Annotated in this window: 51 protein-coding genes; 19 read left to right on the top strand and 32 right to left on the bottom strand. The window is 44.9% G+C overall.

Going from position 1 to position 53,884, the window contains the following annotated elements:
- The coding region (locus BMX84_RS07540; RefSeq protein WP_486187449.1) for a transposase at positions 1–230 on the bottom strand (230 nt) is incomplete at its 3' end.
- 116 nt (positions 231–346) lie between these two features.
- Positions 347–1,735 carry a group II intron reverse transcriptase/maturase gene (ltrA, locus tag BMX84_RS07535; protein WP_091488571.1) on the bottom strand — a complete coding sequence of 463 codons (1,389 nt, stop codon included), beginning with the start codon at positions 1,733–1,735 and terminating at the stop codon, positions 347–349.
- 541 nt (positions 1,736–2,276) lie between these two features.
- On the opposite strand from ltrA, the gene BMX84_RS07530 reads away from it, so the two are divergent.
- On the top strand, positions 2,277–3,458 hold the full coding sequence (locus BMX84_RS07530; protein WP_091488570.1) for an IS110 family RNA-guided transposase: 1,182 nt from the start codon (positions 2,277–2,279) through the stop codon (positions 3,456–3,458).
- A 298-nt stretch (positions 3,459–3,756) separates the two neighbouring features.
- On the opposite strand, the gene BMX84_RS07525 is transcribed toward BMX84_RS07530, so the two are convergent.
- The 9 genes from BMX84_RS07525 to BMX84_RS07485 all read right to left on the bottom strand — a co-directional run bounded on the left by BMX84_RS07525 (position 3,757) and on the right by BMX84_RS07485 (position 14,933).
- Entirely contained in the window at positions 3,757–4,293 is a 537-nt protein-coding gene (locus tag BMX84_RS07525; RefSeq protein ID WP_091488568.1) for a general stress protein, read from the bottom strand.
- 239 nt (positions 4,294–4,532) lie between these two features.
- On the bottom strand, positions 4,533–5,471 hold the full coding sequence (arcC, locus tag BMX84_RS07520) for a carbamate kinase (RefSeq protein WP_091488567.1): 939 nt from the start codon (positions 5,469–5,471) through the stop codon (positions 4,533–4,535).
- The gene (locus BMX84_RS07515; protein ID WP_091488565.1) at positions 5,464–6,894 is read right to left on the bottom strand and encodes a YlbE family protein; all 1,431 of its coding nucleotides are present in this window, start codon (positions 6,892–6,894) and stop codon (positions 5,464–5,466) included. Before BMX84_RS07515 ends, arcC begins: the two co-directional genes overlap by 8 nt.
- 3 nt (positions 6,895–6,897) lie before the next feature.
- On the bottom strand, positions 6,898–8,451 hold the full coding sequence (fdrA, locus tag BMX84_RS07510) for an acyl-CoA synthetase FdrA (protein ID WP_091488564.1): 1,554 nt from the start codon (positions 8,449–8,451) through the stop codon (positions 6,898–6,900).
- A complete protein-coding gene (locus tag BMX84_RS07505) occupies positions 8,429–9,349 on the bottom strand; it encodes an oxamate carbamoyltransferase subunit AllH family protein (RefSeq protein ID WP_091488562.1) in 921 nt (306 codons plus the stop codon). Before BMX84_RS07505 ends, fdrA begins: the two co-directional genes overlap by 23 nt.
- Before the next feature lie 21 nt (positions 9,350–9,370).
- Positions 9,371–10,900: a SulP family inorganic anion transporter gene (locus BMX84_RS07500; RefSeq protein WP_091488560.1), complete on the bottom strand. Its 1,530-nt coding sequence runs from the start codon at positions 10,898–10,900 to the stop codon at positions 9,371–9,373.
- A gap of 25 nt (positions 10,901–10,925) precedes the next feature.
- A complete protein-coding gene (locus BMX84_RS07495) occupies positions 10,926–11,591 on the bottom strand; it encodes a cysteine hydrolase family protein (protein WP_091488559.1) in 666 nt (221 codons plus the stop codon).
- Positions 11,575–13,116 carry a xanthine permease gene (locus BMX84_RS07490; RefSeq protein ID WP_177165503.1) on the bottom strand — a complete coding sequence of 514 codons (1,542 nt, stop codon included), beginning with the start codon at positions 13,114–13,116 and terminating at the stop codon, positions 11,575–11,577. Before BMX84_RS07490 ends, BMX84_RS07495 begins: the two co-directional genes overlap by 17 nt.
- Positions 13,117–13,271: 155 nt before the next feature.
- Entirely contained in the window at positions 13,272–14,933 is a 1,662-nt protein-coding gene (locus BMX84_RS07485; protein WP_091488557.1) for a PucR family transcriptional regulator, read from the bottom strand.
- 70 nt (positions 14,934–15,003) lie between these two features.
- Between BMX84_RS07485 and upp the strand changes: the two genes are divergently transcribed.
- On the top strand, positions 15,004–15,636 hold the full coding sequence (gene upp / locus BMX84_RS07480) for a uracil phosphoribosyltransferase (protein ID WP_091488555.1): 633 nt from the start codon (positions 15,004–15,006) through the stop codon (positions 15,634–15,636).
- A gap of 101 nt (positions 15,637–15,737) precedes the next feature.
- Here the strand turns inward: upp and pta are convergent, their stop codons facing one another.
- Together pta and BMX84_RS07470 are read right to left on the bottom strand one after the other, a co-directional pair.
- Positions 15,738–16,718, bottom strand: coding sequence for a phosphate acetyltransferase (gene pta / locus BMX84_RS07475; protein WP_091488553.1), 981 nt, complete (start codon positions 16,716–16,718; stop codon positions 15,738–15,740).
- A gap of 86 nt (positions 16,719–16,804) precedes the next feature.
- A complete protein-coding gene (locus BMX84_RS07470; protein ID WP_091488551.1) occupies positions 16,805–17,491 on the bottom strand; it encodes a uracil-DNA glycosylase in 687 nt (228 codons plus the stop codon).
- Positions 17,492–17,605: 114 nt separating this feature from the next.
- On the opposite strand from BMX84_RS07470, the gene BMX84_RS07465 reads away from it, so the two are divergent.
- On the top strand, positions 17,606–18,490 hold the full coding sequence (locus BMX84_RS07465) for a Cof-type HAD-IIB family hydrolase (RefSeq protein ID WP_091488550.1): 885 nt from the start codon (positions 17,606–17,608) through the stop codon (positions 18,488–18,490).
- A gap of 72 nt (positions 18,491–18,562) precedes the next feature.
- Here the strand turns inward: BMX84_RS07465 and BMX84_RS07460 are convergent, their stop codons facing one another.
- From BMX84_RS07460 to BMX84_RS07450, 3 genes are all read right to left on the bottom strand, one after another.
- The gene (locus BMX84_RS07460; RefSeq protein ID WP_091488548.1) at positions 18,563–19,102 is read right to left on the bottom strand and encodes an acyl-CoA thioesterase; all 540 of its coding nucleotides are present in this window, start codon (positions 19,100–19,102) and stop codon (positions 18,563–18,565) included.
- 22 nt (positions 19,103–19,124) lie between these two features.
- Positions 19,125–19,745: an NUDIX hydrolase gene (locus tag BMX84_RS07455; protein ID WP_091488547.1), complete on the bottom strand. Its 621-nt coding sequence runs from the start codon at positions 19,743–19,745 to the stop codon at positions 19,125–19,127.
- 94 nt (positions 19,746–19,839) lie between these two features.
- The gene (locus BMX84_RS07450; protein WP_091488545.1) at positions 19,840–20,574 is read right to left on the bottom strand and encodes an NAD-dependent protein deacylase; all 735 of its coding nucleotides are present in this window, start codon (positions 20,572–20,574) and stop codon (positions 19,840–19,842) included.
- Positions 20,575–20,723: 149 nt separating this feature from the next.
- Here BMX84_RS07450 and thiD point away from each other — a divergent pair, with 149 nt between their 5' ends.
- From thiD to BMX84_RS07435, 3 genes are all read left to right on the top strand, one after another.
- Positions 20,724–21,548, top strand: a complete 825-nt coding sequence (gene thiD / locus BMX84_RS07445; RefSeq protein ID WP_091488543.1) for a bifunctional hydroxymethylpyrimidine kinase/phosphomethylpyrimidine kinase — start codon at positions 20,724–20,726, stop codon at positions 21,546–21,548.
- Positions 21,549–21,622: 74 nt separating this feature from the next.
- Positions 21,623–21,790: a YvrJ family protein gene (locus BMX84_RS07440; protein ID WP_091488542.1), complete on the top strand. Its 168-nt coding sequence runs from the start codon at positions 21,623–21,625 to the stop codon at positions 21,788–21,790.
- Positions 21,791–21,922: 132 nt separating this feature from the next.
- Positions 21,923–22,507 carry an LURP-one-related/scramblase family protein gene (locus tag BMX84_RS07435; protein ID WP_091488540.1) on the top strand — a complete coding sequence of 195 codons (585 nt, stop codon included), beginning with the start codon at positions 21,923–21,925 and terminating at the stop codon, positions 22,505–22,507.
- Positions 22,508–22,572: 65 nt separating this feature from the next.
- Here the strand turns inward: BMX84_RS07435 and BMX84_RS07430 are convergent, their stop codons facing one another.
- Genes BMX84_RS07430 through BMX84_RS07420 form a run of 3 tightly spaced genes read right to left on the bottom strand, consistent with a single transcriptional unit; the run spans position 22,573 to position 25,214 of the window.
- Positions 22,573–23,133, bottom strand: a complete 561-nt coding sequence (locus BMX84_RS07430; protein ID WP_091488539.1) for a GNAT family N-acetyltransferase — start codon at positions 23,131–23,133, stop codon at positions 22,573–22,575.
- A 23-nt stretch (positions 23,134–23,156) separates the two neighbouring features.
- Positions 23,157–24,938 carry an excinuclease ABC subunit UvrC gene (gene uvrC / locus BMX84_RS07425; RefSeq protein ID WP_091488537.1) on the bottom strand — a complete coding sequence of 594 codons (1,782 nt, stop codon included), beginning with the start codon at positions 24,936–24,938 and terminating at the stop codon, positions 23,157–23,159.
- 18 nt (positions 24,939–24,956) lie between these two features.
- Positions 24,957–25,214, bottom strand: coding sequence for a hypothetical protein (locus BMX84_RS07420; RefSeq protein ID WP_091488535.1), 258 nt, complete (start codon positions 25,212–25,214; stop codon positions 24,957–24,959).
- A 187-nt stretch (positions 25,215–25,401) separates the two neighbouring features.
- Between BMX84_RS07420 and BMX84_RS07415 the strand changes: the two genes are divergently transcribed.
- The 5 genes from BMX84_RS07415 to BMX84_RS07395 all read left to right on the top strand — a co-directional run bounded on the left by BMX84_RS07415 (position 25,402) and on the right by BMX84_RS07395 (position 30,169).
- Complete coding sequence (locus tag BMX84_RS07415; protein WP_091488534.1) at positions 25,402–26,385, top strand: aldo/keto reductase; 984 nt, start codon at positions 25,402–25,404, stop codon at positions 26,383–26,385.
- A 190-nt stretch (positions 26,386–26,575) separates the two neighbouring features.
- Entirely contained in the window at positions 26,576–27,007 is a 432-nt protein-coding gene (locus tag BMX84_RS07410; protein ID WP_091488532.1) for a hypothetical protein, read from the top strand.
- A 296-nt stretch (positions 27,008–27,303) separates the two neighbouring features.
- The gene (locus BMX84_RS07405; RefSeq protein ID WP_218142353.1) at positions 27,304–29,151 is read left to right on the top strand and encodes a glycyl radical enzyme family protein; all 1,848 of its coding nucleotides are present in this window, start codon (positions 27,304–27,306) and stop codon (positions 29,149–29,151) included.
- Between the two features lie 32 nt (positions 29,152–29,183).
- A complete protein-coding gene (locus BMX84_RS07400; RefSeq protein ID WP_246119086.1) occupies positions 29,184–29,747 on the top strand; it encodes an ECF transporter S component in 564 nt (187 codons plus the stop codon).
- 20 nt (positions 29,748–29,767) lie between these two features.
- Complete coding sequence (locus BMX84_RS07395) at positions 29,768–30,169, top strand: DUF4430 domain-containing protein (RefSeq protein ID WP_091488529.1); 402 nt, start codon at positions 29,768–29,770, stop codon at positions 30,167–30,169.
- Between the two features lie 560 nt (positions 30,170–30,729).
- Here BMX84_RS07395 and BMX84_RS07390 read toward each other — a convergent pair.
- From BMX84_RS07390 to BMX84_RS07380, 3 genes are all read right to left on the bottom strand, one after another.
- Positions 30,730–31,479: an alpha/beta fold hydrolase gene (locus tag BMX84_RS07390; RefSeq protein ID WP_091488527.1), complete on the bottom strand. Its 750-nt coding sequence runs from the start codon at positions 31,477–31,479 to the stop codon at positions 30,730–30,732.
- Between the two features lie 16 nt (positions 31,480–31,495).
- Positions 31,496–32,296 (bottom strand): AAC(3) family N-acetyltransferase, encoded by an 801-nt coding sequence (locus tag BMX84_RS07385; protein WP_091488526.1) that lies wholly within the window; start codon positions 32,294–32,296, stop codon positions 31,496–31,498.
- Between the two features lie 441 nt (positions 32,297–32,737).
- Positions 32,738–33,865 (bottom strand): 3D domain-containing protein, encoded by a 1,128-nt coding sequence (locus tag BMX84_RS07380; RefSeq protein ID WP_091488524.1) that lies wholly within the window; start codon positions 33,863–33,865, stop codon positions 32,738–32,740.
- 323 nt (positions 33,866–34,188) lie between these two features.
- On the opposite strand from BMX84_RS07380, the gene BMX84_RS07375 reads away from it, so the two are divergent.
- The 3 genes from BMX84_RS07375 (at position 34,189) to BMX84_RS07365 (ending at position 39,000) form a co-directional block, all read left to right on the top strand.
- The gene (locus BMX84_RS07375; protein ID WP_091488523.1) at positions 34,189–35,754 is read left to right on the top strand and encodes a Ppx/GppA family phosphatase; all 1,566 of its coding nucleotides are present in this window, start codon (positions 34,189–34,191) and stop codon (positions 35,752–35,754) included.
- A gap of 2 nt (positions 35,755–35,756) precedes the next feature.
- Positions 35,757–37,886, top strand: coding sequence for an RNA degradosome polyphosphate kinase (locus tag BMX84_RS07370; RefSeq protein WP_091488521.1), 2,130 nt, complete (start codon positions 35,757–35,759; stop codon positions 37,884–37,886).
- A gap of 133 nt (positions 37,887–38,019) precedes the next feature.
- A complete protein-coding gene (locus BMX84_RS07365; protein ID WP_091488520.1) occupies positions 38,020–39,000 on the top strand; it encodes a LacI family DNA-binding transcriptional regulator in 981 nt (326 codons plus the stop codon).
- Between the two features lie 50 nt (positions 39,001–39,050).
- On the opposite strand, the gene BMX84_RS07360 is transcribed toward BMX84_RS07365, so the two are convergent.
- Genes BMX84_RS07360 through BMX84_RS07345 form a run of 4 tightly spaced genes read right to left on the bottom strand, consistent with a single transcriptional unit; the run spans position 39,051 to position 42,611 of the window.
- A complete protein-coding gene (locus BMX84_RS07360) occupies positions 39,051–39,959 on the bottom strand; it encodes a metal ABC transporter permease (protein ID WP_091488518.1) in 909 nt (302 codons plus the stop codon).
- Complete coding sequence (locus BMX84_RS07355) at positions 39,956–40,882, bottom strand: metal ABC transporter permease (protein WP_091488516.1); 927 nt, start codon at positions 40,880–40,882, stop codon at positions 39,956–39,958. Before BMX84_RS07355 ends, BMX84_RS07360 begins: the two co-directional genes overlap by 4 nt.
- Position 40,883: 1 nt before the next feature.
- Positions 40,884–41,636, bottom strand: a complete 753-nt coding sequence (locus tag BMX84_RS07350) for a metal ABC transporter ATP-binding protein (RefSeq protein ID WP_091488514.1) — start codon at positions 41,634–41,636, stop codon at positions 40,884–40,886.
- A 30-nt stretch (positions 41,637–41,666) separates the two neighbouring features.
- Positions 41,667–42,611 (bottom strand): metal ABC transporter solute-binding protein, Zn/Mn family, encoded by a 945-nt coding sequence (locus tag BMX84_RS07345; RefSeq protein ID WP_091488513.1) that lies wholly within the window; start codon positions 42,609–42,611, stop codon positions 41,667–41,669.
- A 200-nt stretch (positions 42,612–42,811) separates the two neighbouring features.
- On the opposite strand from BMX84_RS07345, the gene BMX84_RS07340 reads away from it, so the two are divergent.
- From BMX84_RS07340 to BMX84_RS07325, 4 genes are all read left to right on the top strand, one after another.
- Positions 42,812–43,468, top strand: a complete 657-nt coding sequence (locus BMX84_RS07340; protein WP_091488511.1) for a metal-dependent transcriptional regulator — start codon at positions 42,812–42,814, stop codon at positions 43,466–43,468.
- Between the two features lie 68 nt (positions 43,469–43,536).
- The gene (locus tag BMX84_RS07335; protein WP_091488510.1) at positions 43,537–44,130 is read left to right on the top strand and encodes a TVP38/TMEM64 family protein; all 594 of its coding nucleotides are present in this window, start codon (positions 43,537–43,539) and stop codon (positions 44,128–44,130) included.
- A 144-nt stretch (positions 44,131–44,274) separates the two neighbouring features.
- On the top strand, positions 44,275–46,260 hold the full coding sequence (gene pulA, locus BMX84_RS07330) for a type I pullulanase (protein ID WP_246119087.1): 1,986 nt from the start codon (positions 44,275–44,277) through the stop codon (positions 46,258–46,260).
- Positions 46,261–46,322: 62 nt separating this feature from the next.
- On the top strand, positions 46,323–47,216 hold the full coding sequence (locus BMX84_RS07325) for a LysR family transcriptional regulator (protein ID WP_091488508.1): 894 nt from the start codon (positions 46,323–46,325) through the stop codon (positions 47,214–47,216).
- Positions 47,217–47,481: 265 nt separating this feature from the next.
- On the opposite strand, the gene BMX84_RS07320 is transcribed toward BMX84_RS07325, so the two are convergent.
- The 6 genes from BMX84_RS07320 to BMX84_RS07295 form a co-directional block, all read right to left on the bottom strand.
- Positions 47,482–48,777 carry a GntP family permease gene (locus BMX84_RS07320; protein WP_218142352.1) on the bottom strand — a complete coding sequence of 432 codons (1,296 nt, stop codon included), beginning with the start codon at positions 48,775–48,777 and terminating at the stop codon, positions 47,482–47,484.
- 141 nt (positions 48,778–48,918) lie between these two features.
- Positions 48,919–49,695, bottom strand: a complete 777-nt coding sequence (locus BMX84_RS07315) for a 3-hydroxybutyrate dehydrogenase (protein WP_091488506.1) — start codon at positions 49,693–49,695, stop codon at positions 48,919–48,921.
- 37 nt (positions 49,696–49,732) lie between these two features.
- A complete protein-coding gene (locus BMX84_RS07310) occupies positions 49,733–50,392 on the bottom strand; it encodes a 3-oxoacid CoA-transferase subunit B (RefSeq protein WP_091488505.1) in 660 nt (219 codons plus the stop codon).
- Complete coding sequence (locus tag BMX84_RS07305) at positions 50,385–51,047, bottom strand: CoA transferase subunit A (RefSeq protein ID WP_091488503.1); 663 nt, start codon at positions 51,045–51,047, stop codon at positions 50,385–50,387. Before BMX84_RS07305 ends, BMX84_RS07310 begins: the two co-directional genes overlap by 8 nt.
- Positions 51,048–51,057: 10 nt before the next feature.
- Positions 51,058–52,236, bottom strand: coding sequence for an acetyl-CoA C-acetyltransferase (locus tag BMX84_RS07300; protein WP_091488501.1), 1,179 nt, complete (start codon positions 52,234–52,236; stop codon positions 51,058–51,060).
- Between the two features lie 316 nt (positions 52,237–52,552).
- A complete protein-coding gene (locus tag BMX84_RS07295; RefSeq protein WP_091488500.1) occupies positions 52,553–53,059 on the bottom strand; it encodes a cupin domain-containing protein in 507 nt (168 codons plus the stop codon).
- Between the two features lie 172 nt (positions 53,060–53,231).
- Here BMX84_RS07295 and BMX84_RS07290 point away from each other — a divergent pair, with 172 nt between their 5' ends.
- Positions 53,232–53,735, top strand: a complete 504-nt coding sequence (locus tag BMX84_RS07290) for a hypothetical protein (protein ID WP_091488498.1) — start codon at positions 53,232–53,234, stop codon at positions 53,733–53,735.
- Positions 53,736–53,884: the final 149 nt, after the last annotated feature.

The raw sequence follows: 53,884 nt of genomic DNA, 5'->3' as shown, positions 1-53,884 counted from the left end.
CTAATTTTATTTAAATAGCCGTAAATGAATAATTTGAGTAAATCCTTTCTCTCGTAAGGCTGCTGACCAGGATTATGTTTCTTATATTCCTTAATTCCCATCTCACTTAAATCAAGCGATTCAACGAAAGAGTCAATAGCTCGAACAGGATTTTCTTTTCCTATCATTTCGTCTAAAGAAAGTAATTGGAAACTTATTTGGTCTCTTGAAAAGCTATGGAAGATACTCATTTACAGTTCACCTCTGTTAATCTAGTTTCTACTATTATATCTTATTAAGGCTCAAAATATCTCGAAATATCTCTTGTTTGTTAGACAGTCTGACGTACGGTTCCGTATACGGCGGTTCAATATCTTAAGTAAGCAGACTCTGCCAGGTTACGTAGTGAAACTACGTTCCACCGGTAGAGTCTTTTCGTTGTAAGCACCCAATGAACCTCAGGTGTTTTTGACAGTCTCCAGTATTTCTTTCTGGAATAGCCAATGCGCTTAGCACTGTCTATATCTAGACCTAAACGCATTAATCTACTAATCTTAGTACGTGGATTTTTCCATCTCTTTAAAATTAGTTGCCTGATACGGTGGTGGAGCCATTGCTCCACTTTCGTTACGAAGGTTTTGATGAAACCTGTGCCGAAGTAATTTATCCAGCCTCTTGTTCGGCTGTTTATCTCTTTGACAATCTCATCAAACTTCCCTGCTCGCTTACGTTTGGTCAAGCGTTTCAAGGTACGAATGAATTTCGCTTTGGCTTCGTTCGAAGGTCTGTATCGACAGACCCCATTCACTGTGGTTATCAGACAACCCAAGAACTTTAAACGCGTTGGTGAACCCACTTTACTTTTCTCTTGGTTGACAGTTAGTTTCAGGTCTTTTTCAATGAAGCGAGTGATACTTTGGAGCACACGTTCACCGGCTCGTTTTGACTTCACAAAGATGACGAAGTCATCAGCGAACCGGACGAAACGGTGTCCTCTCTGCTTCATTTCTTTATCCAGTTCATGTAAGTATACGTTACTGAGTAGGGGCGAAATCACGCCACCTTGTGGTGCGCCTGTGTTACTTTCTACGAATTCGCCAGACAGATCTATGACACCGCTCTGTAAGAACTTACGGATAATTTTAAGAATCATTTTGTCCTGTATATACTGTTCGAGATAGTACATCAGCTTGTCATGATTGAGTGTGTCAAAGCACTGTTTCAGGTCACAGTCGACGGCTACTTTGTAGCCTTGCTGATAATAGCCGACACACTCTTTCAACGCTGTATGATTGCTTTTCCCTTTGCGGAACCCATGACTGTGCGGGAAGAAATGTTTATCAATGATAGGTTCTATTACTTGCCTGATGGCTTGCTGGATCACTCGGTCCCGTACAACTGGAATACCCAGTTTTCGGACACCACCATTAGCTTTGGGAATTTCCACCCGTCTAACCGGTTGTGGTTTATAGGTACCGTCTAACAGTTTCTTTTTTAAATACGGACTCATTTCCATGATATGTGATTCTATTTCATTAACTGTCATACCATCTACTCCAGCAGCTCCTTTATTGCGTTTAACAATTTTAGCCGCTTCAAATAGATTCTTCTCACTTACAACGAGCCTCATGAGAGACTCACCATACTTGTCTTTACATTCACCTAGGCGATTACTCCGCACATCTACATACTCTTTCGCTTCCAGCTTATCCCTTTGTAGTTTGCCAACCCGTGGGTTGTTTTCTGCGTTTGCCATAATGCCTAACCTCCAATCTTTAAAGTATTGATATTGTTCGGTCCTTCGGTACATTTTCCCTACTATGACCTCGGCTGACTTCTCGCCATTCGTTGTTACTACTAAGCGCTGACGAGACCTCCCCGGGTAAGAACGACAACCTTCTGCTCATGTCACTGCTTCATTTACTGTACAGGATTCGGGCAGTATCGGACTTCGCTTTGTATAGCAAGCTCATCCGTCCTGATTCAGCCTTTGTATGAAGTTTCTGTTCGTCAGTGCAAGCATTTGCGTCCGTCTTCCTTGTATATTGAGTATAGACGATTAAATGAATATTTTAGCCTAATTCATTTCATTTATAATCGTTATAGGCGTTGTGGATTAGTAGACTTCCTTACGGCACTTTTAAGAGATGACTGGTTTTCTGAAGGCTCTAACCACAGGTCTTTGTTTTATTGGTAATAAGTTTGTTAACGCATGACGTTTAATATGACACAAGGATCCAGATGACAAAGATTACCTGTGAAACTGCAGCGCAAATACTTTTAGGAGAGGATTTTCAATGATCAATGTCGGCATAGATGTTTCCCAAAAGAAGCATGATGTTTGTATTATAGATTCTAATGGAACAATTCTCAAAGAACATCTTACAATAGACAATACTAGAAAAGGATTTAATACGCTTTGTAGCGTAATATTAAATCAGGATGAAGGATCAATAAAAAGCAATGTACGTATTGCTTTAGAAGATACCGGTCACTACAGTCTTAATCTATTAACTTTTCTTAGAAATGAAGGATATACAGTATTTACTTATAATCCTATTTTGATAAAGGAATTTGCTAAATCAACTACGTTGAGAAAAACGAAAACAGATAAAAAAGATGCCAAATTGATTGTTCGAAAATTAATGAGTGACAACCAAGTAGAAAAATTTACTGCTGATAAAAAAATGACAGATCTTAAGTTCTTAACTCGCAATAGAACACGACTAAGTCACTATCAATCCGAAGGGAAAATTCAATACGTAAGACTTGTAGACTTAGTGTTTCCAGAGCTTTCTGTATACGTTACTTCTTTGCACCATTCTTATGTTTATTCGTTACTTAAAAATTATCCTTCGGCTAAAGCTATAGGTAACTCTCACTTGAGTACATTAACATCAACTCTTGCTTCAGCCTCTCAAGGAAAAATAGGGAAGGAAAAGGCCCAGGAAATAAGAAACCTAGCAAAAGACTCCATTGGACAAGTTTCAAAAATTCTCGAGTTAGAAATGACACAAACGATTGAAATAATAGAGTTTTATAATAAAAAAATAAAAAAAGTAGATAAAGAAATCAATTCACTAATGAATGATATTGCTTCTCCTATTACTTCAATTCCTGGTATTTCTAATCGTTTAGGAAGTGTTATTATTTCTGAGATAAGAAATATTAATAATTTCAAAACACCTGCACAATTACTTGCTTTTGCAGGTATGGAGCCTTCGGTCCATCAATCCGGGAACCATGATGGAAAGGGTAAAATGGTAAAACGAGGCTCATCTTCTTTACGTTGGGCCTTACATCAAGCCGCTAGACTAGTGGCAATTCATTCTCCATTATTTAAATTATACTTGCATAAAAAACTAGCAGAAGGAAAACACTATAACGTTGCATTAACTCATGTAGCAAAAAAACTTGTAAGAATTATTTTTCATTTGCTAAAATATAATGTTCCTTATATTGAAAAAACTTTAGCCTGAATTTTTTTTAATAAAAGATTGTAGGTTTATTTACTATGCACTTTTTTATCAAGATTGAAAATTCGGACTTTTATGATATTTTTCTCTTGACTACATATAGTTTGTCTTCAGATTCCGCCTCACGGCGGACACCCTTGTCTTTCGCTAACAGTTCCTACTGCCAAGTCTGTAGTGGACTTTCACCACCAAGTTATCGCCCATGCCGGGCGCACTATAAAAAGAGGAGACGCAGATTATCCTGCATCTCCTCTATCCTATTCATCAGACAGATCCTCTCTGTCTATAAGAAATTTTTTTCTTATCTGTACATTGCGGCATTTTCAGTATCATGTGTTCTGAATGTTGAGTAGACTTGATCCTGCTGGTCAGGAGTGACTTCTACCATCACAATGATTTTTCCGGCTTTAAGAAACTTCTCGTATTCTTTCGCTTCTTCTTCAGGCATACCGGCACCGACCAGCGCACCGACGATACCGCCACCGACTGCACCTGTTCCTAAACCGGCAAGTGTCGTTGCAAGCGGTCCTGCTGCAGCTATAGGGCCGATCCCTGGTATGGCAAGCAAGCCGACTTCCGCGATCAGTCCGACGATACCACCTAAGACACCACCAGACAGAGCACCGATGCCAGTCCCTTTACCTGCTTTGCTTCCTTTACTGTCATCTCCGGAATCTACATCTGTTCGTGTATCCTTTTCAATTTTATCGACTTGACTGTCGTCTTTTGCAAAGACTGAGATATCATTTTTAGTAAAGCCTATGTCCTGTAAATCTCTGATCGCTTTCTCTGCATTATCTGCATTTGAAAATACGCCACCAACTAATTTTTTATCCATAGTTAACACTCTCCTTTTAGTCTGAATCCTACCGAAGAATGAGCATCGGTTAGGTATTCGTTTAGCATAAAGGTGATATCAGTCCCTTTACTGTTAATAGCGTATCAACCATCATTATTTATATCAAACATAACGCCTTCGTTTTATTTTGCACTATATTGGTCATAAGAAACAGCGAAAACATCCCCGCTGCCTTTTTTAGCAGCGGGGATGTTTTTTGTTCTATTTATTATAGTTTGTTACTTGTGAACGACTGTCCCTGTTTTCCCAAGGACGGCTTCTTTTGCTTTCTCAAGTGAAGATATGATAGATTTTCGTCCATGTTTGGATTCTACGAATTTCATGGCTGCCTGAACTTTAGGCAGCATGCTTCCGGCAGGAAAATGTCCCTCTTCAATATACTGCTTGGCTTCTTCTATACTTAAACTTTCCAGTTCTTTCTGAGAAGGTTTCCCAAAGTTGACTGCCACACGATCGACTGCTGTCAGGATAAAGAAGAAATCGACATCCAGTTCTTCAGCCAGTTTTTCACTTGCGTTATCCTTGTCGATAACTGCTTCGACACCGATCAGCTGATTATTTTCACCTTCTATGACCGGGATGCCTCCACCCCCAGCGCCGATAACGATATGTCCATTATCGATCAGTTCTTTCATCATGGCCGATTCTACTACTTTGACAGGTGCTGGTGACGGGATGACTTTTCTATATCCTCGTCCGGAGTCTTCTATATAAGTATCTCCTGTTTTATCTGCCAATTCTTCAGATTCTGCTTTTGAATAAAAAGGTCCGATCGGCTTCGTTGGGTTCTTGAATGCTTCGTCTTTTGAATCGACCACCACCTGGGTCACTAAAGATACGACAGACTTATTGATCCCCCGATTCAGCAATTCGGTTCTTAAAGCATTCTGTAAATGATAGCCGATATACCCTTGACTCATTGCTCCGCATTCCGGAAAGGGCATGCTTAGAGATTCATTGGATTTGGCTTTAGCATATTCCTGAAAGGCTAGATTGATCGCGCCTACTTGAGGTCCGTTACCATGTGACAATATCACTTCATGGCCCTGTTCGATCATGTCAGTAATGGCGGCCGCAGCATTTTTTGCTAACTTTCGCTGTTCTTCAGCATTTTCGCCTAAGGCATTGCCGCCTAATGCGATCAATATTTTACTCATTAGAATCCTCCTCGTATACATTGACAAATTCAGTTATGGCTTTTTCGAAACAGGCAACCGGTGGATGAACGATCCCGGCACCTATCTGCCCCACTCCCGCTTCTTTGTGGGCCATACCTGTATTGATAACAGGAAGGATATTTGTTTCTATTACTTTTCTAATATCGATACCATAAGCTCCACCTCTGAAGTTCAAGGCAGGGATAGAATAGTTACTGTTCTCTCCAGCTGTCACCTCATACATCTGTTCACTGTAGTTGATTGCATCCTGCACTTCTCCACCTACAAATTGGACGATGGCAGGTGACGCTCCCATAGCAAAACCGCCGATTCCCATTGTTTCTGTTATCGTACTGTCTCCCAGATCCGGAGCAGCATCATCTTCACTGTACCCAGGGAAGAACATGCCTTTAACAAAGTTGGCCGGAGCCGTAAACCACTGGTCTTTATCAAGCCCACTTACCTTGATACCGAACTCAACACCATTTCGGGCCATAGCTGTAACGACTGTGGAGTACTTGACGCCATGAGCAGCATCCAGAGCTGATTTACATGAAGGCATTGAGAGGTTCAGGAAGTAATGCTCGTTCTCCTTGATAAATCGAATCACTTCTCTCAACTCTTCTGTGTCAGAATCTGTTTGAAGCAGGTAATCGATGATTTCTCTGTAAAATAAACTTGTCGAGGCTTTATTTCTATTGTGGCATTCGTCACCCATATGAAGCGCTTGTGAGGTGATCGATTTTAAATCTATTCCATCCGAAAGACTTAATGCTTTTTTCAAGACCGGTGCAAAGGTCTGTTCGATCCATTTTAGACGATCAATGACTTCTTTAGAGTTCGCTCCGAATCTAAGCACTTTTCCAAGGCCTTCATTCACTGTACAGTAGGCTTTATTTCCATGTGTGCGATTTTCGATGACATGGACAGGCATGGATGGTGAAATGATCCCGGCCATCGGACCAACAGCATCATGTTCATGAGCTGGTGCAAATTCTATTTCACCAGAACCGGCAAGTTCCTCTGCTTCTTCCGGTGTTTCTGCCAGCCCTTCATACATCAAGGCACCGATAATGGCACCTCTTACGGGACCACACATATTCTCCCATTTGATCGGAGGACCAGAGTGCAGGATCAGCTTATCATGCATTCCCGGTATCACGTTAACTGCCTGATCAACATCCACTAAGAAGGCATGAGCCTCTTTAATGATTTTAATGGTCTCCTGATTCGCCTTCTCGACTTCCTCTTTATCGTTCAGGAAATCCAGCGCATTAACTAACTCAATGTTTCCTCCAGCAGGTGGTCTCCAGTCATACTGTACAGCTTCGACGTTCTGAAGGTCCATATCCTTTTTAAACGTTGATGTCCCAATATTTATTATTTTAAGGTCTTCATTTAATATATTCTTACTGATTTCCATTTTTTACTGTACCTCCTTGTTGGCTATTAAACCGGCAATCATACTAGCCTGCGCATTGCTTTCAGCAACCAATATACCATTGTCAGTCAACTTTCTTTCCTGTTCAGCCAGTCCCTGTTTGTCAGAAGACGTTCCACAGATGTAAGCCACGATAGGAAGATAGCGTCCGGCTTTTTCTGCTTCCTTTTTTGCTTCTTTTAATGTCTCGATAGATTCACCGACAGGATCTTCATGAGAACCGTAACCTAACTCAAAATCCAGCAGTAATACAGCTGTGTTAGGATTCTTGGCTTCTTCCAATATCCGTTCATTTCTTAGATTTGGTTCGATCATAGGATGCGGCTTGCCTTTAGTGAACTCATCATCGCCCATATCAAGGAGGATATGCGTATCACTGACTGATGTATCTTCCAATTTTTCTTCCTGTTTTTTTGCCACATTGCTTTTGATGTTCTCAACACTGCTTCGTAATACAGATAAGGCTTCAGCTGTCATCGTACCTCCGCAGAATAACCCTTTGATATATTGCTGAGAATCTGCCAGACCTTTCACTTCTTCTGTCAAAGCACTGGCCATGTCATCGCTCAATCCTTCATTAAATGTCACTGAGCCATCCAACTGTAAAATCGACTGTTTTGCTGCTTCAATCAGGTTAGGTGCAAAGGATGCACCGGCAGCTTCAACGTCATTTTTATCTCCATCAAGAAAACAGATGACGGCTGGCTTGGCACTGTCTTTCACTTTTTCCAGTATCTTGTCCTGTACCGCTTTTGCAGGTGGTTTTGATATCAGTGTGATGACTTTTGTATTGTCATCTTCTTCAAGTCTTCTTAAACCTTCAAGCATCATGATGCCGCCGACCTGTTCGCTCAAATCACGTCCGCCTGTCCCGATTGCATGCGTGAGTCCATAACCCATCCGATCGATCTGCACAGCCACTTCCTGAAGCCCTGTGCCGGATGCCGCAACCAATCCGATGCCGCCCTGCTTGACTTCATTTGCAAAGCATAAGCCAGTGTTGTTGATCATGGCTGTCCCACAATCCGGTCCCATAACCAGCAGATTTTTTTCGGCTCCAAGTTCTTTCAATGCCTTTTCATCTTCTATAGACACATTATCACTGAAAAGCATAACGTTCAGGCCTTTGTTGAGAGCCTGGCGTGCTTCTCTCGCTGCATATTCTCCTGGCACTGAGATCACAGCCAGGTTAGCATCCGGGAGTTCATTCAAAGCTGCATTAAATGTAGAGACTGATGTGTTTCCTTTATTATTTTTACTTGACTTTTTTGACGTTAATTCTTCATTGATGAAGCTCATGGCATTTTCCAGTGCTTCGTCATTTTCAGCTTTCACAGCAATGATCAAGTCATTTTCTGTTGCTTCCTGACTCTCTTCAGTGGCTAGACCGATATTATCCAATAATTCTTTATTCATTTGTGTGGCCATTGAAACAACGGCATCCACTACACCCTCTTGTGATAAAACTTTGCCTGAAAGCGACATCAATGTCACTGAATCATGATATGCATTTTTTTCAATCGTTACCTTTGTGCTCAAGTTTATCTCTCCTTTTATATTCTATACGCAGTTGTTCTAAAGCAAAACCGACTCCCGACAACATATCTGTTCCAGAAGTGGACCCAATACTGTTGACTTTATCTAAAGACTGAGCGACAGGCACTCTACTATCGAAGAGTGCCAGCAGCGCTTCATTGAATTGACCGTCCAAAGCTAAGTACAGCATATATTTGCTGACTCGCGTCGTTTTGCCTTCGATGTGATCCAGACGCAATTGTCGTCTGATCGGCGCTAAAAAAAGTCGTTCAGTGTCATAATGATAAAGAGCAGCTAAGAGACCTGTTAAGAAATCGTCCCCTGAGGGTGTCAGTCCCACACCGAGTCCAATAAATTTCTTCAGGCTTTCTCCATTGAAATCTTTTGTCAACTGCTGAAGCAGCTGTCTGAAATATCTGTCATAAGCTGACTGAAAGTTAGAACGGTCGTCACTGTCCAGTGACTTTGTCAGATATGCGTTCCCTATCCCTCCGATATTCCCCTGTTCTATAAGGAAACAGTCGACCGTGTGCTGTAAGTCTAAGAGTTGTGTTTCGTTTACTTCCATAGGAGGAATAAGACTTTGCCAGCTGATCGAGGAGTGAAAGAGCAGTCGGTCATTATTTAGACTACCTTGACCATTTTTTTTGAATGTTACCGTATTTCCAACAGCCGCTGTTCTCTTCAAATGATCAAAAGCTTTCTCATTCTTAACTTTGATCATTAAAGGTCCGCGTATCACTTCATCTTTTGCCAGGGTGATGAGCATGTCGGGCCGATTTGTTTCGATATTGATCACTTTATCGAATATATCTACAACAGTACCGACAAGGCCACGTTCTTCAGTTCTATTAATTAAATTGCCGAGTTCGCTGTCCATACTGCTGATTATTATATTCATCTCTTCACCTCATGATCGTATCTACTTTGATCCCTGTTTTTCATCTGGATGTTTATAGAAATGGAAAACAAGTAATCCTAATGCCATTGTTGCATAACCCAAGGCTGCACTCATACCTGTTCCTAAGCCTATTTCCCCGGCATGTATAAAGCCAAAGAATGACAGCGCGGCAGTCAGGAGGCTATAAAAGGCAGCTACCTTGAAGTTTCTGTCGATCAGATAAATAACGATGGTGATGAGCATCATGGAAACCAGGATGTCGGAGGCCCCAAGAACACTCCAGCCTTCATAGTAGACACCGTTGTTTCTTAATACCTGTAAGCCTACTTCATTAGCGCTGGTCCCCGCTGCTGTCAACGCATTGTTGATCTGCAGGATGACAAAACTGCCAATGAAAGGAAGAAGGCCTAATATCATTGCAGGCACATGTTTCGGATCGGCTGTGGTATATGCCTGTGTACCTATAGTCATTGAAATGTAGACCAATATCGGCAGCAAAGCCACTAAAGGTATAACTGACATGACCAGGGGCATCAATCCGACAAACGCCAGGAGCATGACACCTAAGCCTGTAGCAAGTGAATAACCGACTCTTGCTCCTGCAGCTTTCCAGCCGGGATGACCGATGTAGATGATAGTTGGAAATGGGCTTCCTAAAAACGAACCAAGTATGGTCAAAAGTCCCGGTACGAGCAAGGTTAATCCAGTCGGATATTTATCTCCGCCTACTTCAGCACTTTCGATATTATCCAGACTTTCAAGGAAATCATAGATGGCCAGCGGGATCGCAGCAGCTAAAAATGGTGAAATGTAAGCAAATCCGGTCATCAACTGTGAAAAGGCAAATGTAGGGAATGAGAGTGAAAAACCGGCAGCTGCTTCCTGAACAGCACTGACATCCATGTACCCTGTTCCCCAAGCCAGCAGCATCCCAATGATAATGGCCAGAAGACCAGCCGGGATGTTACCAGGCAGTTTCTTATGCGCGATCCATCCACCTAATACGATAACGAGTGTAAGTAAACCAATGTAGGGTGCGCTGAATATCTCACCCATTGGGTTCATTGCGATATAGGTGATCGCAAGACCTGCCAGTGAGCCTAATAATGCACTTCTCGGAATATATTTTTGAATGAAAGGTCCAACGACAGCGCCCAGGGTCATGATGATACCCTGAATCAAATTCCAGGCGACCCCTGTTGACCAGGCAAGCATCCAGTCCTGCGTCTGTGCATAAACCGGCAGCATAACACCGAAAGCCACAATGAAATAGTGAGGAACACTTAAACCGTAAGGCAGAGCAGTCACATCTGACTTATTGCGTTTCACAGACATTCGTCTAGCCTGTACGGCGAATATGATGCCACCAAGTCCCAGGGCTACAGCTGCTCCGGGTACGATATTTCCATAGATGATGTCCCCGGGCATATTGATCGCAGCAAGCAAGCCGATCGCTGCCAGAAAGTTGGTCAGCACGTTACTGAATAAGCCGAAGAAGCCATTCACATCTCCTTTGACGAACCAGGGTGTTGATTGATGATTAGTATCCATTTGATTATCTCCTCATATTCTCTGATTATTTGTTTAACTCGTCTAACAGGTTTTCTGAAGGGGTCGTCCAGCCGAAAATACCACCTTGCTGATTGATCATGCGGATGGAATCTTCATGATCCCGTTTATCGAACGCTGCACAGCAGTCCTCAAGCATCAGACATTCGTAGCCGCGGTCATTCGCTTCTCTGATCGTTGTCTGAACACAGACATGCGTCGTAACACCTGACACGATCAAGCTTTTAATGTTCTTGTTTCTCAAAATGGATTCAAGATCTGTCTGATAGAACGCTCCTTTACCGGGCTTGTCTAAAACCACTTCATTTTCCTTAGGCTGAAGTTCATCGACGATATCATGACCATATTCTCCTCTGACAAGAATCCTGCCCATCGGTCCTTCTTCCCCGATACCTCCGCCTCTTTTAGCTTTACTCTCAGGCACGTCAGACAAATCTGGTCTGTGACCTTCACGGGTATGGATGATGAGCATATTTTTTTCTCTTGCAGCATCCAGTACTTTTTTCACGTTTGGAATAATTGAATTTGTAGCAGAAACATCGTTCCCTAATTTTTCTCCAAAACCACCCGGATACAAGAAGTCTCTCTGCATGTCGATGATCATGAATGCTGTCGTATCGATATCGAACTCGAACTCATATGGTTTTGCCTGTACTTTATAATTTTTTGTCATAGGTAATTCCTCCATTGTTATATTTTTTTAAATAATTCATTAATAAGATGATAAGAGCGACTAGGGCGTAACTTACAGCCAGCTCACCTCCTTCATTGAAGCCTACTGTTTGAGAATGGATCACTCCAAAAAAGGAGAACACCGTACCGATGAACGCCACTAGGCTGGCCTTGTAAAAGTCGTTGTCGATAATGAAACTTAAAATGGCCGACCAGAGCATGCCAACGATGATTGCTCCAGACCCCAAGACGATCATGCCGCTGTATTCAACGCCAGCAGCGCTCAGTAAATCCACGCCGATATCGGCTGCGTTAGTATTTAAAGAGGCCAGACTGTTATCAATGAGGTTTCTTCCCCAATCTGCCAGCCAGGGTATGATCGCGATCACTACTGCCGGTGCATATTTTTTCTCGACCTCCTGGAACGCCTGCGACCCGATAACAAGTCCAACGTAAACTAAGATAGGCAGGATTGCCTCAATAGGTATGATGTTCAATAACAGGGAGATCAGTCCCAGCCAGGTAATCGTCAATATCCCTGCTCCCGTTGCCAGTGTGTAACCGATTCTTGCACCGGCTTCCTTCCAGCCTGGATGGCCGATAAATACCGCTGTAGGAAAAGGACTTCCGAACAAACTGGCCAATATACTGGTCGACCCATCTGCTATCATCGTGTGAAAGGTATTGTAATTATCTCCGGCAGCTTCAGCACTTTCAATGTTATCGATCGTTTCAAACATATTGTAAATGCCCAACGGGATCGCTGAAACCAGGAATGGTGTAGCTTCCGACAGGCCTGAAAAAATTCGGTAAACCGAAAAACTCGGGAGTGAGAGCGAAATAGATTCAAAAGACTCAATAAGCAAGCCTAAGTCCATCAAGCCTGTGGACCATCCAATGATCGTACCAACTATAATGGCTACAAATCCTACAGGTATTTTAAACGGAAAGCTCACTTTACCGAACCAGCCTAATAAGATGATGATTAAAGATATCAATCCAATATAGGGCAGATCAAAGGTCTGCATGGCAGGCGTCATCGCTATAAAGGTTATAGAGGCTCCAGCTAATGATCCCAGCATAGCCGCCCTTGGTATGACTTTTCTTAATCTTTCTCCAAAAATCGCACCGATAAGCTCTATCACGCCTTCAATGAACCCCCATGCTAAACTTGCATACCATGCTAAATACGGATCACCAGTACTCTGGTATACCGGCCCCATGATGAGGTAGACGATCAGGAACATATGCGTGACACTACTGCCGGATGGCAATGAGGTCACTGTGTTTCTATTCTCTTTGACAGCCAGTTTGTATGCCATGACAGAGTAAATGACACTGCTTACAAAAATGGATAAGCCAACTGCGGGAAGTATGGTACCAAACGTGATATCAGCCGGAATCCCTATGGCCATCAGCAGACCAGCCATGACTAATAGATTCGTCAAATTATTTGTAAACAAACCAAAAAATCCGTCGATATCAGTACGCTGCCATATTTTTATTTTCTTACGCTGGTTATACATACCGTTCTCCTTCAACTATTTTTTGTGTAAATTCATAGTATCACTCACGCGTCTATTAATCATTGGCATGATTTGCTATAAAAAACGCTTTCTTATAGTTGCTTTATGACAAACAGTAAGCCCTGCAACATTTTGTCGCAGGGGCCAAGTCATTATTAAGTTGCGTTCAAATATGAGAGAAGCTGACACGCGACGGCGATCTCGATCATTTCATTTCCATCTTTTATCTCTATTCCAAGTTCTTTTAATTTGCCGATCCTATATCTTAATGAGTTGTAATGGATATACAATTCATCCGCACTTTTCTTCACATTCATATTATTCCGAATAAGCACTTTCAATGTTTGAATCAGTTCCATGTCGTTTTTTTCGTCACTCATTATCACTTGTCCTAATTTTTCATCCACATACTTCTTCAGGTATTCTTTATCGTCAATGAGGTGAAATAATCTGAAAATCCCTATGTTCTGATAAAATTCGATAAATGATTGGCTTTCATATACCTCTTTGTAAACATTTTGAACTAGCACGGCATCTTCATATGCTGTCCTGATTTCTTCGATCGAATAGATTTTATTTGAGATACTGATTTTTACAGCCCCATAACTACTTAAACGCTGTACGATCTGTTCGCTTGCTTTCTTAAGTTTTGAAGACAGGTCATTGACAAGCGCAATACTGATGAAACATATGATCCGATTGTCATGCAGTGCTACTTTACAATTTTCAGCAGGCATTTCACAGCTTCGGGCAATTTCTTCTGGAATTATCCCACTGTCTATCGCCTTATAGTGGTTGGCTATTTTATTGTCTCCAAATTCGTTCGAAATTTCGATCAGTATGATCGTATTGGGAAAGTGAAAGTTCCATTTAAAAACTTTGGCTTTCTCGATCAGTTCCGACTGAAACTTATAATTTTCGTTGATGATGTCACGTATGAAATTATCCAGATAATTCCTCTCTTTTTGAATGAGAGACTGGCGGTTCTGCAGTAAGAACGCCAACAGGATGATCGCTTGTTCAATAACGATATCCAAATGTTCCAGCTTGCCTTTTTTTTCGTTTTTGATCAGAATGAGATAGCCTAAAACCTTTTCACCCGCATCGATCGGCTGTATCATGACGTCTTTGCGTAAATACGTATTCCCTTCAAACTTTATACAGGGCGCTGCATCACTATAATCAATGCTTTGGATCGATTTGAAATAAAAGCTGTCATCAATGATCTTGAAATCAACTGACTCCCCATATCGCGATGACTCTATAAACTTCAACTGTTCACTTATTATAACGATTTCCATACTTGTCACGACAGATACATAAGACAGTAAATCCTTTATGTCCGCTCCACTAAGCAGTAAGGTGTGAAGTTTGCTGGATATACTTTCTCTAAATTCGAGTTCTTTTGTTTTCTTCCCAAGTAATTCAGTCAAAATATCATTTGAGAGAAAAGAGAAGTTTGAAGACGATGGTAAGCGCAATAAAGGAAATGACAATTCATCCGCCTGTTCAAGCATGTAAGAAGGAATTTCCTGGATATACCTTCCGACTTTAATGGCAACTCCTGCCAATCCCAGCTTTTTCAACTCAGGAATAAACCTTTCCATAGCTGAAGCATCATCAACAATTGGATACAAAGTCGTAAACAACAGCCCCCCCTGGTCAACATACGCTGAAATATCCGGCACCTCCATCACGTATACATTCTCAATGTGATTGTTCAGGCCATTGTATCCAGCCGCAACTTTAACTTCCTGAAAGCTCTCAAGCTTTAATATTTCATTCAGAGTAACTTTCAACTGTACACCTACTTTCAAAAATTAATCCTTGTGTATGATTGGATTATACTGTAGCATACACTATTAGTAAAAAGAAGGAGAGATTAAATTGACAAAAGACGTATTTGTTTTTGACCATCCACTATTACAGCATAAACTGACGATGATCCGCAAAAAAGAAACAGGATCTAAAGAATTCCGGGAGTTGGTTCAGGAAGTCTCTTCCCTCATGGCTTATGAAATGACGAAGTCCCTGCCTCTGGAAGAAGTGGAAATCGAAACGCCGATCACGAAAACAAAATCTTTTGTTTTAAGTGGAAAAACAATTGCGATCGTGCCGTTGATGCGTGCCGGTCTAGGAATGGTAAATGGTATCTTAAATATGATTCCTGTTGCTAAAGTGGCTCATGTCGGCTTATATAGAGATCCTGACACACTTGAAGCGGTGGAATACTATGCTAAATTTCCAAAAGACATCAGTGAGAGAGAAATCTTTATTGTCGATCCTATGCTGGCAACGGGCGGAACGGCTATTGCTGCCATCCAGGCCCTGAAAAACAGAGAAGCGAAGAATATTAATTTCATTTGCCTGATCGCTTCTCCAGAAGGGATTTCTGCTGTTCAAAACGAATTCCCGGATGTTCAGATATTTACAGCAGCCATCGATCCTGGACTAAATGAGAAAAGTTATATCACTCCAGGCTTTGGAGATGCCGGCGATCGGTTGTTCGGCACTAAGTAAGACTGAAAAAGCCCCTGAAATCTCAGAGATTTCAGGGGCTTTTTGCATATAGTACAGTTTATAAAAGCTTCCAGTCACTTCTTAAAGCTTTATATGACAGCTTAGTCCTGGATTGCCTGGTTAGCCGTGATAATGGCCGTTTTGTAGACATCTTCTTCGACAGAACCACGGGACAAGTCGGAGATCGGCTTGTTCAGACCTTGTAAAATAGGTCCGACGGCTTCAAAGTTACCGAAACGCTGAGCGATTTTGTAGCCAATGTTTCCAGATTGCAATTCAGGGAAAACAAAGACAGTGGCCTGACCGGCTACGTTTGAATCAGGGGCTTTCTGTTTAGCAACTGAAGAAACGAAGGCTGCATCAAACTGAAGTTCACCGTCGATCTCGAATTCAGGAGCCATTTCTTTAGCGATACGTGTGGCTTCCTGTACTTTTTCAACTTCGGGAGCTTGAGCAGAACCTTTAGAAGAGAAGCTCAATAGAGCAACTTTTGGATCGATGTCGAACATCTTGGCTGTACGCGCACTTTCCACAGCAATTTCTGCCAGGACTTGTGCATCCGGGTTCGGATTGATGGCACAGTCAGAGAACACATATTTTTCCTGACCACGGCCACGCAGCATGATGAATGCGCCTGACGTACGGCTGACGCCTGGACGTGTCTTGATGATCTGCAGGGCAGGTCTGACTGTGTCACCAGTTGAATGGATGGCTCCACTGACTAGACCGTCTGCTTTGTCCATATAAACAAGCATCGTGCCAAAATAGTTGACATCGCGAAGCTGTTCTCTTGCCTGTTCTTCCGTTGCCTTACCTTTACGGCGCTCGACAAAGGCATTGACCATTTCATCATATTCATCATAAGCATGCGGGTTCACGATATCGATGCCTGTCAAGTCGAAGCCGTGTTCTTTAGCTACGCCTAGTACTTCATCCTTGTCTCCGATAAGAATAGGTGTGAGTAATTCGTCGTGGTATAAACGAACGACTGCTCCTAAAATTCGTTCATCGGTTGCTTCTGGAAAGACGATCTTCAAGTCTTTTCCTTTGATTTTGCTTTTTAAACTGTCAAATAATTCCACAGATTTTCCCTCCATAGTTGTTTTTCTACATCTTCAATCTTACCACTTTCTAGAAGAAAATTACAGTAGACTCCTTTAAGTTTTACTTATACATTCACTTTTTCAGGGAGTCTCCAGTCTATCGGTTCTTCTCCCATTTCTTTCAAGGCCTCATTCGTTTTGGAAAAAGGATGTGAACCAAAGAAACCTCTATAGGCAGATAACGGACTTGGGTGTGCTGAAGTGATGACTATGTGCTTCTCTTCATCGATCATCTTGCGTTTTGCTTTAGCCGCATTCCCCCATAAAAGGAAAACGACCGGTTTTTCACGCGCATTCAGTGCCCGGATCACTTCATCCGTCAAGTCTTCCCAGCCTTTTTTCTGATGGGAATGCGCTTCTCCCTTTCGGACAGTCAAGACTGTATTCAAAAGCAATACCCCTTCTTCTGCCCACTTCCTGAGATACCCATGCGACGCCGGCGGGATACCCAGGTCGCTTTCCAGCTCTTTATACATGTTGCGCAGGGAAGGAGGAATCGAGATGTCAGGGTTGACAGAAAAGCTGAGTCCATGGGCCTGGTTTTCACCGTGATACGGATCCTGCCCCAGCAGGACGACTTTCACTTCATGATAAGGTGTCCACTGAAAGGCCTGCCAGATATTTTCTTTTTCCGGATAAACCGCCCCCGTTTTGAACTCTTCTTTCAAGAATTCTCTAAGCGCTCGATACGATTCCTTTTCAGCTGCTCTTTCCAGAATAGGTTTCCAGTCATTGTCTACAGGGATAGTCATTATCATTCTCCTTTCGGTTTTCTCTTCAACAAAAAATATTTTTCTTATGTCCTGTCACTCTTTTTTTGGTATGCTACTCTTAGATCATTATGAAGAAAAAAGGAGTAGACACACATGATAAAATTAATCGTCTCAGATATGGACGGCACACTGCTCGATGAAGATATGGAAATAAGTCAGGCAAACATTTCCGCTATCAAACGGGTGCAGAGCCAAGGCATCCACTTTGCCATTGCGACCGGACGCGATTTCCCGCTGGCATACCCTTTACTGGAAGAGAACGGGATAAAATGTCCGCTGATCGCCCAGAACGGTGCCCAGTACTTTGATGAGAATGGCACGAATAAATACAACCGCGGTTTGGAAAAAAGTACGGTCAGAAAGATGCTGTCGCTTTTCTCCGGCTACGAGGACCTTCACGAAGAACTCATGACGAACAAAGGCATCTACTCTGATAATAAAGATAAACGTCTGGAAATGCTTGCCATGATGATTTATGATATGAATCCGGATACCTCTTACGAAGAAGCCCTCGAAAAGGCTGCTGAATTTGCAGACAAACTGCAGATCAATTTTGTCGATGATTATCAGGAGATCATCAATGACGACAGTGCCATCATCCTTAAAGTCTCTGTACATTCCAGCAAGGGACGTGAGGTGCTGGACCCGCTGAAAGAAGAGCTGCACCGCGAAATCCCGATCCTGGCTATTACAGCTTCCAGCAAACGTAATCTGGAAATCAACCACGAAGCGGCTCAAAAAGGCATCGCTGTCTCCCAGCTGGCTAAGCAGCTTGGGCTCAAATCTGATGAAGTCATGACGATCGGCGACAATCTCAATGACATCTCCATGCTTGAATGGGCAGAATATTCAGTGGCTGTTGCGAATGCTGAACCTGAAGCAAAACAGGCTGCACGATTCGAGACCTCCAGCAACCGGCAGAACGGTGTGGCTGAGGCGATCTCACGTGTATTGAGCGGGAAATTATACACGGACTAATGTTTTTTCCAGCAGCCTGTCTTTCCTCAAGACCACTTTCTTAGTGGTCTTTTTTTTGTCTTCAGTTAAGGTTCAAGCTTGATCTTTGATCCATGGGGGTAATATAGAAATGGCTTCGACCAGTTTTTCATTGGCCTGGCGGTCTGCCAGACGTCTTTGCCGGCGGTCCTGATATTTGCCACAAATCATCTGCTCTTCATTGTCTTCTGACTGGATGAGCGGCAATGCTTCATTTGAACTCAGGCCAACAACAACAAATGTGATGAAGCTGGTCGCCGCTATGTAGCGTTCACCCGTCACTAGATCTTCTCCAAGCACCTTGGCGAACACCTCGACTGATGTGCGTCCGGCACCAGTGACATAGGATTCCACGCAGACAGAATGTCCCGGTTCGACGGGGTGGATAAAATGCAGCTCATCCATGGATGCCGTTACGATATCGTTTGTGCGTGCAAAGCGCGAAACTGATATTGAGGCCGTATCGTCGATCAGGCTCATCAGCTTCCCTCCAAAAAGGGTCTGATGATCATTCAGATCCGGTGGAAGGATGCGATGGGTCTGAACGACTCTGGTCTCGTTGCATGTCAGTACTTTACGGTTGTCATTTGTCATTTTCATCATCCTTAGATTTGATTTAGTCTGCTTTATTTGCTTCGTTTTTTATCAGTTCACTGAACCGGTGTGTCAGGTGGGCTGTATAGCCCCAGAGATAATGGTCGGACAGACGATAAAAAGGGATCTGCTGAGTGACGTTCCGCCATTTATACTTCTGACCGCCGGAGATCAGTTCGACCGGAAAGTCAGCATCCCGTTCCATTTTTAGCCGGGTCTCATAATACTTTGGTTCTGTGGTCAAAAAATAGTCCAGAGGTATCGTGAAAACAGCTTCTACTTCTTCATTGGGTTCCAGTCTGTCTGCATCCACTTCTGGAAGCCAGCCGACGAAGCACTTGATGATATGGTTCTGCTTTACTATATAGTCCATTTCACCAAGCACCGTTATTTTCCCCCTGTCCAACACGAGCTCCTCTTCCGTTTCTCTGAGAGCCGCTTCCTCAAAGGTTTCCCCCGTCTCTAGTGCACCGCCGGGGAAAGAGGTTTCTCCAGGCTGAGACACCCGGTGGCTCCTGACTTCATATAGTATATGGATCGCCTCATTCACCCGTACCAGCGGTAATAAAACGGCATACTTGCTCTGTTTTGTAATGGCATCCGGTTGGTGATCTGCCATCATGTCTCTGATTTTTTCTATCATACTCTCACCTGCCTAATCTGTTTCCATTAAAATCTATTATACTCATTCAGTTATCTCTATCCATCCTAGCATACTCAGTTAAGTGATCCTTCTGCTATTCAGTAGTCAAGCAGCGCTGCAGCTCTTCGACCCACTCGCCGATGGGCCTGTGAAATACATATGAAAAGGCAGTATTTAAGGGCGTTCCTTCTCTATTGATCAGGGCACTTTTGTCTCCTTTATAATCGTATATCAGTCCAGCCGCCGGGTAAACATTTAAACTGGTCCCCATGACCAGCAGGATATCCGCCTCACTCACGGCCTGAACACTTTTTTGAAGCACTTCTCTGTCTAACACTTCCCCGTAAAGAGTAATGGCCGGACGTGCCCATTCGCCCTTCACCCTCAACTCGTTTTCATGCCTGACTGCTTCATCCAGCGAGGTCGTGCTTCCGGATTCCGTTATCACAGTGCTGGCATTGCCGTGAAGTTCCAGGATCCGTGTGTTTCCTGCTTTCTGATGAAGGCCATCGATATTCTGCGTGATGACTGTTACTTCATGCCCCTTGTCTTCCAGCTGTTTCAGAAAAAGGTGACCGGTATTTGGACAGGCATCCGGAAAAAGCAGTTTTTCATTGTAAATACGGTAAAAATCTTTCGGATGGTCATTAAAGAACGAAGCACTCAGGACTTCTTCCATAGGAACGCCCTGTTCAGTATCTTCACTATACAAGCCTTCAGCCGATCTGAAGTCCGGTATCCCACTCTCTGTGGATACACCGGCACCGGTGATCACAACAACTTTCTGTCCGGTTTCAAACCACTTTGCTACACGTTCAATTGCATCCATTCTATCCTCTCCTGTTCTTCACCATAATCTCTCTGAATATTTTGCGGATTCTGTCTATAAGCATTATACTTAGGTTGTAAAGAAAGTATACTATTTCTTACTAGTATTTAGTATCTTAACACTTATCACTAAACTATGGAGGTTACATCATGACAAAACCTAATTTAACATTGACGATTGCCGGGAACGATGCAAGCGGGGGGGCAGGAATAGCCGCTGACCTGAAGACCTTTGCCGAATACGGAACGTATGGTATCGCTGCTTTGACAACGATAGCAACAATGGATCCTGAAAATAACTGGAGCCATGGTGTCACAGCAATCAATGCACACGTCGTCAAAGATCAGCTGGTCACTGCTTTTGCCGGACCAAAAATCGGTGCGGCAAAGACTGGCATGCTGCCAGATGCAGATGTCGTCAACGTTATTGCAGATAAGATGGAACAGCACAGGGACACACCCCTGGTCGTCGATCCTGTGATGGTATGCAAAGGAGAAGATGAAGTGCTCAACCCGCAGAATGTTGAGGCGATCAAGAACCGTCTGATCCCTCTGGCAACTGTGACGACTCCTAATTTGTTTGAAGCCGGCCAGCTGGCAGAACTGGGACTTCTCTTCAATCTCGAAGATATGAAAAAAGCAGCCAAGATCATACACGAAAAAGGAGCAAAAATCGTCGTTGTCAAAGGCGGCAAGGCCCTTGCTGGTAATGAAGCGATCGACTTGGTTTATGACGGAAATGAGTATATCACACTGACTTCCCCGAAAGTCGAAAACGCCAATAACCACGGTGCCGGCTGTACCTTTGCTGCAGCGATCACAGCAGGTATTGCTCAGGGGCTTGATCCCATAGAGGCTATCAGAAAAGCGAAAACCTTTGTGACCGAAGCCATCGAAGCCGGCTTTGAGTACAACGAGTTTGTGGGACCCGTCTTCCACAGCGGCTACCGGTTGAACAGACAGGATTCCATCTAAATTCACTACCCTGTAAAACTGCGGTGACATATCCTTCTCTTTATCCGTTATTGTAGATAGAGAGGAGGAAGACGATGGATACTCAATTGACACTTTTCACGACGGCTCTGGACATGATAGCGAATGTCGGCTTTCCTATCTTCATTTCGCTGTTTCTGCTCCACCGGATGGAAAATAAAATCGATGCGATCGTTGTTGCCTTGAAAGAACTGACGACCGTCATGTCTCACAGCGGTAAATAGTACCGGCAAAAGAGTGCAGAGCTAATTACCGCTGCACTCTTTTCGTATGTTCGATCCCCTTTTATAATCTCAGCAACAAGTGTTATAATAAAGAAAAGGTTGGATGTATGACACGCAAAGAGGTGATCAGAAATGGTTCGTTTATATATAAAACAGGAATTCATGTCGAAACAGGACCGGCTTATCGTCTCGGACCCTAAAGGGCAGGAAGTTTACCTGATCGTCGGCAAATGGGGACGTTTAGCCGATAAACTTTCCGTCTTCGCCATAGATGGCTCGCGCTTACTCGATGTCAGACAGGTGACCCTATCCGTTTTTCCACAATTTCAATTTTATGTCGATGCCGAAAAAATCGGAAGTCTGAAAAAACGTCCCGGGATCAGAGGGATCAAGAACCCTTTTTTCACACTCACGGGGCTGAACTGGGTGATCACTGGGGATTTTGAGAAGAAACGCTTTACTATCCGGCATTTGGGCAAAAAGATAGGAACGATAGATAAAAACATTTCATATTTGGGCGAATTCTACACTGTCAACTTAGTTAATGAAGAGGATGCACCCGTTGCTTGTGCCGTGACTGTCCTCTTGGATCATTATGCCGAAAACAAAGAGCTTGTGTGGAAACGCAGACATCAGCAGAAGTACAGTCTGGGATTCATGCACCCGATTTGGATGCGATTAAAACAGAGACTGCTTCAAAAAGAGAAACTGGATTAAATAACAGGACCCTCATGACTTACGTCAGAGCGCTTAAGGCGCCTCTACAGTCATGAGGGTCTTTTTTATAGCTGTTTCTGCATATGGTCATAGTCATGATTCGCGAGGACGACCTCACCCGTTTTTTTGAATCCCAGGCGTGCGTAAAGGGCTTTGGCCTGAGGGTTTTGGTGATCGACATTCAGGGCGATAACCGGCAGGCCGCTTTCCTTTGCCCGGACGAACGTCGCTTCCAGCAGTTCTTTACCGATCCCTTGACCTCTATAGGCCTGATGTGTGACCAGCGAATCCAGGTACCACTCTCCATCGATGCTTTCTTCTTCATCATAGGTTTCAAAGACCGGCAGACCGTACTCTTTCAGTATCGTTTCAATCGGTTCATATGAATCAGAAACAGAACCGCCTTTGTATCCGAAGAAAAAGCCGGCCACATGTCCCTCCACTTCTTTGACTACTGCATTTCTGTAATTATGACGGAATCTTTCCTGTTTAGCTGCTTCGACCAGTGCCGGTTTCAGCTCATCCCAGCGGCTTTCCTGCATAACAGGAAGTTCCATATCCGTCAGTATGACTTTAAACAAGTCGGTGATAGCTTCTGCATCCTCTTTTCGTGCCTCTCTGATCATTCTATACCCTTCCCTTATTCGTTCTAGCTGTTCTGCTTCACAGTATCTTTAATGCGCTCCGCCACTTTTACCGGGATCCCCAGAGCTGTGATCTCCTCAAGGTCTGCTTCCTGAAGTCGTTTCATTGACTTGAAGTGCCGCAGTACCTTCGTCCGTGTTTTTGGACCGACCCCTTCGACATCGTCAAGCTGGCTCGTGAAACTATTTTTTCCGCGCACATTCCTGTGAAAGGTGATCGCGAACCGGTGGACTTCCTCCTGTATCCGCTGAACTAGATGGAAAGCCTGACTTCTTGGATTCAAAACGACAGGTTCCAGCTCATTACCGAAAATGAGACCGGCCGTACGGTGTTTCTTGTCCTTGACCATGCCGGCGACGGGAATATCCAGTCCGAATTCATTTTCCAGCACATCGCGTGCCGCATTCACCTGCACTTTACCGCCATCCATGAGGATCAGGTCAGGCATGTCTTTTCTTTCTTTCAAAAGACGTGAATACCGCCTCCGGATCACTTCCTGAGTGGTCGCGAACTCGTTGCTGCCTATGACTGTGCGGATTTTATACTTCCGGTAGTTGTTTTTATCCGGGACCCCGTCTTTAAAGGAGACCATCGCTGAAACGGGATTAGTCCCCTGAATGTTGGAATGGTCGAAAGCCTCGATGCGTTCGATATAAGGCAGCCCCAGCACGTCGGAAAGTTCTTCGATTGCTCCCGTCGTTTTCTGTTCTTTCATCTCGATCAGACGGAACTTCTGTTTCAGTGATATTTCACTATTTTTTCCGGTCAAGTCAAGCAGTTCTTTTTTTCGTCCACGCTGAGGGACAAGAACTTTCGTTTCCAGGGCTTCTTCTAAAAGATCTGTATCAACCGTTTCTGGTACATAGACCTCTTTGGGCTTCCGATTATTTTTATCTTCATAATACTGAAGGATAAAACTCATCAGTTCCTCTTCAGGTGTATCGATGATCGGAAACATCGTCGCTTCCCGCTTGATCAGTGTCGCCTGACGCACGAAAAAGACCTGGATCGAGATCCAGCCCTTATCCATATAATAGTTGAAGAAGTCTCTGGCTGTATAATTATTGGAAATGATCGACTGTTTCTCGACCGTCCGTTCGATATAGGAAATCTGATCACGGAATTCAGCTGCACGTTCGTAATTCATTTCTTCAGCAGCTTCCTGCATTTTCTGTTTCAGATCCCGCTTGATGTCCGAGACATTACCATTCAAGAAAGACTTGATGCGTCTGATCTGTTCCTCATATTCCTCCACCGGCACCTCGTGGTCGCAGGGACCGATGCACTGTCCGATGTGATAATACAGACATGCCCGTTTCTGATGTCCGTTGCACTTGCGCAGCGGATAGATTTTCTGAATCAGCTGCTTGGTTTCAGACGCCGCCCAGACATCTGGATAGGGACCGAAGTAATGTGCGCCGTCCTTTTCCACTTCTGACGTAATGACCAGCTGAGGATCCCGTTCATTCGTGATCTTCAGATAAGGGTAACTCGTTCCGCGTTTCAAGCGGATATTGTATTTTGGCTGGTGTTTTTGAATCAGGGTCACTTCTAAAAGGAGGGCTTCTTTGTCTGAACCGGTCACGATCGTTTCATAATCCACGATATCCTCGACCAGCCGTTTGGTCTTCCCTTCATGTTCGCCTCGGAAATAAGAGCGCACCCGATTCTTAAGGTTTTTAGCCTTACCGATATAGATGATTTGGTCATGTTCATTTTTCATGATATAGCAGCCCGGCAGATCCGGAAGCAGCTTCAGTTTGTTCTCGATCAATTCATTCGACAAAAAAACACCTCCTTTTGCTTAGTCTTTTGTCGCTTCGAAAATATACAGGGAATAAAAAGCATTGAAATCTGATCGTCCGACTTCCACGCCTTGATAATTATAGGTCTTGCCCAGTTCATGTTCACCTTTTTTCACTGCCTCATCGATGGCATCTGCTATGTCCGCATACAGCTCATCGATCTGTTCTTCACTCAAAGTGCCATGTTCTTTCTGCCATCTGTCCAGAAAGGCCTGCTCGTCCTTGCCTTTGTAAAACTCTATCATGACCTCTTCCATGTTCCCCTCCTCCATTCCTGTATTCCTTATAGTCATCGCTATTTTACCAAAAACGGGAACATTTGTCAGCTTTTGGGGAAGCGATGCTGAAATGAAAAGGTTTTACAGGAATACAGACAAAAAAAGTTAAACGCTTACTTTTTATGTGGTATACTTATTCACAGATCAATTAAAAGGAGTAGATGGAATGAAATACAATAAATTAGGCAATTCTGGCATGGAGATCAGCGAGCTCGGTTTTGGCACATGGGCTATCGGCGGCAGCTGGGGCTCTCATGATGATGAAGAAGCATTAAAAGGATTGAACCGTGCCATGGATGCTGGCGTCAACTTCTTTGACACGGCTGATGTGTACGGCGATGGACACAGTGAGGAACTTCTGGCCAAAGCCACAAAAGGAAAAGAAGATTCCATCCATATCGCGACTAAATTCATACGTAAAGGCGACATCGATGATCCGGCCAATTACTCTGAAGAACAGATCCGGTCGTACCTGGAAGACAGTCTGCGTCGACTGGACCGTGAGCGGATCGATCTATACCAGATCCACTGTGCTCCGCTTCAGATGCTGAAGGAAACGGACGTCTTCCCTATCCTTGACAAGCTCAAAAAAGAAGGGAAAATCAGAAGTTACGGTGTGAGTGTCGAGACAGACGAAGAAGGTCTGTATGTTTTGAACAACACCGATGCCAGTGCCCTGCAGGTCATCTTCAACGTGCTGAGACAGAAACCGCTCAAGGAACTGTTCCCGAAAGCACAGGAGAAAAATGTCGGCATACTGGCACGCGTTCCTTTAGCCAGCGGCCTTCTGACTGGTAAATTCACGAAAGACCACACCTTTGAAGAAGATGATCACCGCAACTTCAATAAAGATGGTCAGGCCTTCAACGTTGGGGAAACATTCGGCGGTCTGCCATTTGAAAAAGGCGTGGAACTGAGTGAGCAGCTGGCCTGGATGGCTGATGAGCGCGGCAGTCGTGTGCGTGCGGCCCTGAAATGGGTCATGCAGCAGGAAGCCGTCACCAGCGTGATCCCGGGATTCAAGAATGAGAAACAGATCATCGACAATCTGAAGTCACTTGAAGTCAAGGATTTCAGTCAGGATGAGCTGAAACGCCTCAATGATTTTTACTGGGAAAATGTCCATGATCATATCCGCGGTCCTTATTAAAATCTAATTTTTCTGATGAAAGCCCTTAGTCAACTTTTCTGATTAAGGGCTTTTTTCTGTGCCGTTGAGCTATGTCAATAGAGAACATTCATTGTAACAGAAATTTAATAAATACATATATATTGTGCTCCCAACCCTTATCTGATACCATATATAGTGTAAAAACAATATTTGAGAGGAAGTTATACACATGGAATTTTTACCTACTTCCTACGTAGAAGAATACGTAGCAACGCGTCCCAATCCACTCAACGAACTCGGAGAATTCGTCTACAGTCGTACCTATTCCCGCTGGCTCGAAGACAAAGGTCGCAGAGAATACTGGCACGAAACAGTGAAACGCGCGATCGAATACAACATGGCCCTTGAGTATAAACATCTGAAAAAAATCGGTTACTCCATCCATCTGAAACAGATGCGCGAGGAAGCCAAGGAACTGTTTGAAAATATCTACAACACAAAACAGTTCACTTCCGGCAGGACCCTCTGGCTGGGAAATGCCAATGAGAAAGTGAATAAAGATTTTGCATTAGGAAACTTCAACTGTTCCTTCCTGTCGATCGAAACATGGGAAGATTTAGGCGAACTTTTCTATCTGCTTATGGTCGGTAAGGTAAAATAGCCCAGTGCCGACGTTAAACCTTGTGAACCTGTACTAACAGGGTGTGCACGAAAGTGTGCTAACGATGAAGGCTTCTAAGCTAATATCGTGCCAAGCTGTGTTCTGTCTCTTTAATGGTCGAATCAAAAGACTTCAGACAGGATAGAGAAGGTGTAGAGACTATCGAAAAGATCATGCATTGTCGCGAGGACATCGTGTGATAACTGAGTAGAGTAGCGGTCACGTGAAAACCGTGTCGCCAAGCGCAAGGACTTATGAGGTAACGCTCATAAGTAAGATATAGTCCAAGTATACGCTTGACTGGCGTAGGATTTAAAGCAACGAAAAAAACGATCAAACACCTGACGAAGATCAGAACGAACACCACTTTGCTTCATTCTGAATACAAGCCTGTTCCCGTAGAAAAACGACTGGAAAACACAAAAGTCGTCAAGATGGAAAACGGCTATGCTAAGATCTACGTTGGGGATTCCAAAGAAGGATGGGTAGAATCCCTCAACGAATACCTGAACTTACTCACTAAAAAAGAAAACGAAGAGATCCACACGATCAAAATCAGTTATAACAGTGTCCGTCCAGAAGGCGAACGACTGAAAACATTCGGCGGAACAGCTTCAGGCCCTTCCCCGCTTCAGGAAATGTTCGAAGGCATCAATAAGGTGCTGAAAAACGAGATCGATCCGTATCTGGATCCGATTGAAACTGACGAGAAAGGCTACGGTAACGTCCGTCCGGTACATCTACTGGATATCGGTAACCTTATCGGCGCGAACGTCGTTGTTGGTGGCGTTAGAAGAACCGCTGAAATATTCCTGTTCGACGCAGATGATCATGAGTCCATGTTCGCAAAATACGGCATGAACGGCATCTGGACCGAAGAACAGCTTGCGCATCACAAGAAAATCGGTAAGCTTTTAGAAAAATCAGGTCTGAAACCACGCTGGTTCGACAACCTGAACGCTGTTGGTGACCGCCGCGAAGGACTGGATCATCGTCGCATGAGCAACAACTCCATCGCTTTCGAGAAAAAACCGGAGCGCGACTTCCTTCATCTGGTCTTTGAAATGATGCAGCTTGAAGGGGAACCTGGTTTCTTCAATATGGAAGAAGCCCGTCGTCGCCGACCAAATGCTGAAGGTGTGAATCCGTGTGGCGAGATCATCCTGGATTCTAAAGGCGTCTGTAACTTGACGACTATAAACGTTAAGGCTTTCGTTCAGGAAAACGAAGACGGCACACACAGCCTTGACCTGGACGGACTGAAACGTGCTCAGGAGCTTTCTGCCCGTATCGGTCTGCGTATGACCCTGACACCTCTCGAAATCGATTCATGGAACGAGATCCAGCAGCGTGACCGTCTGATCGGGACCTCTGTCACCGGCTGGAAAGATGCCCTGGCGCTTGTCAATGCGACGGATGAAGATGAAGTAAAATGGATGAACGAACTGCGCGATGCTTCTCGTAATGCTGCAGATGAGTATGCAAAAGCCCTGCGTGTGAACGCACCGCTCCTGGCTACAACGGTTAAACCTGAAGGGACTTTATCACAAGTTGCCGGCGGCGTTTCACCTGGCGTGCACATGAGTCACAGCCCGTACTACATCCGACGCGTCCGTATCAATGCAACGGATCCGCTTGTCAAAGTGGCTAAAGAACTTGGCTGGAAGATCCATGCTGAGATCGGCACGGCTAATATATATGATCAGAGTGAACTGGCTAAAGCTGAAGTGATCGAACAGGCCCGTACAGTCGTTATCGACTTCCCTGTCGCAAGTGGAGCCAAACGTACAAAAGAAGATACGTCAGTCGATGAACAGTTCGATACCTACTTCCGCTTCCAGAGAAACTATGTGGAACACAACGCATCCAATACGATCGATGTGAAACCGGGCGAATGGGCTCAGGCAGAACAGCGCGTATGGGATGGCTGGAACGACTTTGTAGGGGTATCATTCCTGAGCCATGACGGCGGGACCTACACTCTTGCGCCTTATGAAGCCTGCACGAAAGAAGAATATGAAGAACTCAAAGCGTCCATGCGTCCGTTCGATGCCGGATTGCTTCATCAGTTCGAGAAAAGTGAAACGGAAGCCGATCTGGAAACGATGGAAGCCTGCTCGTCAGGTGTCTGCCCGATCAGATAAACTATTTAAATCGACGGAAAGGAGAATGAAAAGTGAAATCTGCACCATTAAGTAAACAATCCACGTTCTCGAGAGGCCGTACGTATACACTCACGCGTATCGCTCTGCTGACCACACTTGTTTCAGTGGGAAGATTAAGCTTTTCCTTTCTTCCCAACGTCCAGCCGATGACCGTGCTGCTCGTCTGCATCACCTTATATTACGGATGGAAAAGCGGCCTGGCCGTTTCCCTTTTGTCCGTGCTGCTCACCAACTTTTATCTTGGTATGGGCCCCTGGACGATCGCTCAATTCGCAGCGTATTCTGTGCTGATCGGCTTGACCTATCTGCTCGAGGACTCTTATGAATCGATCCCGCTGCCAGTGATGCAGTTCTTTGTTGCCTTTCTGGGGATCGTATACGGACTGATCATCTCGCTCGTTCAGGCACCGTTTTTCGGATGGAATATATTCGTCCCCTACTACTTGTCGGGATTGCCTTATGACATCATGCACGCCGGCGGGAATATCGTATTCTTTGCACTGCTCTACCCCATCGCTATGCGGGTCTTTCAACGAGCAGATCAGAATACATCGAATGTGCACCAACAACGTTAAGTAAAGAGGAGAAACTGATCATGAAAAAGAAACAGAAAACACTGGTAGCTATTGCAGTCGGTGTGATCCTGGTAGTGTTAGCACTCGTATTTAGCGGTATGCTTTCAGATGATGCGGCCGATCCGGCAACTTCAGATGAAATGAATGACGTAAATATCGTTATTTATGCCGATGAAGAAGAAGTTGCCAACGAATCATTCGAAGTCGAAGATGATACAACACTGATGGAAATTATGGAAGATAACTTTGAAATGATTGTATCGGATGAAGGATTTGTTGAAGCAATCGAAGGCTATGAACAGGACCCCGATGAAGGTTTATACTGGATCTTTGAAGCCAACGATGAAATGGTCGAAGAATCCGCTGAAGACTTCGTTCCAGAAGATGGCGATATCGTCATATGGAATTTAATGGCTTTTTAACTTAATGATATAAACAGGTGAGGCTCTTTTATGGGGACCTCGCCTGTTTTTTACATGACATTTCATGTTTTTTTCTCAACTCCCCGGGTGAGGCTCACTGGGTTAAAAGAACTGGCAGAAACTTTTGTTAACTACCCCTCTATTATAAGTGGAGTTAACAAAAGATCACGTAACTTCTATTAACTCACTGTCTTTAAACACTGACAGTTAACATAAAATGCCCCATCTTTTAATAACTCAATTATTTATTTCCCTACACTTTATAAAAGAAGGGCCTTCTTCTATAAACTCATCAGTTATTCGATTTAGGGTTCATAAAAGATGGGCTTTCTTTTATGAACTCATCCACTTTTTCTTTGAGGACTTGCTAGAAGTCTGACCATTTTCTATTAACTCTCTTATCTGAGACATATGAGTTAATAGAACTGAAATCATCTTTTCTCAACCCTAAACAATACATGTCTTGTATTACAAGAAGAACAGCTTAGAACTGCTTGTTAAGATAAAAACCATTCCACGAGTATCCGTGGAATGGTTTTTTCTCATCTTCATGACCTTATTTATTCGTTCACCTTAATCATTTCTTTAAGGAAAAAAGCAGTGATTTCCTTCATCGTCGGTACTTTAACAAGATGTTCTTCGTCTTCTTCGATAAACGTCAGGTTCCTGTCAGGATTCTCTTTGACGAATTCCTCGACATGGTCATAAGGGACGATCACATCGTGAATGCCATGCCAGAACAATACGGGCCTGTCTCCCAGCGTTTCAGGATGATAGGACAAATCGTAATCCGGTACCCAGCCGAGCAAGGATTCATAGTCATGCGGGAAAAAGCGGTCGAGCTTTGAAGCGTGACCCATGATCCGCTCACGGTATTTTACTGGCTGAGGCGAACCCATAATGCAGGCTGCCGCTTTTATTTCGGGATGATGCGTAAGCAGCGCGCATGTCGTGATCCCACCCATCGACACGCCTCCCGCTGCTATCCGGTCATCCACTACACCCAGTTTTTTAAAATGGTTCACGATGAATCCAAATTCGAACAGATTGGTGTGGATACTCTGCCAGAAAGTCAGTGAAGGGATCTTGGTGATCGGCTGTTTCCGCTCTCCGTGATTGGCCGCATCCGGCAGCAGGACACGAAATCCCGCCTCAGCTAAATAGCGGCCCTGTGTCAGCACCAGTTCCTTTGATGACTGCCAGCCGTGATAATAAACGATCAGCGGCAAGGTATCGTTCCGCCTGGCTTCTTCGACGACTTCCAGCAAAGGAATCGTTCCTAATGTACGTTTGCGTATCGTTAACTTCATTTTTTCACCTCTTGAGTCAGCTTTCACTGCGTTTATTCTGAAGGTAATAGCGCCACTCATCAGCAAGCGGTTCGTTATCTGAAAACAGATCAGGCTTTTTCAGCAGCAGTTCAGTCAGTAGGTCTGCCGTTTTTCTGGCATCAATGATGCGCACATCTGCATCGCCAAATGTACCTTTTCTCATGGCCCCTTCTTCCATCAGTATCCCATCAACTTTCCAGTAATGCTCGGACGCATGTGAACCGGAATGGCGACGGGATGGGACATGAACCTTTTCACCTGTGTGAAGGACACTGTACAAGTCTTCATGCGACTCGGTCATCCGTCCGGGAGTGTCCACCCACTCCTCGATGCCATGAATAAAGGTGTTTCTCGTCAAGTCGACTCCGATCAGCAGAATCTGAGCATCTCTATCCACAAGTTTTCCCCAGACAGATTCTCTGGCACAAGGCGTGTCGTGTCTGTATTCTCCTTCAGTGAAAAGTTCAGCGTCTTTGCCTAGTGCAGCGACCGAATGCGTCGGGTGTTCAGACCGGAAGACATTAGCCCTGTGCCTGAATTTCTCAGTCAGCATCCCGACATTCGAGGGCGACTCATTAACGTCAAAGACGGGATCGTCTTTAGTGATATAGTCCCAAGTATGTGTCGGCAGGACCAGCAGTCCGTCTTTCATATAGGCACTCAGACTGTCTAACACCGTCTCCGGTCCGCCTTTGACTTTCCCAATACTTTTATATGAAGAATGAACGAGCAGTGTACCTTTACTGTTGATATTCAGCTGCTTCAGATCCTGAACCAGTGATTCTTTTGTATGCATGGTTTCCCCTCATTTACTATTCGTTATACTAATGATTAAACAGGATAGCTGCAGAAAATGCAACTGAACCGCGAACCTCACTATCCTATGACTGATCATCAGTGTATCCCAAGACCGTCTTTTTATGAATAAACCGAAGTTGTCCAGCATTCGGCTCATTCACTAAAGCGGATCCCTATAGAAGAGGCCGAAAAACTCCTGATTCAACGTATTCGAGGCATGCAAAGAAATGGATAAGCTGACCTTCGGACCCATTTGGTTTATCTGACCGTTCAGTCATCACGAAAGCCCCGAAGTTTCAATCCTTCAGCTCTTTCAAAGCAGCTCGTAGTCTGAATAATCCCTACCCTTCTGTCACCAAAATCTGAGACATGAGACACAAAAACCAGCGGGAGATCCGTTAAGATCTCACTCGCTGGTTCTAATTAGAATCATACTGATTTATTTGTTTAAAATACGGACAGTCACATTGCGACGGCCCCACTGCAAGGCTTCAGCTACTGTCTTGAAGTGAATATCAATGATATTCCCGTGAATCGCACCGCCAGTATCACCGGCAATGTATACGCCCATGCCTTCGACTTCGACCATGGATCCAAGCGGAATAACAGAAGGATCGACTGCAATGACACGCGGATTGACACGCAGGTCAATGCCCATGTAAGTATGCGAACTTAACCCCGGCTGCTGAGTAGAGTAACCTGTAGCCTGAACTCTCACTGTTCGCCCAGAAGTTTGTGCCGGTTTTGACTCTTTTTTAGAGGCAGGTTTGGATTCAGCTTTTTTAGGTGCTGAAGTCTTAACTGTCTGCTCTGCTTTCGCTTGTTTATCGGATGAAGAAGTAGATACTTCCTGTTCGCCTGCTTCTCTCTCAGCGGCTGCTAAAACCGCTTCTTCTCTAGCCGCACGTCGCGCTTCTTCGATACGTGAAACTTCTTCAGCTTCTCGCTGGACAAGCGATGATAATTCAGACTGGTTTTCCATTATCATCGTCTGCAGGGAAGCCACTTTATCATCCAGCTCATCTTTCTGAGCCACAGCTTCTTCCTGCTGACCTTGTAATTCCACCCGTGAATCAACCAGTTGCTCTTTCAATGCGACAAGTTTCTGTGCTTCTTCTTCAGCCAGTTCGATCTGTTCGTTGCCTGCATCTGTCAAACGCATGAGCACCAGAGCTCGGTTGAACATGTCTGAGATGCTTTCAGATTCCAGCAGGGTCAGCACGATATTCTGTGACATTTCATTGACCTGCAGAGAATGCAGACGCTCGCTGGCCTGTTCTAATCTCGCTGCAACGATTTCTTCCTGATTCAAAATTTCTTTTTCAGTGTTTTCAATATCTGTCTCTTTTTCAGTTATGGTCTCTTCCAGCGTGACCAGTGTCTCGTTCAAGGTATTGACCTCTTCGATAACTGTATTGACATTCTCCTGAAGGGACTGGATCTCCTTTTCCGTCTGTTCCTGCTGGTCTTTGATCGTATCTAAAGATTCAGCTGAAGCAGGTTGTGCATTATTTAACTGCAAGAATGTTAAACCAATAACAGCCAAGCTCACTAGTCGTTTTTTCATGATTTATCGGACGATCCTTTCTGAATTAAGGGTTTGTATACGCGTTCAGTATTCAATGCCCAGTTATTATACCGATAAAACCTTTATTGTACATTTCGGTTCTCTTACAATTTGTTACAAAACATTGAAGAATACGCTCAACTATTGATAATATCAGCTGTTTTATGTAAAAGAACCGGTTATGATAGCGTTTTCTGTTATTTTGTAATATCATTGTAATGAAGTGTGCATTTTTAGACTTTATATAGAAAAAAATAGTATGATTAAAGAGAAGAGTATCACCTTAACGAGAAAGAAGCAGAACTAAATTAGGAGTGACGACTATGTCAAGAGAACGTTTTGGATTACTAGATGTCGGTTCGAACACCATCCGCTTGGTCATTTTTGAAAAAGATGATTATCAGGGTATAACGGAACTTCAGAACATAAAAACCCCCGCCCGTCTGGTTCAGTACCTGGACAGTGAAAATAAAATGTCGGAAGAAGGCATAAAGGTACTGATCAAAGTATTGAAAAGCTTCACGGATATCGCTGACCGTTATAATATTGAAGATCTTATTTCTATTGCCACAGCTGCGATCAGACAGTCAACGAACAGAGACGCGATCATCCGCCGTGTGAAAGAAGAAGTGGATCTGGATCTTGGCATACTGCCTGAAGAAAAGGAAGCCTACTACGGGAATTATGCCGTGAGACATACCATGGACGTCATTGACGGCGTCAGTGTGGATATTGGTGGCGGGAGTACAGAGGTCACTTACTTTAAAAACAAAGAAGTCAAAGAGATGCACAGTTTTCCGTTTGGGACAGTTTCTCTGCAGAAAGATTTTTTTGACGGAAAAGACCACAATGATAAAAAGGCGATAAAAAAAGCACGCAACTGGGTAAATGAACAGTTAAAGACCCTTGACTGGCTGGAAGGCCTCGAAGTCGTTTTAGTCGGGATCGGCGGTTCAGCACGCAACTATGCAGAAGTTTTCCAGCGTCAGAATGACTATCCGATCGCCGGCATCCATCAGTATTATATGTCCAGAAAAGATCTGTATGAGACCTTCGAGTTATTTGAAGACAGTTCCATGGAAGAAATGGCTGATATGGATGGCCTGAGCGAGGATCGCCGCGACATTATCATCCCCGCCGGGATCGTCTTCTCTGAACTGCTTGAAGTGATGCAGTCAGAAACATTTGCCATCAGTAACCGCGGGCTGCGGGAAGGCATCATTCTCGAGCGTCTGAATGAACAGTATGAAGATGCCTATGACTTGTTCGGGATCAAGCGTCAGACGGTTCAGCGCATGTTCAAGCAATACGATATCCGTCCGATCAGTGCCCATCAGCGGATCATCCTGGCTGACCGGCTGATCGAACTGATAAAAGAGAAAGGGATACTGGATGTCGAAGATGAACATCTCTATCTTCTGCATTATGGGGCCACACTCTATTATCTGGGCAGTTATATCGAAGATGATTCAAAATCCCAGCATACTTTTTATATCATCTCGAACACGAACCTGCATGGATTCAATCACCGCGATCGTGTGCGCCTTGCCTTACTAGCCAGTTACAAGAACCGCTCGCTGTTCAAACAGTATACAAGCGATGTTGAAGACTGGTACGATGAGAAAGAGCTTGACCTGCTGCTTTATATGGGCAGCATCATCAAGTTTGCAGAAGCCCTGAGTGATTCGCACGTCAATTTTGTCCAGGAAATGGATCTGGTCGAAACTGATGATGACGGCTATGTGCTTCAAGTCACTTACAGCGGCGATGCGATCGCTGAAGAGTATCGTGCCAACCGGCATAAAAACCATATTGAACGGGTCCTGGGGAAACCACTCGAGATCACGTTCAATAAAGAAACAGATGACTCAACCCAGACGGAGGTATGACTATGCAGGGGCAAGATAATTTACTGGAAAATCCGGATTACTATCAGAATAGAGAACTGTCGTGGCTGGATTTTAATGCCCGTGTGGTAGAAGAAGCAGACGACCCGACCAATCCGCTGCTGGAACAGCTGAAGTTCCTGGCGATCGGCAGTTCAAATTTAGATGAGTTCTATAAAGTTCGTGTGGCGGGTCTGCAGGATCAGCTGAAAATGGGGGTAAGTGAACCCGATACAAAGAAACAGTGGACACCAAAAAAACAGCTGCAGGAAATAACCATCAAGAATCAGGAGCAGGTCAGACGCCAGTATGCTCTTTTTGGTAAAAAGAAAAAGGAGCTCGAAAACTACTCAGTCTCCTTCACGACGATCGATGAACTGTCTGAGAACGACCGGGAACGGGCAAAAGGCCTCTTTAAATATGAGATCGCCCCGGCTATCACACCCTACGGCATCGATGCCTATCGTCCCTTTCCGCATTTAACAGACGGGGTGCTGCATCTATTCGTTCGCCTAGAAAAATCCGGCAAGCCTTTCATTGCCATCGTTCCTGTCCCCCAGCGGCTGAACCGCCTCTTTTCCCTCAAGAAAGACGGGGAGATCCTGCTGCTGTTTTCTGAGGACATGATCTATTCCTTTCTTTCAGATTTATTCAAGGGGTATAAAGTGACGTATTCCTTTACATTTCGTATCACACGGAATGCCGATCTGGAGATACAGGAAGAAGGGGCGGAGGATCTGCTGTCTGTTATCGAAGACTACCTGGAAAAAAGGAAAAATGGGATGGCGGTCAGACTGGAAGTCGATAACCGCAGGACCAGCCAGTCTGTTGAAAAGGACATCACGTATTTAAAGAAGGAATTATCCATCAAACAGCGGGATATCTATTACCTGGACGGTCCCATCGATTTGACCTGTCTGCATGAAGCGGTGGATATACTGAAAGATACCGGACTGAACTTATCTTTTGAGACGTTCGATCCTTCTTATCCAAAAATCTTTGAAAAGCAGTCGATCTACGATTTGACGGCCGATCAGGATCTGTTCTTCCATCATCCGTTTGATTCCTTTCAGCCGATCATTCAGTTTATTGAGCAGGCCGTTGCGGATGACCGCACCGTCGCCATCAAGCAGACCTTGTATCGCGTCAGCCAGGATTCTACTTTAGTACAGGCATTAGAACGCGCAGCGAAAAAAGGCATTCAGGTCACGGTACTGGTCGAACTGAAAGCCCGGTTCGATGAGGCGAATAATGTCCACTGGGCGAGAAAGCTTGAAGAAGCGGGTGCCCATATCCTTTATGGGGTCAAAGGACTTAAAACGCACAGTAAAGCGACTCTGGTCATAAAAAAAGAAACGCGTGGTTTCAGACGATATGCTCATCTGGGCACGGGCAATTACAATGAACAGACAGCCAGACTGTATACAGACATGGGGCTCATCACAGCAGATAAAGAAATCACTCAGGATGTGTTTGACTTTTTCAATTATCTGAGTGGCTATAATGAACAGCCGCCTTATCACTATCTGCATGTCTCTCCTTTTGATATCCGTGATGCATTCATCGAAAATATAGAAAAAGAGATCACTCTCCACAGACGCTATGGTAATGGTCACATTATTGCTAAAATGAATTCTCTGACAGATAAGATGATGCTGCTGAAACTGTATGAAGCCAGTCAGGCCGGCGTGAAGATCGAGCTGATCGTGCGCGGCATCTGCTGTCTGATCCCAGGCATCCAAGGCGTCAGCGAAAATATCACTGTCCGCAGCGTGATCGGTCGATTCCTGGAACACAGCCGTGTGTATTATTTCTATCATAATGGAGAAGAAAACCTCTATCTTTCTTCTGCCGATATGATGACCAGAAATATGATCAAACGGGTAGAAATCGCCTTCCCCGTATTGGATGAAAAATGGAAACGACACATTATTTCTATCCTTAAAATGTATTTATATGACAATGTCAAAGCTTGGAATCTGAACGCTGACGGGCTTTATGAAAAAACAAAACCCGGCAACAGAACACCTATCCATGCACAAAAAGAATTGATGCATCTGGAAAATACATTGAATACATCAAAGAAACGCAATGTATTGCATCGGATCCGCTCATTCATCACTCAAAGAAGCTGATAAAAAGGCAGACATCCTGCTCATTTTTCATGACAGTCCGTTAAACATTCACGGCTTGAAAAATGAGGGTCTCTGCCTTTTTTGATCTAAGTCATTGGAAATCTGCTATACTGAACAAAAAGGAGGTGCTCAAATGGCTACGACTATTCAGGATATCGCCAAGCATGCAGGTGTTTCATCCGCGACCGTTTCCCGCGTCATCAATACGAGCGGCTATGTGGGCAGTGAAACACGCAGGAAGGTGGAAAATGCCATAAGGGAGCTTAATTATGCGCCCAACAAGCATGCTCAGCTGCTGCGGACCGGCGAGACAAAAAACTTTGGCATCGTCAGTACCCAGTTCAATGAAACGGCTGTGCCCCGCATCAATTCCTTTATCGCTGCGGCTCACTCCGCCGGCTACACCACAACTTTGTTTATTACGAACGGTGACCAGAGGCGCGAGCGTGAGGCCTTTGATTTACTCCGGGCAAAAGAACTGGACGGTATTTTCCTGATCTACCGGGCCAACGATTGGGAAGTGCTGGAAAAATATCTGGAGGACGGTCCCATCGTCACCTTACATAATGTGGATACCCCTGGCATCCCCAGTGTGTTCATCGACCATTACGAAGGGAACCAGCTGGCTCTGTCCTATGCCTGGGATACCGGCTGTCGACGCATACTGAATGTGTACGGCACACCGACCGGTCTGAATACGACCCGTCGGATCGAAGCGTACCTTGACTTTTGTGCATCCAAGGACGTTGAATCCTATCCTTCCGACCCCTTTCTCCGCATCTTTTCGGCAGACGACGTCGAACATGTCGTGGACTGGATCGAAGGACAGTCACCCAGGCCCGATGCTGTCATTGCCCATTCTGATAACATCGCCGCGCTCCTTGTCTCACGACTTCAAAAAAGAGGATTCAATATCCCCGAAGATCTCTCGATTATCGGTTTTGACAATCTGTTTGTCAGCGAAGTCATGGATATGACCACTGTAGACTACGGCATCGAGGAACAAGGCAGAAACGCCTGCCGCTCCCTTTTAAAACAGCTCGGTAAAGCATCCGAGGGATTAACGCCCCTCACCTTCCGCCTGATCAAGCGCGGCACGACGAAAGACAGCTGAGACAACAAGGACGACCATTCTGATTTTACTAGAATGGTCGTCCTTTTTTGTCACGTTAACGTTTTTATCCGTTTATCCAGGAGCTTGCGGGCCCGCTTCTGATTCAGCTGCTGTTTGTACAAGCCTTTTCGAGGAGAAAAGACAAGGACCAGCAAGGTGGTGAAGCCAGTCACTACAGCGATCATACCTGCGATCGTCGTATCAAAAAAGAAGGCCAGCTGGACACCGCTGACGCTGTTGACGACAGCTATCAAAACAGTGATACTGATCATTTTCTTTAAAGAATGGGTGAGCAGGTAGCCGGATAATGCCGGTCCTACCATGAAGCCGACAATAAGGATGGACCCTACTGAATCATAGGCCCCAACGGCTGTGAGCGACACCAGCGTCATGAGTGCATAGTGGATGATCATGGGGGTGAAGCCAAGAGCCGCAGCAAAAGCCGGATCGAACGTCGTGATCTTCAATTCCTTGTAGAAAAAGAAGATGAACAGAGCATTCATGACGAGTATCACCGACATCACCCACAGAGACTGGGGGCCCATATCAAGGCCGAATACATCCACGCGTCTAAAAGGAGCAAAGGCCAGATCGCCCATCAAAACAGCATCTTCATCGAGATGAACATCTCCTGCATAGAGCGTGATCAGTATGATCGCGATGCTGAAGAAAAGTGGAAAGACGATCCCGATCGCCGCATCTGTGGACACGAGGGCTGAACGCTGTATCGTTTCGATCAGCCAGACGGTCGCGACCCCCACTAACGTCGCCCCGATCATCAAGAGGGGCGAATTCAGATCCTGAGTAATGAAGAAGGCTAAGACGATACCCAAAAGCACGGTATGAGTGATGGCGTCAGACACCATCGTCACACCTCTGAGCACCAGGAATACGCCGGGCAGTGCACAGGCTACGGCAACGACCACAGCGATCAAGGTGATTTCTGTAATCATGCTCATGACTGTCCCTCCTTCAAATCATTCAATCGGGTTAAAAAGTGTTTCTGTTTTTCCCGTTTTCTTATCCGTCTGGCGATCAAGCCCTGTTTAGGTGCGAATAAAAGACTGGCGAAAACAAAAAGACTGACGACGACAACAATGACTGGACCGGTCGGGATGTTATCACCCATTGAACTGACGAGTGTACCGATCACGCCGGAAAAGAAACCCGTCAGTCCTGCCAGGATCACCACTCTACTCAAACGGTGGCTCCATTGCCGGGCAGCGATGGACGGCCCGATCAGCAGCGCACTGATCAGGATAACACCCACAGATTCCAGTCCGATGATGATCGTCAAAACGATCATCATCGATAAAATAAATTCAATGACTTTGCTTGAAAAACCCAGCGTCCGACTGAACATCGGATCAAAGGTATAACATTTGAATTCCTTCCAGAACAAGACCACCAGCGTTAATAGGATCACACCGACACCAGCGATCAGCTGCACATCTCTTTGAAGCATTGCGCTGGCCTGACCAAAGATGAAACTTTGCAGACCAGCCTGCTGCGCGTTCGGATTATTCTGAATGGCCGTCAGGACCACAAGTCCCAGCCCGAAAAAACTGGACAGGACAAGAGACAACGCACTGTCCAGCTTGACCAGCGTCTTCCTGGTAATGAGCTGAATAAGTGCCGTCGCGATCAGTCCCGAAACGATGGCGCCTATCATCAGAAACAGCAGCTCTTTCCGCTGGATCATGACAAAAGCCAGACCGATCCCGGGCAAGGCAGCATGACTCAAGGCATCCCCCAGCAGGCTCTCTTTGCGTAAGGTCGCGTAAGTCCCGATCACCCCGCTGAGAAGGCCGATGATTCCTGTACCCAAAGCCACGAGCTGAAAGGTGTAGTCAGATAAAATCGTAAACAATTCAATCAGCATCCTATTCACCTTCTCCTAAGTTACGGTCACGGTGATAGGTCTTTTTGACCGTCTGTTTATCGAAGGTTTCATCTACCGGTCCGGCAGCGATCACTTCCTGATTGATAAAGACGATGTCATCGAAATATTCCTCGACAGTCTGGAGGTCATGGTGGACCACCAGGACGGTTTTTCCTTCCGCAACTAACTGCTTGAGCAGTTTCATTATGATATGTTCCGTTTTCATGTCGACACCGGCCAGAGGCTCGTCCATGATATAGACATCTGCCTCCTGTGCAAGAGCACGTGCCAGAAAGACCCGCTGGCGCTGCCCACCAGATAGCTGACTGATCTGTCGGGAGGCAAACGAAGGCAGACCTACTTTCAACAGCATCTGTCTGGCTATTTCTCTGTCTTTATTTTTAGGCCTTTTGAACCAGCCCAAGTGTCCGTACCGTCCCATCAAGACGACGTCACGGACGGTCGTAGGAAAATCCCAGTCGACCGAAGTGTTTTGCGGGACATAAGCGATCCGGTTTTTCAGCTCTTTATAAGAAACAGCTTCCTGGTCAACGTCCTGATACACGACTTCTCCTGTCACAGGTTCGACTAGTCCGAGCATCGCTTTGATCATGGTTGATTTACCGGCACCGTTTGGACCCACGATCGCTGTCATCTTCCCTTTTTTAAAGGCCAGTGAAATATTCAATAATACCGGCTGTGCTTCATAAGCTACGGTCAGTTTATCGATTTGTATTGCACTCTCTTTTTTCATGGTCACCCTTCTTTCACCATCATATTATGGCTATTCTGCTTTAGTCAATCCATCGACTATCGTATCGATATTTGCTTTGAACATCGCAGTATAGCTATCCGTATTATCTTCTGGACTGCCTAAGGCATCCGAATATAATGCTCCCGCATTTTGAAGCTCATGTTCACGACTGGCTGTCGCTTCGATCAATGCCTCGATACTTCTTGGCGAAACAGAACTCTCCACAAAGACAGCTCGAATGTCTCTGTCAACAATAAAATCAGCCATCTGACTGATATCCCCGGTTCCCGCTTCTGTTTTCGTATTCAACCCCTGCAGTCCGACAACTTTAAAATTGAATTCTTCCCCAAAATACTGAAAAGCGTCGTGAGCAGTGACCAGATATCTTGATGATTCAGGCACTTCGGCCACTCGTTCTTCAATATAGGCACTCAGTTCTTCCAGCTCCTTTATATATGCTTCTGCATTTTCCTGATAATGCTCTGCATGTTCCGGATCATGACTGCTCAGTTCCTCTGCGACATACTGAGCGACCTGTTTCCATCTTGATACACTGAACCAGATATGAGGATCCACTGCCTGCGCGTCCCCTTCTTCCGTCTCATGGAGAACACTGCTGTCTGCTATACCGTCAGCTGCCTTCAGCGTGAGCACATCCCGTTCGCCGAGATGTTCAAATATCTCAGTGAACCGTGCTTCCAAAGACAGGCCATTATAGATGACGACCTCAGCTTCGCCCATAGCGATGATATCTGATGTTGACGGCTGATAGTAATGCGGATCCACTCCAGGCCCCATCAGCCCTGTCACAGCAACGTGTTCTCCGCCGATCGTTTCAGCCAGATCAGTCAGAAACGACGTTGTGGTCACGATCTCAGTTTTACCATTACTGTCCTCTGCGGGCTGGTCTGATCTGCTGCATCCCGCCAAGGAAAACAACCCAGCCACTAGTATAAAAAGCAATCTTTTTTTCATTTGTACCCCTCTTTATCCGATTCTTTGATGCTTCAAATCAATGCTGTAAGATTGTGGTTTTCAGGTTACTTACTGAACGTTTTTAGGATATCCTAAAAATATATTTAAGTCAACCAAATTTATTCTTTTTTATCTTTTTGACAATGACTCGACAACTATGGTAAAACTTAATAAGATAGATAATAAAAGGATGGACTGACATGACACCAAATAAAGAAAATTTTATAAAAGCCATTTACGAGCTGGGCGGAGATCACTCTGTCATCTCAAATAAAAAACTTGTAAACAACTTATCCATCTCTGCCGCTTCTGTTACGGAGATGAATGCCCGCCTGCTGAAAGAAAAACTGATCAGTCATGTGCCTTATCGCGGTGTTAAACTGACTTCTTCAGGCATACGCATTGCTCATCAGCTTAAACGCAAGCACCGTATCTGGGAAGTCTTTCTATTCGAAAAACTGGGATATGACTGGAATGAAGTACACGCGGATGCCGATCTGCTGGAACATGTTTCGTCCGACCTCCTGATCGAACGGTTGAATGACTTCCTGGACGAGCCTAAATTTGATCCCCACGGGGGCGTCATTCCCAATAAGGATGGGTCACTTCCTGAGACTTCAACATTTCCCCTGACAGATGTCGGCACAGGTAAACCTTTTAAAATCAAAGAAGTCGACGATGATAAAGAATTCCTTAACTATCTGCTCGAGAAAGATATCCAGTTAGGTGACCGTTATACGCTGACTGATGTTGAGCCTTTCGACGGACCTATCACTCTTGAAACACCTGAAGGCAGACAAATCACCATTGGTCATAAAGCCGCATTCAAGATCCTGGTGGACTATGTCACTGAATAGATACACTGCGTTCCGTAGAATAGCTCGCTGCGTTCCAGTAAAAATAGATACGAAAGCAGGAAACAGCAATGGCGCGTAACTTTTTCAAATTGAAATGGATCGACATATTGAGTCTCATCGGCCTTTGTTTGTCTCTGACTCTCATACTATTTGCCTGGCAGGGCGGCGTGTTCGAATCTCGCCAGCAGTTCGTTGACTATATCCATCAGTTTGGTAACTACTCCATCTTCATATTCATCCTGCTTCAGATCCTGCAGCTCTTCCTGCCATTTCTGCCGTCGGCTATAACGGTCACTGCCGGAGTGATTCTATACGGCCCTGTCGTCGGCAACATCTACAACTATGTCGGCATCAGTACCGGCTCCATCCTTGCTTTTCTCGTTGTCAGACGTTATGGCGAACCCGCTTTACATAAGCTCGTAAGCGAAAAGCGCATCAGGAAGTATCAGGATAAACTGAAGAACAGAAAAGCTTTCGAACGTTTCTTTACGACTGTTGTGTTTACACCGCTTGCACCGGATAATGTGGTCTGTTATCTGGCCGGCTTGTCGGATATGTCTGTAAAAAAAGTAGTCACTGTGATTTTATTGGGCAAACCACTGTCCATTGTAATCTATAGTCTAGGATGGACGACCTTTCTGGACCTGATCGGCATACTTTAAACATAAACACATAAGCTGCACGTTAACCTGGATGTCCCCATATATAAAGGGATGCTTCAGGCTGACGGGCAGCTTCTATTTTTTTCTTCTGATGAGCGAAGCATGGTATACTGGATTCACAGACTCACAGAAAGGATAATGATCATGACACCTGAACATCCCATTGAAGAACGCATCCCGTACCTTGAAGATCATGAATATACCGGAGATGATCTGGGCATCACCTATTCTCCGGATCGTACACTCTTTAAAGTCTGGTCGCCTCTAGCTCAGCATGTCTATGTCAATGTATACGAAACAGCCGATTCGTCAGCGTCTCTATATAAGCGTGAAATGAAACTACAAAACAATTGCTGGACCCTGTCAATCAACGAAGATCTTAAGGGGTTCTTTTATACCTACAGCTTCATTCATAATGAGGCCGAAGTAGAAGCCGCCGATATTTACTCAAAAGCAGTTGGTTTGAACGGTGACCGCTCGGCCGTCATTGATTTCAGTGAAACGGATCCCAATAACTGGTCAGCGGATGCCTATCACGGTGTCTCTAGAATTACCGATGCCATAATCTGGGAAGTGCATATTGAAGACTTCTCCAGTGATCAAGAGGCAGCCTTCTCTCCTCAAAACAGAGGGAAATATTCAGCCTTTACAGAAGAAGGTGTGACAGTAAACGGCGACCCGGATCAGCCGGCAGGTTTATCCTACCTGAAAGAACTGGGCGTCAACTATATCCATCTACTCCCTGCCTTTGACTTTGAAAATGACGAGACCTCCCCGGCCTACAACTGGGGATACGACCCAAAAAACTACATGGTTCCGGAAGGTAAGTATTCGTCAGATCCAAGTGATCCTAAATCACGCATCAAAGAGTTCAAGGATATGGTCAGTCACTTGCACAAACAGGATATCGGCGTGATTCTGGATGTCGTCTTTAATCACACCTATACAACAGACGATGCCTGGTTCCAGTTGACGGTCCCGGATTATTACTATCGTCAGGACCATGACGGCAACTTCACTAACGGCTCCGGCTGCGGCAACGAAACAGCCAGTGAACGCAGAATGATGCGCAAATATATTATCGACACCGTCCTCTACTGGGCAGATGAATACCATATCGACGGCTTCCGTTTTGACCTGATGGGCCTGCATGACGTGGATACGATGAACTTGCTCCGTCAGACTCTCGATGAAAATGGACATGCTGATGTCCTTCTGTACGGTGAACCGTGGAATGCCGGAAGTGTGGCTATCTACGAACCCAATAAACCGGCTGACAAGTTTCATGTCAATGATCTAGCTGACGGTATCGCTCTTTTCAATGATGAATACAGAGATGCGATCAAAGGTCCTGTCTTCGATGAGCGGGCCGGTGGCTTCCTGCAGGGCGCAAACGGTTTCGAACACAGCGCTTATGCTACCGGTGATCTGGTAGCCAGCATCCTCGCCAACACACAAACAGACGTCGGTCGGTTCAGACTGCCTGAAGAAAAACAGTGGGCACGAACCCCGGCTCAGGTCATTACTTATGCTTCTGCTCACGACAATCTGACCCTGTTCGATAAACTGATGAAATCCCTTCAAGATGAACCGGATTATACCCGGGATGAAACAGTCATCCAGCTCAATAAAATCAATGCAGCGCTATTGTTCACCTCTTTAGGCGGCATCTTCATGCAGGCAGGCGAAGAGTTTGGCCGGACGAAGCTTGGTGATGAGAACAGTTTCCGCTCGTCCATTTCGATCAACCAGCTTCATTGGGCTCATGCTAATGAAAACAAAGATCTCCTGGAGTACTATAAAGGTATGATCGATATAAGAAAAGCGTATGCGCCACTCCGCGATCCTTCAAATAAAACGGGAGAAGCCGTCACTTTTTCACAACTGAATGAAAACATGCTAGCTTATACCATCCCAAATACATTGAACGAAGGGGATTGGACAATGATGGCTGTCGTCGTCAACACAACTCTCCACCCTGAAGAAGTCGAACTCAAAAGCAGTTATCCGCTTCCGAGTGAATGGACCATAGTGGCAAACCGGCACTCGGCTGGTCTGTCTTCTCTTGGTATCATCAAAGGACACCGAGTGCTCATCAATCCGAGAGAGGTTTTGATACTGAAAGCCTGATCCAATGATAAAGAAATCGGCTGTTTGACTGGTCAGCTGAATAGCCGCAGAAAGGATGCTTCATGGATATCAAACAAATGCATTACTTTATTTCTATTGTCGAAACCGACTTTAACATGTCGCAGGCTTCAAAAATCCTGCATGTGTCTCAACCGGCTTTGAGCCAGACCATTGCTGGGCTTGAAAAAAATGAGAACCTCACCTTATTTGAACGGGCACATGGCAGGCTGCAGACACTGACGCCTGCCGGTGAAGTACTGTACCAGTACGCCAAAGAGATCGTTGAAAAATATGATGCCATGATCGAGGATCTGCAGCAAGAATCGGCACATTTAAGAGGGAGTATCAAGATCGGCATTCCGCCTGTGGTTATTTCAGTGGTTTTCCCGGAAATCTTACCTAAACTGATATCCTCTAATCCCGAGATACGATTTGAGATCAAAGAGGCTGGGGCCGTTGAATTGAAAAAAGATCTTCTCCTCCAGGAACTCCCAATCGTGGTGTTACTTCGCCCCACCGGACTGGATTTGGGGACGGTCGAAGAAGTTGTGATCAGAAAGGATACGCTGTCAGCTTTCATGTGCAAGGAAAATCCCTTAGCCGGGAAAGAAAAACTGGAGTGGAAGGATCTGCATAATCAGCCTATGGCTATATTTGATTCCACCTATATGATCCATCATCAGCTGATGAACAAGTTTTCCAGTCTACAGGTGAAGCCGCAATTGTATCTGCAGTCCGCTTCCTGGGATCTGCTGCTGAATGTGACACGTAATTCCAATCTGATTACTGTACTGCCTACTCCAGTCGATTATTATTATTTTTCCCCGGATGTGATCCGGAAAGAATTTGAAAGCCCAATTTACTGGGAAGTGGTGCTGTGCCGCAGAAAGCAGAAACGGTATTCCCGAGTCGAAGATTATGTATTCAATTATATGAGAGATTACTATAAAGCGTAGCAGTGCAGAACTGAAGTGATCATTAAAGATGGATAGGACAGCCGTCCTATCCTTACCTTTTGCTTTTATTTATAGAGAAGATAAGTTGCGTGACCTTCCCTGCTTCTTTTGATGGCTGAAGGGCACGCGTGAAACAGTTGCGTGACCTTTGCCACATGTTCCGATTACTGGAGGGCACGCAACAGCCATAATATAGAAAAAACGAGCGGACTGTGGGAAATCACAGTTCGCTCGTTTTGCTATATTTATTTTATAAGACTAGTTCTTAATATAATCCTAATGAAGCTAAGATGATTGCAACGATAACAGAAGCAACCGGGATGATGATGGCTACAACAGCAATATCCATGTAACTGTCTTTGTGTGTTAAGCCAGTGATCGTAAGCAGCGTCAATACCGCACCATTATGTGGTAGAACATCCAGACCACCGGATGAGATCGAAGCGACTCTATGGAATGCTTCAGGAGAGATCCCTGATGTTTGTGACAATTCATAATATTGTTCACCAAGAGCGGCTAAAGCGATACCCATACCACCCGAAGCTGAACCTGTTGCACCGGCTAGTAAGTTAATTGCGACTGACAGTGAAACAAGCGGATTTCCTGGGATAGACATCAAAGCTGATGTCAATACAGCGAATCCTGGAACAGCTTGTACTGTTGTACCGAAACCGACCGCAGCCGATGTATTTAAGATAGCAGTAACAGAGCCTTTGGCCCCGCCATTGATAGAACTCGTTACGCCGATGTGTCTGATTCTTGGAAGGCTCAAAAGTAAAATAAGAATGATACCAGCCATCAGTGAGACGATAATGTTCCATTCCAGCAAGTTCAGTGTGATCAATACAGAAAGAAGCGGAATTAATGATAAGAACACGTTTGGTGCTCCATCTGTTACTTCGACGACTGTGTTATCTTTTGGTTCATCAAACAGTTCGCCTTTATTTACTAACTGGTTCTGTCTCCATACCAGGTATAAGTAGCCGCCGATAGCCATAACTAACGCTGCAGCAATACCCATGATAGGTGCGGCAGTTGGTGAAGTGAAGAAGTATGGAATCGGGATCAAGTTCTGAATCTGAGGCGTTCCAGGTAGTGCTGTCATCGTAAAGGTAAAAGCACCCAAAGCAATCGTTGCAGGAATGAGACGTCTTGGCAGATTTGCTTCTCTAAATAAAGATAATGCCAATGGATAAACTGCAAATACTACTACGAACAAGCTGATCCCGCCATAAGTCAGGACAGCCGCAGACAAGAACACACCTAAAATCGCACGTTTTTCACCTAAAACTTTTGAGAGAGTCAACGCGACTGATCGCGCCATTCCTGTGTCTTCCATCAATTTACCGAAGATGGAACTAAGCATGAACACGGGGAACCATGTCTGCAGGAACCCGACGAGCCCGGTCATATAAACCCCAGTGTATGCTTCCAGTAAATTCAGACCGCCTGTCCATGCAACGAACCCGGCAGCAAGTGGTGCGACCCAGATGATCGAATAACCCATGTAGGCTAAACCCATCAATATAAACAATCCGATAATAATACCTAATACTTCCACTTTTTGTCACTCCTTTTATCTGATGAACTTCCTTTTTTACGGTAGGCATTCCCTTACCTATTGACCATAATGTGTAAACAAGGAAACGGCGGTAGAAACAAACACCTTCATTCCTACCGTTCCTTCTCCTTTAATTAAGTATTACTGTACGGTATATCCGCCATCAAGAACAGAAGCCTGCCCAGTTATACCTTTTGCTTCATCACTTGCCAGGAATATTGCCAGGTTTGCGATTTCTGATACGTCAAGCAGACGTTTCTGAGGTACGAGTGGATAAATAACATCTTCAAGTACGCTTTCCAAAGGAACATTTCGTGTTTCAGCCAGGTCGCTCAATTGTCCGCGAACAAGTGGTGTGTCCACATAGCCTGGGCAGATCGCGTTGGCTGTGATGCCGTGTTCTGCTGCTTCAAGCGCAGTTACTTTAGTCAAACCGATGACACCGTGTTTGGCACTGTTGTAGGCTGATTTACCGGCAAAACCGATCAGGCCGTTGATTGAAGCCATGTTCAGGATACGTCCGAATTTCTGTTTCTTCATGATCGGCATGACATGTTTGGTGGCCATGAATGGCGCAGTCAGCATGACCTTGATCATGAACTCGAATTTTGCTGTAGGGAAGTCTTCGAGCGGTGAAACGTGCTGTAACCCGGCATTGTTAAGTAAGACATCTAAACGGCCGTATTTTTCAACTGTTTTATCAAAAGCATTTTTGATATCTTCTTCATTCGTAACATCCAATTTGATGCCCGTGCAGTCTTTACCCTGGTCCTGCAGACCTTTGACTACTTCGTTCAGTTTCTCTTCATTGACATCCGTGAAGACGACTTTGGCACCTTTTTCCAGGAACTCCAACCCGATTGCGTGTCCGATCCCACTTGCTGCACCTGTAATGAAAACAACTTTTCCTTCTACCATGTCTTATTCCTCCATTTATAGTTTTTTTATAGTTTGATTAAACTTCCATTTTTCTTAAGTCTTTATCGACGTACAGTTTAGCGCCTGTTGCTTCCTGAACTTCTTCGACTGTAAATTCCGGATTGATTTCAGTCAATACCAGTCCTTCAGTCGTGACTTTGATCACACCCATTTCAGTGATGATCCGGTCTACTGCACCTTTTGCAGTAAGAGGAAGATCACATTCTTCCAGTATTTTATGATTGCCTTTAGCCGTATGCGCCATGGCGACGATGACTTTTTTTGCACCATTCAAGAGGTCCATTGCGCCACCCATACCAGGCACCAGTTTGCCAGGGATCATGTAGTTGGCAATGTTTCCTTTTTCATCCACCTGCAAAGCACCCAGAACAGTCAAGTCCACGTGTCCACCACGGATGATCCCGAATGAAGTCGATGAGTCAAAGAATGCACCGCCCGGTTTGATCGAAACAGGTATGCCGCCCGCATTGACGATATTGGGATCCAGATTTTCTTCTGTCGGTGTCGGGCCAAGTCCGACAAACCCGTTTTCAGACTGGAACATGACTTCGATATCATCCGGTACGTAGTTGGCTACTTTTGTCGGCAGGCCGATCCCGAGATTGACGATCTGGCCATGTTCCAGTTCTTTTGCGACACGTTTTGCAATAAATTCCTGCATTTCCAGTTTATCCATTGATCAAACCTCCATCCACAACATGATTCACGAAGACGCCGGGCGTGTGTACAAAGTTTGGATCGAGGTCGCCATTTTCGACCACTTCATCTGCTTCAACGATCGTTACTTCCGCAGCTGCAGTCATCACGTGATTAAAGTTGTTTGTGGATCCTTTATATACCAGATTACCATTACGATCCGCTTTTGCAGCATGAATAAGAGCAAAATCTGCTTTCAAAGGTTTTTCCAGCAGGTAATCTTCTCCGTCGACCGTTACTCTTTGCTTACCGTCTTCAACCAGCGTACCCAAACCGGTCTTTGTCAAGATCCCGCCTAAGCCATATCCGCCTGCACGGATGCGTTCAACCAGCGTCCCTTGAGGAACCAGTTCAACATCCGTTTCATCTTCGTTCATCTGACGTCCTGTTTCTTTGTTTGTGCCGATATGTGACGCATACAGTTTCTTGACCAGCTTCTTAGCGATCAGTTTACCTGACCCTGTAGTGACTAGACCTGTATCCGTACTGATCAGCGTAATATCTTTCACGCCTTTTTCAATAAGTGCATCGACCAGTTTTTCCGGTGCACCGTTGGCCATGAAGCCGCCGATCATGAGAGTATCACCATCTCTGATATCCTTGATCGCTTCATCGATCCCTATAACTTTATCCATCCTTATCCTCCTATCGTTCTACTGTGACAGCAATACCCATTCCGCCGCCGATACATAGTGTTGCCAATCCTTTTTTAGAATCCCGTTTCAACATTTCATGGATCAGTGTGACCAGGATCCGTGCCCCGCTTGCCCCGATCGGGTGACCTAAGGCTATCGCCCCGCCATTGACATTGACGATGTCTGTGTTCAGGTCCAAGTCTTTAACGACGCTTAATGACTGTGCCGCAAAGGCTTCATTTGCTTCGATCAGGTCCAGATCTTCCACAGTCAAGCCAGCTTTTTTCAATACTTTTTGAGTAGCCGGTATCGGTCCGCATCCCATGATCGTCGGGCTGACTCCGGCACTGGCATAAGCTGTTAAAGTGACGAGTGGTGTCATGCCTAACTCTTCCGCTTTTTCTTTACTCATCAGGATCAGTGCGGCAGCACCATCATTGATTCCGGAAGCATTCCCTGCAGTGACCGAGCCGTCTTTCTTGAAGGCTGGACGCATGCTCTGAAGTTTCTCAAACGTCGTACCGAACCGTGGGTATTCATCTGTATCGACGACCACCGGATCCCCACGACGCTGCGGCACTTCGACCGGGATGATTTCATCCTTGAATCTGCCCGCTTTGATCGCTTCTTCTGCTCTGTTTTGACTTGTGGCAGCGAATTCATCCTGCTCTTCTCGTGTAAAGCCGTATTTGTCATTGATATTTTCAGCTGTGATACCCATATGATAATCATTGAAGGCATCGATCAGACCATCTTTCAGCATCGTATCAACGACCTTCATGTCCCCCATACGCTTGCCCCATCTGGCATCTTCAATAACGTGTGCCGCATTGCTCATGCTTTCCGTTCCTCCGGCAATTATCACATCGGCATCGCCGACCATGATTGCCTGAGCTGCTAGAGCCACTGCTTTCAGTCCGGATCCGCAAAGTTTGTTTAATGCAAAGGATGGCACCTCTTTAGGGATACCGGAATAGATAGCCACCTGTCTGGCAACGTTCTGTCCCAGGCCGGCACTCAAGATATTTCCGAAAATCAGCTCATCCACGTCTCCCGGGTTGAGTTTTGCCCTTTCCATAGCTCCTTTGACAACAGCTACTCCTAGATCTACTGCTGAAACATTCTTGAAGGCTCCACCGTGAGAACCGATCGGGGTACGTGCAGCTTCGACAATAACTACTTCTCTCATTTTTCTCCTCCTATAAGTTTTTATGATTTATTATACTAATATTAATTCTTTGTTGACCCTGTCAATACTTATTTAGTAATCGCTTACAAGTCAATAATAAAGTGTTTTCACAAACTTGTCTAACTGTTTATTTTTATAGGTAGTATAAGGTTAACTTATATGTAACGGTTTATATAAATTGTCGGTCTTCCTATGGAGAGTATCCTTCACAACACGCTTTAAAAGTCCGATTCACTTGGTGTAGGACTTCTTATGTAAAAACAGTTAAGCGTGTGCATTAAAAAAGCCGAAGCTTCCGCTTCGGCTTTTCATATCCTTATAGATCCCAGTATTCCTGCACCGGACCCTTGTACTTGGTCACCGGATCGGTGGCCGGTACAAGGGTATCATAGGCCCTTTTTTGAACAGCATCATAATCCGACGCCTCGCCCCGCTGCATGTCCGGTTGCTGTCCGTTCGGGTAAGCCCCGACTATTTTGAAATCATCTGTCGAGCCAGTCAGTTTGTGGGCCACCCCTGCAGGTATTAGAATGACATCGCCTTTGTTGAAGGCATACTCATCTTTACCCGGGCCTCCCAGCTGTACGGTCGACTGCCCCGCTATGCACCCCAGCACCTCATGTGTATTGGAATGAAAATGATGGTAATCATAAATCCCATTCACCCAGCCGTTGCTGTAGCCATTCTCACTGAAAAAATCCAGAATACTTTCAGGTGACTCTGACTTTTGCAGCAGATCCGTTAAAGCGTTAGGATAATAAATCACCGGCAGTGGATGATTTGGGAAAGGCGGGTTCTCTTCTATTCTGATCGCTCTTGCCATATAGTATTCCTCCTTTAATACTTTCTACCCTTTTAGTTTGTCACCGCAGCTCTGGAACTTCAACTAATAACACTTCATGCAGTATCCTATTTATTTATCTCTGCTAATTGACTAAATAAAGCACTTTCAGTATTCTTATAGTACACGCACTTCATATAAAAGGAGATTGATCATGGGACTATTTGATTTTTTTAAAAGTAAAAAGGACACAGCAGACACGTCTGCTCAGAATAAGTTACAGGATAACGACCAGCATACGCTTAAACATGAAATGCAGATCACCGAAAAAGACCTGAAAGCAGATGAAGAGACCGTCGACCGCATCGTCGAGAAGATGGTCGAGGAAGATCCCTTCAAAAACTTTTATTCCGGCAAAACTAAAGAGGACATGACTCCTTTATCCAAACAGACCTATAAGTATGAAAATATCACGACAGTCAATGTTGATTTTGTAAACAAGGACAAGGGAAAAACACTGGTGAAAGTCGAAGGCATCTCTCTCGGTTTTCTTCCGGAAGACACGGCTTTGACCCTGCAGTCTTACCAGGACAAGTACCTGCTGACGGCTTTCGTATACGTTACCGGTGGTCCCTATATGGCTTATGACCCCAATACAGAAACAGTCATCGAGGACGAAGGACCATTCGGACTGGATATATTCGTACAGTTTACTTAAAAACAAAAGGAAGCAGGATCTTCATAGTGAAGGTCCTGCTTCCTTTTGTTGATGTATCCTATAGGTATCACTCAAATCGATTTTACGGTGAGCACGCTCAATGAGAGCCGCATTGGACTTGCTCAAACTGGTTTCTTCGTCAGTACGTC

The organism is Alkalibacterium putridalgicola (assembly GCF_900109825.1).
GTDB lineage: Bacteria > Bacillota > Bacilli > Lactobacillales > Carnobacteriaceae_A > Alkalibacterium > Alkalibacterium putridalgicola.
The sequence above is the reverse complement of the archived record's forward strand: the minus strand, read 5'-3'. Positions and strand labels throughout refer to the sequence as shown.

Excerpts from the sequence above, each read along its gene's own strand:
- ltrA (WP_091488571.1), bottom strand. The coding sequence starts at position 1,735 with ATGGCAAACGCAGAAAACAACCCACGGGTTGGCAAACTACAAAGGGAT.
- BMX84_RS07530 (WP_091488570.1), top strand. The coding sequence starts at position 2,277 with ATGATCAATGTCGGCATAGATGTTTCCCAAAAGAAGCATGATGTTTGT.
- BMX84_RS07525 (WP_091488568.1), bottom strand. The coding sequence starts at position 4,293 with ATGGATAAAAAATTAGTTGGTGGCGTATTTTCAAATGCAGATAATGCA.
- arcC (WP_091488567.1), bottom strand. The coding sequence starts at position 5,471 with ATGAGTAAAATATTGATCGCATTAGGCGGCAATGCCTTAGGCGAAAAT.
- BMX84_RS07515 (WP_091488565.1), bottom strand. The coding sequence starts at position 6,894 with ATGGAAATCAGTAAGAATATATTAAATGAAGACCTTAAAATAATAAAT.
- BMX84_RS07505 (WP_091488562.1), bottom strand. The coding sequence starts at position 9,349 with ATGAATATAATAATCAGCAGTATGGACAGCGAACTCGGCAATTTAATT.
- BMX84_RS07500 (WP_091488560.1), bottom strand. The coding sequence starts at position 10,900 with ATGGATACTAATCATCAATCAACACCCTGGTTCGTCAAAGGAGATGTG.
- BMX84_RS07495 (WP_091488559.1), bottom strand. The coding sequence starts at position 11,591 with ATGACAAAAAATTATAAAGTACAGGCAAAACCATATGAGTTCGAGTTC.
- BMX84_RS07490 (WP_177165503.1), bottom strand. The coding sequence starts at position 13,116 with ATGTATAACCAGCGTAAGAAAATAAAAATATGGCAGCGTACTGATATC.
- BMX84_RS07470 (WP_091488551.1), bottom strand. The coding sequence starts at position 17,491 with ATGACTATCCCTGTAGACAATGACTGGAAACCTATTCTGGAAAGAGCA.
- BMX84_RS07465 (WP_091488550.1), top strand. The coding sequence starts at position 17,606 with ATGATAAAATTAATCGTCTCAGATATGGACGGCACACTGCTCGATGAA.
- BMX84_RS07460 (WP_091488548.1), bottom strand. The coding sequence starts at position 19,102 with ATGACAAATGACAACCGTAAAGTACTGACATGCAACGAGACCAGAGTC.
- BMX84_RS07455 (WP_091488547.1), bottom strand. The coding sequence starts at position 19,745 with ATGATAGAAAAAATCAGAGACATGATGGCAGATCACCAACCGGATGCC.
- BMX84_RS07450 (WP_091488545.1), bottom strand. The coding sequence starts at position 20,574 with ATGGATGCAATTGAACGTGTAGCAAAGTGGTTTGAAACCGGACAGAAA.
- thiD (WP_091488543.1), top strand. The coding sequence starts at position 20,724 with ATGACAAAACCTAATTTAACATTGACGATTGCCGGGAACGATGCAAGC.
- BMX84_RS07440 (WP_091488542.1), top strand. The coding sequence starts at position 21,623 with ATGGATACTCAATTGACACTTTTCACGACGGCTCTGGACATGATAGCG.
- BMX84_RS07435 (WP_091488540.1), top strand. The coding sequence starts at position 21,923 with ATGGTTCGTTTATATATAAAACAGGAATTCATGTCGAAACAGGACCGG.
- BMX84_RS07430 (WP_091488539.1), bottom strand. The coding sequence starts at position 23,133 with ATGATCAGAGAGGCACGAAAAGAGGATGCAGAAGCTATCACCGACTTG.
- BMX84_RS07420 (WP_091488535.1), bottom strand. The coding sequence starts at position 25,214 with ATGGAAGAGGTCATGATAGAGTTTTACAAAGGCAAGGACGAGCAGGCC.
- BMX84_RS07415 (WP_091488534.1), top strand. The coding sequence starts at position 25,402 with ATGAAATACAATAAATTAGGCAATTCTGGCATGGAGATCAGCGAGCTC.
- BMX84_RS07410 (WP_091488532.1), top strand. The coding sequence starts at position 26,576 with ATGGAATTTTTACCTACTTCCTACGTAGAAGAATACGTAGCAACGCGT.
- BMX84_RS07395 (WP_091488529.1), top strand. The coding sequence starts at position 29,768 with ATGAAAAAGAAACAGAAAACACTGGTAGCTATTGCAGTCGGTGTGATC.
- BMX84_RS07390 (WP_091488527.1), bottom strand. The coding sequence starts at position 31,479 with ATGAAGTTAACGATACGCAAACGTACATTAGGAACGATTCCTTTGCTG.
- BMX84_RS07385 (WP_091488526.1), bottom strand. The coding sequence starts at position 32,296 with ATGCATACAAAAGAATCACTGGTTCAGGATCTGAAGCAGCTGAATATC.
- BMX84_RS07380 (WP_091488524.1), bottom strand. The coding sequence starts at position 33,865 with ATGAAAAAACGACTAGTGAGCTTGGCTGTTATTGGTTTAACATTCTTG.
- BMX84_RS07375 (WP_091488523.1), top strand. The coding sequence starts at position 34,189 with ATGTCAAGAGAACGTTTTGGATTACTAGATGTCGGTTCGAACACCATC.
- BMX84_RS07370 (WP_091488521.1), top strand. The coding sequence starts at position 35,757 with ATGCAGGGGCAAGATAATTTACTGGAAAATCCGGATTACTATCAGAAT.
- BMX84_RS07365 (WP_091488520.1), top strand. The coding sequence starts at position 38,020 with ATGGCTACGACTATTCAGGATATCGCCAAGCATGCAGGTGTTTCATCC.
- BMX84_RS07360 (WP_091488518.1), bottom strand. The coding sequence starts at position 39,959 with ATGAGCATGATTACAGAAATCACCTTGATCGCTGTGGTCGTTGCCGTA.
- BMX84_RS07355 (WP_091488516.1), bottom strand. The coding sequence starts at position 40,882 with ATGCTGATTGAATTGTTTACGATTTTATCTGACTACACCTTTCAGCTC.
- BMX84_RS07350 (WP_091488514.1), bottom strand. The coding sequence starts at position 41,636 with ATGAAAAAAGAGAGTGCAATACAAATCGATAAACTGACCGTAGCTTAT.
- BMX84_RS07345 (WP_091488513.1), bottom strand. The coding sequence starts at position 42,611 with ATGAAAAAAAGATTGCTTTTTATACTAGTGGCTGGGTTGTTTTCCTTG.
- BMX84_RS07340 (WP_091488511.1), top strand. The coding sequence starts at position 42,812 with ATGACACCAAATAAAGAAAATTTTATAAAAGCCATTTACGAGCTGGGC.
- BMX84_RS07335 (WP_091488510.1), top strand. The coding sequence starts at position 43,537 with ATGGCGCGTAACTTTTTCAAATTGAAATGGATCGACATATTGAGTCTC.
- pulA (WP_246119087.1), top strand. The coding sequence starts at position 44,275 with ATGACACCTGAACATCCCATTGAAGAACGCATCCCGTACCTTGAAGAT.
- BMX84_RS07325 (WP_091488508.1), top strand. The coding sequence starts at position 46,323 with ATGGATATCAAACAAATGCATTACTTTATTTCTATTGTCGAAACCGAC.
- BMX84_RS07315 (WP_091488506.1), bottom strand. The coding sequence starts at position 49,695 with ATGGTAGAAGGAAAAGTTGTTTTCATTACAGGTGCAGCAAGTGGGATC.
- BMX84_RS07310 (WP_091488505.1), bottom strand. The coding sequence starts at position 50,392 with ATGGATAAACTGGAAATGCAGGAATTTATTGCAAAACGTGTCGCAAAA.
- BMX84_RS07305 (WP_091488503.1), bottom strand. The coding sequence starts at position 51,047 with ATGGATAAAGTTATAGGGATCGATGAAGCGATCAAGGATATCAGAGAT.
- BMX84_RS07300 (WP_091488501.1), bottom strand. The coding sequence starts at position 52,236 with ATGAGAGAAGTAGTTATTGTCGAAGCTGCACGTACCCCGATCGGTTCT.
- BMX84_RS07295 (WP_091488500.1), bottom strand. The coding sequence starts at position 53,059 with ATGGCAAGAGCGATCAGAATAGAAGAGAACCCGCCTTTCCCAAATCAT.
- BMX84_RS07290 (WP_091488498.1), top strand. The coding sequence starts at position 53,232 with ATGGGACTATTTGATTTTTTTAAAAGTAAAAAGGACACAGCAGACACG.